A 56636-nucleotide genomic window follows, 5' to 3' on the forward strand; every position below is an offset into this window, starting at 1 on the left:
CCTGCTCCAACTGCGGCGGCCCGTACTGGGACTCCTACTCCGTGACGAAGGGCGTCGACCAGATCATCCCCGTCGACGTCTACGTCCCCGGCTGCCCGCCCCGCCCCGAGGCGCTGCTCCAGGGCATCCTGAAGCTCCAGGAGAAGATCGCGCGGGAGTCGCTGGGGGAGCGGTACGGCACCGCGCCGCGCCCCTCGACGGCCGCGCTGCAGAGCGGCCTGGTGCAGCCGCCCGCCCCCACCTCCGCTCCCGAGGAGGACCGATGACCGCGGCCGGCTGGCTGCCCGCCGACACCGGGGAACTCTTCGGGGCCGAGGCCACCGCCGAGGAGTCCTACGACCTCCTGACCGTGGACGTGCCGCCGGCCGCCTGGATCTCCGCCCTGGAGACCGCCCGCGACCGGCTGGGCTGCACGTACTTCGACTGGCTGAGCGCGGTCGACGAACCGGGCACGGGCTTCCGCGTCGCCGCCCACGTGGCCGCCCTCGCGCCGGTCCGCCGGCTGCTGCTGCGGACGACGGTCCCGCACGAGTCCCCGGTGCTGCCCACCGCCGTCGAGGTGTACGCGGGCGCGGCCTGGCACGAACGCGAGACGCACGAGATGTTCGGCGTGGTCTTCGAGGACCATCCCGGGCTGGACCACCTGCTGCTGCCCGAGGGCTTCGAGGGCCACCCCCTGCGCAAGGACTTCGTCCTCGCCGCCCGCGTCGCCAAGGCCTGGCCGGGCGCGAAGGAACCCGGCGAGTCCGACCACGGCGGCCCCCGGCGCCGGCAGATGCTGCCCCCGGGCGTCCCCGACCCCAACGAGTGGGGCCCGCAGAAGGGCCAGCTCCCGCCCGCCCCGGCCCGCCCGGCCCGGGGCGCCGCCCGCGCGGCGGGCGACCGTCCGGCCCGGGCGGCGGCAGGGGAGCGCCCGGCCCGCCGTATGCGGACGGCCGCCCAGGGCTCCGTCGGCCAGACGACCCCGGCCACCGGGACCCCGGCCACCGGGACCCCGGCCACCGGGACTCCGGCCGCCGGGACTCCCGGTGCCGAGTCCTCGCCGCCGCCGTCCGCGCCCCGTCGGGCGCGGAGCGCGAGCGGGGGGTCGGCGTCGCAACGGCCGGGACCGGCAGCCCCCGAGGACGCCGCGGGCGCACCCGGCGCGGAGAGCCGGGACACCACCGGACCGCGCACACCGACCGCCCGCCGCGCCCGGAGCGCGAGCGAGGGCTCGGCCTCCCAGCGGCCCGCCCCCACGACGGCGCGGCCCGACACGGCCGGTCCGTCCGACACGGCCGGTCCGTCCGACACGGCCGGTCAGTCCGAGGCGGCAGGGGAGACGCCCGCTGCGCCGAAGTCCGCTTCGGTGCCGCCCCGCAGCTCCGACGCGCCCTGGCACCACGCCCGCCCGGCCTTCGACGAGCCCACGGAACCCTCCGGGAAGCCCAAGGACCGGGGGAGCACGGAGGCCGCGGAGGAGCGATCGGGGAGCCCGGAGACTCCCGAGGACCCGGGGACTCCCGAGGACCCGGAGACTTCCGAGGACCCGGAGACAGGGGAGGCATCGCGGCCCCCCGCCCGCTCCGAAACCCCCGACGACCGCCCAGGAGGCCCGCAGTGAACGACGCTCTCGACGTCACCCTGCGCCTCCTGGTCGTCTTCGTCGTCTTCCTCACCTTCCCCCTGATCGTCGGCCAGACCGAGCACAAGGTGATGGCCCACATGCAGGGCCGCCTGGGCCCGATGTACGCCGGCGGCTTCCACGGCTGGGCCCAGCTCGTCGCGGACGGTGTGAAGTTCGCGCAGAAGGAGGACGTCGTCCCGGCGGACGCGGACCGCCGCGTCTTCCAGCTCGCCCCCGCCGTCGCGCTGCTGCCGTACCTCCTCGTCCTCCTCGCCATCCCCATCGGCCCCGGCGAGGGCGCGGTGGGCCAGGTCGTCGACGCGGGAATCTTCTTCGTGCTCGCCGTCATGGGCGTGGGCGTCCTCGGCTCGCTCATGGCCGGCTGGGCCTCCGCCAACAAGTTCTCCCTCCTCGGCGGTCTGCGCACCGCCGCCCAGCTCCTCGCGTACGAACTGCCGATGCTGCTGACCGCCGCCTCCGTCGCCATGGCGGCCGGCACCGTCTCGCTCGTCGGCATCCTGGACGCCTTCGAGTGGTGGTGGCTGCCCTGGCAGATCGTCGGCGCCGTCGTCTTCTTCGTCGCCGGGCTGGCCGAACTGCAGCGCCCCCCGTTCGACATGCCGGTCGCCGACTCGGAGATCATCTTCGGCGCCTACACCGAGTACACCGGCCTGCGGTTCGCCCTGTTCCTCCTCGCCGAGTACGCCGGCATCGTCGTGCTGTGCGGCCTGACCACCGTCCTCTTCCTGGGCGGCTGGCACGGCCCCTGGGGTGCCGACGGCCTCGGCTGGGTCTGGACGCTGCTGAAGACCGCCGTCCTCGCCTTCGTCGTGATCTGGCTCCGCGTGACCTACCCCCGCCTGCGCGAGGACCAGCTCCAGAAGTTCTCCTGGACCCTTCTCGTGCCCCTCTCCCTCGCCCAGATCGCCCTCACCGGCATCGTCAAGGTGGTGATCCAGTAACCATGTCCCCCGTCCCCGGCTCCGGCCTGGCCAAGGGCCTGGCCGTCACCCTCCGCACGATGACCAGGAAGACCGTCACCCAGCAGTACCCGGACACCCAGCCCGACCTCCCGCCCCGCACCCGCGGCGTGATCGGCCTGTTCGAGGAGAACTGCACGGTCTGCATGCTGTGCGCCCGCGAGTGCCCCGACTGGTGCATCTACATCGACTCCCACAAGGAGACGGTGCCCGCGGCCACCCCCGGCGGCCGCGAACGCAGCCGCAACGTCCTCGACCGCTTCGCCATCGACTTCGCCCTGTGCATGTACTGCGGTATCTGCATCGAGGTCTGTCCCTTCGACGCGCTGTTCTGGTCCCCCGAGTTCGAGTACTCCGAGACCGACATCCGCGACCTCACCCACGAGCGCGACAAGCTCCGCGAGTGGATGTGGACGGTCCCGGCCCCGCCCGCCCTCGATCCCGGCGCGGAGGAACCGAAGGAACTCGCCGCGGCCCGCAAGACCGCCGACAAGCTGGCCGCCCAGCAGGAGGCCGCCCAGCAGGAGGCCGCCGAGCCCGGGGCCGCCGAGCCCGGGGCCGCCCAGGAGGGCACCCCGCAGGGTGCGGCCGGGGCGAGCCGGCCGACCGAACCGCACGCCGACGAGCAGGCCCGCGCCGCCGAGGGGCCCACCCGCCCGGCGGGCGACTCCAAGCAGCAGACGGACCAGCCGAGGCCGGACCAGCAGGGTCCCGGGCAGCCCGGGCCGGGACAGGAGGGCCGGGAATGACGCCCGCAGCGACCGTCCTCAGCCTCGCGGCCACGGACTCCACGACCACGGCCGCCGGCTCCCACGGCTTCCTGTCCCCGACCGGCGTGGAGATCGCCTTCCTCCTCGTCGGCCTCGTCACCTTCGGCGCCGCCGTCGTCACCGTCACGACCCGGCAGCTCGTCCACGCCGCCCTGTGGCTGGTGGTGGCCCTCGGCGGCCTCGCCGTCGAGTACCTCCTGCTCACCGCCGAGTTCATCGCCTGGGTGCAGGTCCTCATCTACGTCGGTTCCGTCGTCGTCCTCCTCCTGTTCGGCCTGATGCTCACCAGAGCCCCGATCGGCCGTTCCCCCGACGCCGACTCCGGAAACCGCTGGGCCGCCCTCACCGTGGCCGTCGCCGCCGCGGCGGCCCTCGTGTGGGTGGTCGTCGACGCCTTCCGGACCACGTGGATCGACCTGGACGGCCCGGCCGCCGGCTCCACCGCCGTGACGGGAGCCAGCCTCTTCCAGAACTGGGTCCTCCCCTTCGAGGCCCTCTCCGTTCTCCTCCTCGCCGCCCTGGTCGGCGCGATCGTCCTGTCCCGCAAGGCAAAGGCGGAGCAGGCGTCCGGCGCCGCCCCGGCAACCGCCCCGAACGGTGCCGGCAAGGACGGTGTCCGCTGATGCACCTCGCCTATCCCGCCGTTCTCTCCGCCCTCCTGTTCTGCACGGGCCTGTACGGAGTCCTCGCCCGCCGCAACGCGATCCTGGTCCTGATGTCGGTGGAGCTGATGCTCAACGCCGTCAACCTCAACCTGGTCGCCTTCGACGTCTGGCTCAGCAGGGCCGCCGAGGAGACCCTGCACTCCGGGCAGGCCCTGACCCTGTTCACCATCGCCATCGCCGCCGCCGAGATCGGCATCGGCCTGGCGATCGTGCTCGCCGTCCACCGCAACCGCGGCACCGCGGACATCGACCGGCTCCGCGACACCGCCGAGGGCCACGAACCGGACGGCCCCGACACCGACGCCGCCGCGACCGGGACGGCCGAGAAGGCTGAGGCCACCGCGTGACCACGACCACCCTCGCCGTCCTCGTCCCCCTCCTTCCCTTCCTGGGAGCGGTGGCCGGCCTGCTCCTCGGGCGCACCGCCCCCGGCTTCGTCCGCCCGCTCGCCGTCCTGCCCACCCTGGCGGCCCTCGTCCTGGCGCTGCTGGTCGCCGCGCGCCAGGGCGGTGACCAGGCCGTCGACGCCGTCACGGAACTGACGCCCACCGGCTCCGTCCCCATCGAGCTGGCCCTGCACATCGACGGCTTCGCCGCCCTCGTCGCCGTCCTGGTCGGCTGCGTCGCCACCTGCGTGCAGCTCTACTCCACGGGCTACCTGCGCGACGACCCGCGCTACCCCTCGTACGCCGCGCTCGTCTCCCTGTTCACCTCCGCCATGTTCCTCGTCGTCTACTCCGGCGACCTCATGGTGCTGCTGGTCGGCTGGGAGATCATGGGCATCTGCTCCTACTTCCTGGTCGGCCACTACTGGGAGACGCCCGAGGCGCGTGCCGCCTCCCTCAAGGCCTTCCTGGTGACCAAGCTCGGTGACGTCCCCTTCCTCATCGGCCTGCTCGCCCTGGCCACCGAGACCGGCTCCTTCCGCATCACCCGGATCCTCGGCGCGGTGGCGAACGGCTCGATCGACCATCCGACAGTGATCGCCCTGCTGCTCCTGGCCGGCGTGGCGGGCAAGTCGGCGCAGTTCCCGCTGCACACCTGGCTGCCCGACGCGATGGCGGGCCCGACACCGGTCTCCGCGCTCATCCACGCCGCGACCATGGTCGCCGCCGGTGTCTACTTCGTCGCCCGGCTCCTTCCGCTCTTCGAGGCCTCACGGGCCGCGATGGTCGTCCTCGCCGTCATGGCCGCCGTCACGATGGTCGGCTCGGCGCTCGCCGCGCTCGCCCAGGACGACATCAAGCGCGTCCTCGCCTACTCGACCATCGGCCAGCTCGGCTACATGACCGGTGCCCTCGCCACCGGCGACCGCGGTGCCGCCGTCTTCCACCTCCTCACGCACGGCGCCTTCAAGGCGGTGCTGTTCCTCGCCGCAGGCGTGGTCATCCACGCCGCCGGCACCAACTCGCTGGCCGCCATGTCCCGCATGCACGGCCTGCGCACCCGCGTACCGGACGCCTACTGGACGATGACCGTGGCGCTGCTCGCGCTCGCCGCGATCCCCCCGTTCAGCGGCTTCTTCTCCAAGGAGTCCGTCCTCGGCTCCGCCGAGCACGTCGCCACCGGCCACACCGAGCACGCACCCGGCGCCGCCGGCTGGACCGTCCTGGTCGCCGGCCTGGTCGCGGCCCTGCTCACCGCCGCCTACGCGACGCGCCTGTGGCTGCTGGCCTTCCACGGGCGGGGCGCCGAGGCCCCCGACCACGGCAGGCAGCCCCTGGTCATGAACGCCGTGCTCTGGGTGCTCGCCATCCCCTCCCTCGCCCTGGGCGGACTCGCCTTCCGCCTGCTGCCCGACTGGTTCGACGGCACCGACCTGACCCCGACCCTCACCACGTCCGTGCTCGGCACCGGCGTGGCCCTGGTCGGCGGCATCGTCACCTACGCGGCCTGGCGGCACACCACCGCGCTAGCGGCCCGCGTCCCGCTGGGCGCGGTCGCGGCCCACCCCGAGGCCGACGCCGGCCAGGTCGAGGCCGAGGCCATCGCCAGCCACACACCCGCCTACGGAAACGTGGCCTCGGCGCCCGACCCGGCCGATCCCGGACGGCTGCTGCTCGGTCCGCTGCACCGCCACGCGGCCGTCGGCTTCCACCTGGACGCCGTGTACTCGGCCCTCTTCGTCCGCCCGGTCCAGGCCGGCGCGAGCCTCGTCCGGTTCCTCGACCGCGAGGTCGTCGACACCTACGTCAGCGCGGCGGGCGCCCTGCCCCGCTGGCTGGGGGCCGCCGTACGCCGTGCCCAGACCGGCAATGTGCAGACCTATGTGAGCGCGCTGCTCGCCGGCACCGTCGTCCTCGCGGTCGCCGCCGTCCTCGTCGCCACGGGAGCGTGAGCAGGCGTGATCGATATCAACGAGTCCGTGATGCAGTTCCTTCTGGCGTTCGTCGTCGTCGGCCCGCTCCTCGGCGCCGCCGCGGCCCTGCTGCCGGCCCCGCCCGGGCTGAAGGGGAAGTCACCCGAACAGGCGGTCCTGCGGCACGGCGTCACCGTGACCGGCGTCGTCCTGCTCGCCGCGATCGTCCTGGTGCTCGGCTTCGACCACGACCATCCGTCGAAGATGCAGGCCAGTACGGACATCAGCTGGATCCCGGCACTCGACGTGCGCATCCACCTCGGCATCGACGGCATCTCCCTCCCCCTGCTGGTCCTGACCGCGCTGCTGACCTTCCTGTGCGCGCTCTACTCGTACTTCAAGACGCCCGCGGGCCCGAGCCCCAAGGCCTTCGTCGCCCTGCTGCTCGTCCTCGAGGCCGGCACCCTCGCCACCTTCGCCGTCCTCGACCTGATCCTGTTCTTCCTCGCCTTCGAGACGGTCCTCGTCCCGATGTACTTCCTCATCGCCCGCTGGGGCGGCGAGGGACGGGCCCGGGCCGCCTGGAAGTTCATCCTCTACACGCTGCTCGGCTCCGTCGTCATGCTGCTCGGCCTGCTCCTGATCGGAATCACGGCGGGCACGTTCGACATGGTGGCACTCGCCACTGACAACGGCCGGTCACTGACCACATCAGTGCAGGTCATCGCCGTACTGGCGATCGGCGTCGGCCTCGCCGTGAAGACGCCGATGTGGCCGCTGCACAGCTGGCTGCCCGACGCCCACACCGCCGCGCCGACCGTCGGCTCGGTGCTGCTGGCCGGCGTCCTGCTGAAGATGGGCACGTACGGCTTCGTCCGTGTCCTCCTGCCCGTCGCACCGGACGGCTTCCGGACCTTCGCGCCCTACCTCGCCGCCTTCGCCGTCGTCGGGATCATCTACGGCTCCCTGGCCTGCCTGGCCCTCGCCAAGCGGGGCGCCAAGGGCGACCTCAAGCGTCTCATCGCCTACTCCTCCGTCGGCCACATGGGCTTCGTGCTGCTCGGCATCGCGTCCATGACCCCGACCGGCGTCAACGGCGCCCTGTTCGCCAACATCGCCCACGGCCTCATCACCGGCCTGCTCTTCTTCGTGGTCGGCGCCCTGAAGGACCGCACCGGCACCACCGACCTGGACACCCTGGCCGACGGGACCGGCGCCGCCCTCTACGGCAGGGCGCCCCGCCTGGGCGGCCTGCTCGCCTTCGCCGCGGTCGCCTCGCTCGGCCTGCCGGGCCTCGCCGGGTTCTGGGGCGAGATGCTGGCCCTGTTCGGCGCCTTCGACCCCGCCGCCGGGCTCAGCCGCCCCGCCTTCCTCACCTTCATGGCGATCGCCGCGTTCGGCACCCTGCTCACCGCCGCGTACATGCTGATCGTGGTCCGCCGAGTCTGCATGGGCGCCGTACCGTGGGAATCCGCGCGCCTCGCCGATGTGCGCACGTACGAGTTCGCCGCCTGGACCCCGCTCGTCGCCCTCACCGTCGTCGCCGGGCTGTGGCCCAAGACCCTGCTCGGGCTGACCGACCCGGCCGTGCAGCAGCTCCTCTCAGGAGGCACCCGATGAGCTCCCTGGCCCAGCCCCTGGCCGAGCCCCTGGCCGAGCCCCTGGCCCAGAGCCTCGTCCAGTCCGTGGACTGGCTCGCCATCGCGCCGCCCACCGTCGCGGCGCTCGTCGGGCTCGTCGTCCTCGTCGCCGACCTGTTCGTCGCGGACGCCCGCAAGGCGCTGCTCGGCTGGGTCGCGGTCGCCGGACTGGCCGCCTCCGCGCTCCTGCTGCTGCCCCTCGTGGGCGACGACCGCTCCACGTTCTGCCTCACCGGCGATGCCGCCGTGTGCAGCTACACCGCGGACACCTTCACCCTCGCCATCCAGTTCCTGGTGCTCGGCGGCGCCCTGCTGGCCGCCCTGCTCTCGGTCACCGCCCTGAAGGACGCCGACCGGGGACTGCCCGAGGGCGAGTTCTGGTTCCTGCTGCTCTCCTCGGCGGCCGGCGCCGCTCTCCTGCCCGCCTCCCGCGACCTCGCGACCCTCGTCGTCGCCCTGGAGGTCGCCTCCCTGCCCGCCTTCGCCCTCGTCGGCCTCCGGCAGGGCGACCGGCGCTCCTCCGAGGCCGCGCTGAAGTTCTTCCTGTCCTCGGTCACCGCGACCGCGGTCAGCCTCATGGGCATCAGCTTCCTGTACGCCTCCACCGGCACCCTGTACCTCACCCAGGTCGCCGACCGCGTCCAGCACGTCGACGGGCAGCTCACCACGCTCACCCAGACGGGCGTCGTCCTCACCCTCGTCGGCTTCGCCTTCAAGACGGCCGCCGTGCCCTTCCACTTCTGGGTGCCCGACACCTACGTGGGCGCGCCGCTCCCGATCGCCGCCTACCTGTCCGTGGTCGGCAAGGCCGTCGGCTTCTCCGGCCTGATCCTCGTCACGGTCGTCGCCCTGCCGTCCTACGCCGACGCCTGGGGGCCGGCCCTCGCGGTGCTGGCCGCGCTCACCATGACCGTCGGCAACGTCGGAGCACTGCGCCAGCGGGCCACGCGCGCGTACAGCGCGGTACGCCTGCTCGCCTGGTCGTCCGTCGGCCAGGCCGGCTACCTCCTGGTGCCGATCGCCGCCGCCGGCTACTCCGACGACCCCGAGCGGTCGATCGGCTCCACCGTCGCCTACGCCCTCATGTACGCCGCCGTGAACCTCGGCGCCTTCGCGGTGGCCGCACTGGTGGGCCGTACGAGGGCCCTCAACCGCGTCGCCGACTACCGCGGCCTGTACGCGTCCAACCCGCTGACCGCGCTGCTCCTGGCGTTCTTCCTGCTCTGCCTCGCCGGACTGCCGCCCGGCATCATCGGCCTCTTCGCCAAGGTCACCGTCTTCTCCGCGGCCGTCGACGCGGGCCTCGGCTGGCTGGCCGTCGTCATGGCCGTCAACGTCGTCATCGCCCTCTTCTACTACCTCCAGTGGACGGCCCTGCTGCTCCGCGCGCCCGAGGGCGAGACCGTGCGTCACCGCCTCCCCGCCCCGCTCACGGCCGCGCTCGGCGCGACCGCCGTCCTGGCCGTGGCCCTGTCCGGAGCGCCCCAGCTGATCCTCCGCTTCGCCGACACCGGGCTCTTCTGAGCGACAGCCGCGTATCGGCACGCGCGCGTGGGGCACTCGGTCCCCACGCGCGCGTGCCGCATACCGGGCCGTTCACCCGGACGGACCACGCGCGCAGCCGTGCCCGGCGGGGAACTGGAGGCCCCCGCCTGGCGTTGACCAGTACGGAAGGGTCCACTGGACGTGACACCACGACCCCAGGGGCATCGGAGACGGGAAGCAACCACCGCGAGCGAGACCAGCGAGCAAAGGGTTCCCCTGCTGCACGACTTGGAGGGCGTACCGTGCACCGCCGGCACAACGGGCTCAGGACCGCAGTACTCCTCGGGGGACTGTCCGCGCTCATCATCGTCATCGGCAGCTTCTTCGGCCGAGCGGGCCTCGTCGTCGCCGTCCTGGTAGCCCTGGCCACGAACGCGTACGCCTACTGGAACAGCGACAAGCTGGCCCTGCGCGCGATGCGGGCCCGCCCGGTGAGCGAGTTCGAGGCCCCGGCGCTGTACCGCATGGTCCGGGACCTCTCCACCCAGGCCCGCCAGCCGATGCCCCGCCTCTACATCTCCCCGACGGAGGCCCCGAACGCCTTCGCGACCGGCCGCAATCCGCGCAACGCCGCCGTGTGCTGCACCGAGGGCATCCTGCGCCTGCTCGACGAGCGCGAGCTGCGCGGCGTCATCGGACACGAGCTCAGTCACGTCTACAACCGCGACATCCTGATCTCGTCGGTCGCCGGCGCCCTGGCCTCCGTGATCATGTTCCTGGTCAACTTCGCCTGGCTGATCCCGATCGGGCGGTCGGACGACGACGAGGGCCCCGGCCTGCTGGGCATGCTGCTCATCATGCTGCTCGGCCCGCTCGCCGCCGGCCTCATCCAACTGGCGATCAGCCGTTCGAGGGAGTACCAGGCCGACGCGTCCGGTGCCCAGCTCACCGGCGACCCGATGGCCCTCGCCGGGGCACTGCGCAAGCTCGACGCCGGCACCAAGCAGCTGCCGCTGCCGCCGGAGCCCCGGATCGAGACCGCGAGCCACATGATGATCGCGAACCCGTTCCGCCCGGGGCAGGGGCTGTCGAAGATGTTCTCCACCCACCCGCCGATGGCGGAGCGAATCGCCCGCCTCGAGAAGATGGCAGGTCGTCAGCCATGAAGACCATCCTCAACGTCATATGGCTCGTCCTCAGCGGCTTCTGGCTGTTCCTCGGCTACCTGGCCGCGGGGGCGCTGCTCTGCATCACCATCATCGGCATCCCGTTCGGCATCGCGGCGTTCCGCATCGGCGTCTACGCCCTGTGGCCCTTCGGGTACGCGGCCGTCGAGCGCCGGGACGCGGGAGCGGCCTCCTGCATCGGCAACGTGCTCTGGCTCGTCCTCGCCGGCTGGTGGCTGGCCATCGGCCACATCGTCACCGGCATCGCGCTGTGCGTCACGATCATCGGCATCCCGCTCGGCATCGCCAACTTCAAGCTGATCCCGGTGTCGCTGCTGCCGATGGGACGCGAGATCGTGCGCACCGACCAGCCGTTCACGGCCACCGCCGGCGCCCGGACGACCGGCTGGTAGGGGGCCGGAAGGGGCCGAGCGGGGCCCCCGTTTGTCCACAACCGCGAGGTTGTCCACAGGTCCGGGCGGAGGCCGGCGCCCGGTCGCATGATGAACCCATGACCGAGATCGCGCAGTTGCCGGCCCGGACGACCGGCCAGGCGTCCAACGCTCATCCACGCAACCGGACTTCCCGCCCCGAGCCCGCCGCCGGCAGGGCGCGGCCACCCCGCCCCTCGCCGGCTCGCCGGAGGCCCGCGGCGGGCGGCACGGGCGGCACAGGTGGACATGCGGAGCCGGCCGGAGCGGGCGGGGCCGCGAAGGCGAACGAGGGGCCGGCGAGGGCCCCGTGGGCGCACTGCCCCGGCGGCCTAACGGCGCTCCGGCCGCCCCCGCACCGCGTACGCCACCACCCCCACGGCCAGCACCCCCACACCCACGACCACCGAGACGACGGGAAGGGAGAACGCCAGCACGGCGCACCCGGCCAGCCCCAGAGCCGGCACGGCCCGCGCCGCCGGAGCCGGGTCCAGCGTCCAGGCCGACGCGTTGGCCACCGCGTAGTACGCCAGGACGCCGAAGGACGAGAACCCGATCGCGCCCCGCACGTCCACCGTGGCGGCCAGGACCGCGACCGTCGCGCCCACGGCCAGCTCGGCCCGGTGCGGCACCCGGTACCGCGGATGCACCGCGGCCAGCGCCGCCGGCAGATGACGGTCCCGCGCCATGGCCAGGGCCGTCCGCGACACCCCCAGGATCAGGGCGAGCAGCGAGCCCAGGGCGGCCACGGCGGCGCCCGCCCGCACGACCGGCGCCAGCTCCGGCACGCCGGCCGCCCGGACCGCGTCGGCGAGCGGCGCGGTCGCCCGGCCGAGCCCCGTCGGCCCCAGCACGGAAAGGACGGCCAGCGCGACACACCCGTACACGGCCAGCGTGATCCCGAGGGCCAGCGGAATCGCCCGGGGGATGGTGCGCGCCGGATCCCGTACCTCCTCGCCGAGGGTGGCGATCCGCGCGTACCCCGCGAAGGCGAAGAACAGCAGCCCGGCCGCCTGCAACAGCCCGCCGGCACCGCCCGACAGCCCGACGTCCAGTCGTCCGGCGCCGGACCGCCCCGACGACAGGCACACCACCACCACGGAGGCGAGGACGGCCAGGACCACCGCCACGATCGCCCGCGTCACCCAGGCCGACTTCTGCAGGCCCCCGTAGTTCACCGCGGTCAGCGCCACCACGGCCGCCACCGCCACCGCGTGCTCCTGCCCCGGCCAGACGTACGCGCCCACGGTGAGCGCCATGGCGGCACAGGAGGCCGTCTTGCCGACGACGAACGACCAGCCGGCCAGGTACCCCCAGAACTCCCCGAGCCGCTCGCGCCCGTAGACGTACGTGCCGCCCGAGGCCGGATACCGGGCCGCGAGCCGGGCCGACGACGTGGCGTTGCAGTAGGCCACCACGGCGGCCACGGCGAGGGCCGGCAGCAGCCCCGATCCGGCGGCGTGCGCGGCGGGCGCCAGGGCGGCGAAGATCCCGGCACCGATCATCGAACCGAGCCCCACGACCACCGCGTCACCGACGCCCAGAGTGCGCCGCAGTTCCGAACCCGCAGGTGTCATGGGCCGCACCCTACTGACCGACGCAACCACCGGGAGCTGCCGGAACGTCCTCCTCACCAAGAGGACATGAACACACGCGGAGGTACGAGCCCACAGCGCTCGCACAGCGCGGGCACAGCGAGGAAAGGCAGGGTCACGGCATGACCGTCGTCGGCTGGATCATCCTGGGACTGTTGGCCGGAGCCATAGCCAAGTTGCTGCTGCCGGGCCGCGACCCGGGCGGCTTCGTCGGAACCACCCTCATCGGCATCGCGGGAGCGTTCATCGGCGGCTGGATATCGGCCCGTTGGCTGGACCACCCGATCAGCAAGGACTTCTACGACGGCGCCACCTGGGCGGCGGCCATCGGCGGCTCGCTGGTCCTCCTGATCGCCTACCGCATCCTGTTCGGCAACTCGCGCGACTGAGCCGGCCCGGACCCGCCGGGCGGCGAAAGGGGCGGGCACCCCGGAATCCGGGGCGCCCACCCCTCGTCGTACGCGGCCGGCCTAGCGGAACGCCGGCGGCTTACGGCAGATCACCGGTAGTTGACGAACTGCAGTGCGAAGTCGAAGTCCTTGCCCTTGAGCAGCGAGATCACGGTCTGCAGGTCGTCGCGGCTCTTGGAGGAGACTCGGAGCTCTTCGCCCTGCACCTGGGCCTTCACGCCCTTGGGGCCCTCGTCGCGGATGATCTTCGCCACCTTCTTCGCGTTGTCCTGGGAGATGCCCTCCTCGATCGACGCGAAGATCTTGTACTCCTTGCCGGAGAGCTGGGGCTCACCCGCGTCCAGTGCCTTCAGCGAGATGCCGCGCTTGATCAGCTTGGACTGGAAGACGTCGAGGACAGCGCTCACCCGGTCCTCGGAGTTGGCCTCCATGAGGATCTTGTCCCCGGACCACGAGATCGAGGCGCCCACGCCCTTGAAGTCGTAGCGCTGGGAGATCTCCTTGGCGGCCTGGTTGAGGGCGTTGTCGACCTCCTGCCGCTCGACCTTCGAGACGATGTCGAAACTGGAGTCGGCCATGTCCTGTGGCTCCTTGTATCTGGGTGCGTGTCGGGCCGCGTGCCGGGTCCGAACCGGCATACGTGGGCGGCCGCCGGGCCCGCCAGGGGTTCTCGGCCGCATCCGGACAAGCCTAGCCACCCCCCGCGCCCGGGGTGGAGATCAATCGGGTGGCGAAGCACCCCTCCCTATCGGGTATTGTTTACGTCGTTGCCACGGAGCACCGCCGCAAGACGGTGCGAAGGGCAGCGAACCCCGGCGGTGTGCCCGAGCGGCCAAAGGGAGCAGACTGTAAATCTGCCGGCTCAGCCTTCCCAGGTTCGAATCCTGGCGCCGCCACAAGACCGAAAGGGTCCGCGAACAGCAGCAATGCTGATCGCGGACCCTTTCGGCGTTCCCGGGCCCACACGGTGGACGAGGGGCGCGGGGATCACCCGTCGGACTTCTCGCCGGCACCCCGCCCCGCGCGTCCTACGCTGACACCATGTCGTCGCGTCGCAGGACCTGCCCCGAGTGCCGTCGGGAGATCGCCGTCGTCGCCGGGCGCTTCGCACGGCACGACCCGCCCGGGGCGCGGGCGGCCGGGGAACTGGTGTCCTGCCCCGGCTCCCGGCGGTTCGCCGAGTCGGACGCCGCCCAGCCCACGCTGGACGGCTACACCGTCCCGGAGTTCCCCGGGCAACTGCCTCTGTTCTGAGAGGCGTTCAGTTGCCGGCCACCGACTTCACCGCCACCGACACCGGCGCCGAGCCGCTGATCAGTTCCAGGGTCAGGCCGGTCGTCGCCGGGGTGTCGACGAGCTCCGCCAGGACGGCGGCCACGTCGTCCCGCGGGACCGGGCCCCGGCCGGTGTGTGCCTCCAGGCGCACGAGGCCGGTGCCGGCGTCGTCCGTCAGCTGACCGGGCCGCAGGACCGTCCAGTCCAGCGCCTCCTGAGCGCGCACGTACGCGTCCGCCTCGCCCTTGGCGCGCAGGTACACGTCGAAGATCTCGTCCCCCGCGTGCCCCGGGTCGGCGCCCATGGACGACACGATCACGAAGCGCCGCACGCCCGCGCGGACGGCCGCGTCCGCGAAGAGGACCGCCGCCGCCTTGTCCACCGAGTCCTTGCGGGCCGCCCCGCTGCCCGGACCCGCGCCCGCCGCGAAGACCGCCGCGTCCACGCCCCGCAGCCGCTCCGCGACCTCCTCGACCGAGGCCGACTCCAGGTCGAGCACGACCGGTTCGGCACCGGCCGCGCGCAGGTCGTCGGCCTGCTCGGCCTTGCGGATGATGCCCGCCACCTCGTCACCACGCGCGGCGAGCAGGCGCTCCAGCCGCAACGCGATCTGACCATGACCACCAGCGATGACAATGCGCATGTCTCCGACCGTACGCCCCGACGGCCGCCCGCGCCGCACGACTTCGGCCGTGTCCGGCGGCCCCCACGGGCATCACCCCGACGCCCGTCCGCTCCCGTCCGGACGGCCCGTGGCACGCCCGCACGCCAAGATCGCCCGTCGCGCGGTCACGCCCCTCAGGCCGGCCCCCACCCCTCGGGCCGCTCCCCGCGTCCCTGCCGCGGCAGTCCCAGTTCCGCCGAGGCCGTCGAGTCGCCGTACTCCCGCACCGCGCTCGTCCGGGCCACCACCCGCCCCCGGTGCACCACGATCCGGCCGTAGGCCAGCGACAGCGCGCCCGCGAGCCGGTCCCCGCGCACCGCGAGCAACTCGGCGGGGAAGCCCGCCTCCACCCGCACCTCGGGCAGGCCCAGCGTCGTCCGAGCCGCGCCGCTCACCGCGTCGTAGGCCTCCTCGGGACGCAGCCCGTGGCGCGAGGCCAGCAGGTACGCCGCCTCCAGCGGGTCGCCCCGCCCGACCGGGTTGGACACGTCCCGCAGCGCCCCGCTGCCGGCGGCGACCCGCACCCCCGCGGCCCGCAGCAGCCGTACCGGTGCGGTGCCTTCGCGGTGATCGGCGCCCCCGTCACCGCCCGGGCCGCAGGGCCCCTGGGGCAGGCACAGCACGGCGACCCCGGCCGCCGCCAGCTGGTCCGCGGCCCGCGAGGCCACGTCCGCGGGCAGCCGCCCCAGCGCGTCGCAGGGCCCGACGGTCACCCCGGGGCGCAGTCCGCCCGCCATCGCCGCCAGCCGGGCCAGCCGCGCCGGGTCGGCGGCGTCCGTGTGCAGGTCCACCGGGCAGCCGTGCTCGGCGGCGACCTCCAGGACCGCCTCCACGTACCCCGCCGGGTCGGGGTCCAGGTCCGGGCACCCGCCCACCACGTCCGCGCCCATCTTGACGGCGTCCCGCAGCATCGCCAGCCCGTCGGCCCCGGCCACCCCGGTCAGCACCCTCGGCATGGCCACCGTCGTCAGCTCGGCCAGCCCGCGCAGCGCCCGCCGCGCCCGCAGGACGGCGAGCAGCGCGCCCAGCCCCGGCACGTCACCCACCCGCACATGGGCCCGCAGCGCGGTCGCCCCGTGCCCCAGCTGGAGCAGGACGGCCTCGGTGACCCGGCGCTGGACGTCCTCGGGTTCGTGGGAGACCGGGCCGGGGACGTCGGCCGTGAGCGCCGTGTCGCCGTGGGCGTGCGGTTCGGCGGGGGCGGGCAGGAGGAGGTAGCCGGTGAGGTCGACCCGCGTGCCGGGGCCGGGCGGGCGGGCCGTGGCCAGGCTGCCGGCCGTGCCGACCGCCTCGATGCGCCCGCCGTACAGCCGCACGTCCACGGTCCGGCCGTCGGTGAGCCGGGCCCCCGCCAGCAGCAGTGAGCCGTGGCCGGCCGGGCCCGAGGGGAACGGCGACTGGGGCGGCTGCGGCTGGCTGTCGGGCATCGCACTCCTCTGGGCTCGGGACTGCGCAGGGGGAGCGCAAGATCACGCGGAGTGAGGTCGAGCCTAGGACGGCGACCCGCCCGTGGCGCGGAGGAGCGCAATAGTCGTACCGGTGCGGGCCGCGCCCCGCGGGCCGTCGGCGTTCGCGCCCGCGGGCCCGCCGGTACCGCGCCCGCGGGCCCGCCGGTACCGCGTCCGCAGGCTCTTCGGGGTGGTGCGCGTGGGGCGTCCGGGTGCCCGGGGGACGGGACGGGGCAGGGTCGGCGAAACGGATTTGGGCGAACGGCGGGCGACCGTGTAATGTCTTCATCGCTCGCCCCAATAGCTCAGTCGGCAGAGCGTCTCCATGGTAAGGAGAAGGTCAACGGTTCGATTCCGTTTTGGGGCTCTGGTGTGAGAGGTTCCCGCCGCGAGGCGGGGCCCGATCGCATCACAGCGGTGTAGCTCAGTCGGTAGAGCAAGCGGCTCATAATCGCTGTGTCACCGGTTCAAGTCCGGTCACCGCTACTTCTGGTAGCCGATTGCGGGGTCGGTCCTTCAATCGGCTACTCTTTCCTGCGTTAATACCATCAATCCGTTCGTCAAGGAGCACTCACGTGGCTGCCACCGACGTCCGCCCGAAGATCACGCTGGCCTGCGTGGAGTGCAAGGAGCGGAACTACATCACCAAGAAGAACCGGCGTAACAACCCGGACCGTCTTGAGATGAAGAAGCACTGCCCGCGTTGCAATGCGCACACCGCGCACCGCGAAACGCGATAAATCAGGCTCGTACGCGAGGCCGTCCCCGTAGTTTGGGGACGGCCTCGCGTCGTTGTGTCCGGCGGTAGCCGCAGAGACAGCAGCAGTAGCCGCAGAGACAGCAGTAGTCGCAGACAGCAGCAGGAGGTTGCGAGCCCATGGCGCTCGACCAGTCGTTCGTGGGGCGGACCTACCCGCCCACCGCGCCCTACGAGGTGGGCCGGGAAAAGATCCGCGAGTTCGCGGAGGCGGTGGGGGACGCCAATCCGGCGTACACGGACGCGGAGGCGGCGAAGGCGCTCGGCCATCCGGATGTGATCGCTCCGCCGACCTTCGTGTTCTCGATCACGTTCAAGGCGGCGGGTCAGGTCATAGAGGACCCGCAGCTCGGCCTGGACTACAGCCGGGTGGTGCACGGCGACCAGAAGTTCGCCTACGCCCGCCCGGTGCGGGCCGGTGACCGGCTCACGGTCACCTCCACCATCGAGGCGATCAAGTCGATGGCCGGCAACGACATACTGGACATCCGCGGCGAGGTCCACGACGAGGCCGGCGAGCACGTCGTGACCGCCTGGACCAAGCTCGTGGCCCGCGCGGCCGAGGAGGCGTGAGCATCCCATGCACCCCGTGACGCAGCCCCCCGCGCACCCCGCGACGTCGAGGATCGCGTACAGCGACGTCGAGGTCGGCACCGAGCTGCCGGCGCAGAGCTTCCCCGTGACCCGCGCCACGCTCGTGCGCTACGCGGGCGCCTCCGGCGACTTCAACCCGATCCACTGGAACGAGAGGTTCGCCAAGGAGGTCGGCCTCCCGGACGTCATCGCGCACGGCATGTTCACCATGGCCGAGGCCATCCGTGTGGTGACCGACTGGACCGGCGACCCGGGCTCGGTCGTCGAGTACGGCGTCCGCTTCACCCGCCCCGTCGTCGTCCCGAACGACGACGAGGGCGCCCTGATCGAGGTCAGCGGCAAGGTCGCGGCCAAGCTCGACGACAACACCGTCCGCGTCGACCTCCTGGCCACCAGCGCCGGCCAGAAGGTCCTCGGCATGTCCCGCGCGGTCGTACGGCTCGCCTGACGATCCCGGCACCCGTGCCCCGGACAGGGGGCGTCCTCCACGGAGGGCGCCCCCTGTCCCACGAGCGGTCCCGGACCACCGCTTGACTTGGTTAGTGATTGAGTACTAACTTATCGGCATGGTCAGGATGAGCGCGGAAGAGCGGCGTGAGAGCGTCATCCGGGCGGCGATGAGCGAGTTCGCGCGGGGCGGCTACTACGGCACCTCCACGGAAGCCATCGCCAAACGGGTGGGCGTCTCCCAGCCGTACCTGTTCCGGCTCTTCCCGAGCAAGAAGGCGATGTTCCTCGCGGTGGCGGAGCGCTGCCTTCAGGACGTGCGCCGGGTCTTCGAGGAGTCGTCCGACGGGCTGCACGGCGACGAGGCACTGCACGCCATGGCCGAGGCGTACATGCGGCTGATCGCCGAGCGGCCCGAGCGGCTCCAGATGCAGTTGCAGGTGTACGTCACCGTCTCGGCGGCGGAGGCGGCAGGGGATCACGAGTTCGGCGAGATGGTCCGCAAGGGCTGGCTCGAACTCTGGGACGCCGTGCACGTGCCCCTCGGCGGCGACATCGGCGGGACGACGTCCTTCATGGCGGTCGGCATGCTGGTCAACGCCCTGGCCGCCATGGGCTTCCCGTCCGGGCACCGCGTCTGGGAGGGCCTCTACCTCTCGGCCCGGCCCCAGCAGGGGCCGGCAGCAGGGTAGGGCGCGGGCGGACGCCCGTGACACGCCCGGGGCGAGCGCTCCGGTCTGCCCGCAGAAGTTAGTCATCGATTACTAATCACTTCGGCCGTGAGCTTCATCATCACCGACCACCACATCCGCAGGCAGTGAACACCCTCTGGGGGAGAGATGTCACAGCAGGACGCACGTCGCGGGGGAGCAGGCTGGGCCCTCGTCATCACCAGCGTCGCCGGTTTCATGGCGGCCCTGGACAATCTCGTCGTCACCACCGCCCTGCCCTCCATCCGGGAGGACCTGGGCGGAGCGCTGCACGACCTGGAATGGACCGTCAGCGCCTACACGCTCACCTTCGCGGTGCTGCTCATGTTCGGCGCCGCCCTCGGCGACCGCTTCGGCCGCCGCAGGCTCTTCCTGGTCGGACTCGCCGTCTTCACCGGCGCCTCCGCCGCCGCGGCCATGGCGCCCGGCATCGACTCCCTCATCGCCGCCCGGGCGGTCCAGGGCGTCGGCGCGGCGATCATGATGCCGTTGACCCTGACCCTGCTGACGGCCGCCGTGCCCGCCGAACGGCGCGGGATGGCGTACGGCATCTGGGGCGCCGTCAACGGGCTCGCCGTGGCCTCCGGGCCGCTGATCGGCGGCACCCTCACCGAGCACATCTCGTGGCAGTGGATCTTCTGGCTGAACGTCCCCCTGGGGCTGGCCCTGCTTCCGCTCGCTCGCCTCCGCCTCGCCGAGTCGCACGGCACCGGCGCACCGCTCGACCTCCCCGGCACGCTCCTCGCCAGCGGCGGACTCTTCGGCGTCGTCTACGGCCTGGTCCGCGGGCCGGTGGACGGCTGGACCGGAGCCGTGGTGCTGACCGCGCTGGTCGCCGGCGGCGCGCTGCTGACCGGGTTCGTCCTCTACAGCACCCGCGCCAAGAACCCGATGCTCCCGATGCGGCTGTTCCGCTCCCGGGCCTTCTCCGGCATCAACGCGGCGAGCCTGCTGATGTTCCTGGGCATGTTCGGCTCGATCTTCCTGCTCAGCCAGTACATGCAGGGCGTGCTCGGCTACTCGCCCACCGAGGCGGGCCTGCGCATGCTGCCCTGGACCGGCATGCCCATGCTGGTCGCGCCGATCGCCGGCATCCTCTCGGACCGGATCGGGGGGCGCCCGGTCGTCGCCACCGGGCTCTTCCTCCAGGCGGCCGGCCTCGGCTACCTCGCTTCCGTGATCACGGCCGACACCTCCTACGCGGCCCAGCTGCCGGGCCTGGTCGTCAGCGGCATCGGCATGGCCCTCTTCTTCGCCCCCGCCTCCGCCCTGGTGATGTCCAGCGTCGCCCCGAAGGAGCAGGGCATCGCCTCCGGCGCCAACAACGCCCTGCGCGAGGTGGGCGGCGCGCTCGGCATCGCGGTCATGGCCTCGATCTTCGCGGCGCAGGGCGGCTACGAGTCCGCGCAGACCTTCGTCGACGGGCTGCGGCCCGCGGTCGCGGTGGGCGCCGCGGTGGTGGCCCTCGGCGGCGTCGCGGCCCTCCTGATCCCGGGCCGCCGCCCGGACGACCGCACCCCCGTCGGCGGGACAGCGCCGGCCGGCGCCGCGACGGCACCCGAGCCGAAGGAGGAACTGGTCGCGCGCTGACCCGCGCACACCCTGAGGCGAGCGCCCCGGCCGGCCGGTCGGGGCGCTTCCCGTTGCCCCGGGCCGCCGGCGCCGTCTCGTAGTCTTGGGCGCGTGCAGGAAATCCACGACGCCCCCCTCGCCCCGCTGACCACCTTCCGGCTGGGCGGCCCCGCGACCCGGCTGATCACGGCCACCACCGACGCCGAGGTGATCGCCGCCGTCCGCGAGGCCGACGACACCGGCACCCCTCTGCTGCTGATCGGCGGCGGATCCAACCTCGTCATCGGCGACAAGGGCTTCGACGGCACCGCCCTGCACATCGCCACGCGCGGCCTCTCGCTCGACGGTACGACGCTGGAGCTCGCGGCCGGCGAGGTGTGGACCGATGCCGTCGCCCGCACCGTCGAGGCCGGGCTCGCCGGCATCGAGTGCCTGGCCGGCATCCCCGGCTCGGCGGGCGCCACCCCCATCCAGAACGTGGGGGCCTACGGCCAGGAGGTCTCCTCCACGATCACCGAAGTGATCGCCTACGACCGCAGGAACCGCGACACGGTCACCCTCGCCAACGCCGACTGCGCCTTCGCCTACCGCCACAGCCGCTTCAAGGCCGAACCCGACCGGTACGTCGTCCTGCGCGTCCGCTTCGCCCTGGAGGACGCCGGCGGACTCTCCGCCCCGCTGCGCTACGCCGAGACGGCCCGCGCCCTCGGCGTCGAGCCCGGCGGCCGGGTGCCGCTGGCCGCCGCCCGCGAGACCGTACTGAGGCTGCGCGCCGGCAAGGGCATGGTCCTGGACCCCGAGGACCACGACACCTGGTCGGCCGGGTCGTTCTTCACCAACCCGATCCTCACCGACGCGGAGTTCGCGGCCTTCCGCGCCCGGGTGGACGAGCGGCTCGGCGCCGGCGTCGAGCCGCCCGCCTTCCCGGCGGGGGAGGGCCGCGTCAAGACCTCCGCGGCCTGGCTGATCGACAAGGCCGGCTTCACCAAGGGCTACGGCGCCGGCCCCGCACGCATCTCCACCAAGCACACCCTCGCCCTCACCAACCGCGGCGAGGCGACCACGGAGGACCTCCTCGCGCTGGCCCGCGAGGTCGTCGCCGGCGTCCACGAGGCCTTCGGCGTCACCCTGGTCAACGAGCCGGTGACGGTCGGCGTCAGCCTCTAGGGTGCCGAGCGCCCGGCCGGGACCGCGCCGCCGGGCGGAATCCCCGTTGCCGGCCGGCCCTCCCGACCGGCACGCTCGGACCATGAGGCGTCCCCCATGCGGCTGAGACTCACCGAGTACCGCCCCCGCACCGGCCCGCACACCCACCGGGTGGTCCAGCCGCGCACACCCCTGCGCCACACCTCGCTGCGCGACCCGGAGAACGCCTACGGCATGCTCATGGGCGACCACGACGGGCTGAACCGGCTCGCCGGCCTGTTCTCCTTCGCCGCCTGCTCACGCCACACGGTCGTGCACGTCCCCCTGCGCGACGGCGTACCGCCCGACGAGGGACAGGGCGAGCTGGTCGACCTGGTCCTGGCGCACCCCGATGCGGGACTGCGACCCACCAAGTGGCCCGAGCTGCGCCGCGGGCTGGGCCGCGGCACACCGCTCACCGTCCGGACCGACGAGGCGCGCACGGCCCGCCACGCCCGGGCCTGGCTCGACCGGCCCCACGCCCGCGAGCCGCTGCGCCACACCACGCACGCCCGCACGTACTTCCTCATCGGCGAGCGGACCGCCTTCGCCTCCGCGGCGACCGCCCTGGCCGAGGCGGCCGGCCGGGGACCCCGGCAGAAGGGCGTCACCCAGGGGCGCGCGGCGTTCGTCACCCGCCTGCACGGCGAACTGGCCCCGGACCCCGACCCGTGGCGGCACCCGGAGATCGTGCTCGCCTTCAAGCCGTACCCGCCGTACGCCCACTTCAGACGGCCGGGGGGCTGAGCCAGGCGTCGACGCCGGCCAGCAGCTTGTCCTTCACCCCGTCGGGCGCCGCCGAGCCCCGCACGGACTGCCGGGCCAGTTCCGCCAGCTCCGCGTCGGTGAACCCGTGGTGCTGCCGGGCGATCTCGTACTGCGCCGCCAGCCGCGAGCCGAACAGCAGCGGGTCGTCCGCGCCCAGCGCCATCGGCACCCCCGCCTCGAACAGGGTCCGCAGCGGCACGTCCTCGGGCTTCTCGTACACGCCCAGGGCAACGTTCGACGCCGGACACACCTCGCAGGTCACCTGCCGGTCCGCGAGGCGCTTCAGCAGCCGCGGATCCTCCGCCGCCCGCACGCCGTGCCCGATCCGGTCCGCCTCCAGGTCGTCCAGACAGTCCCGCACCGACGCCGGCCCGGTCAGCTCGCCCCCGTGCGGAGCCGACAGCAGCCCGCCCTCGCGCGCGATCGCGAACGCCCGGTCGAAGTCCCGCGCCATGCCGCGCCGTTCGTCGTTCGACAGCCCGAAGCCGACCACGCCGCGGTCCGCGTACCGCACCGCCAGCCGGGCCAGGGTGCGCGCGTCCAGGGGATGCTTCATCCGGTTCGCGGCGACCAGTACCCGCATCCCGATCCCGGTGTCCCGCACGGTCGTCTCCACCGCGTCCAGGATGATCTCCAGCGCCGGGATCAGCCCGCCCAGCCGCGGCGCGTACGACGTCGGGTCCACCTGGATCTCCAGCCAGCCCGAGCCGTCCCGCACGTCCTCCTCCGCCGCCTCCCGGACCAGCCGCCGGATGTCCTCCGGCTCCTGCAGACACGACCGCGCCGCGTCGTACAGCCGCTGGAAGCGGAACCAGCCCCGCTCGTCGGTGGCCCGCAGGCGCGGCGGCTCCCCGCTGGTCAGCGCCTCGGTCAGGGAGTCGGGCAGCCGCACGCCGTGCTTGTCGGCCAGTTCCAGCAGGGTGGCGGGCCGCATCGACCCGGTGAAGTGCAGATGCAGATGGGCCTTCGGCAGTTCAGAGAGATCACGTACGCGCTCCATTCAGTGATCCTGCCGCACGACACGCCCGGCCGGACAGCACTTTCCCCGTACGTGGTCTTGCTCGCACAAACAAACAGGGCGCCCCGTGACATCACGGGGCGCCCTGCGGGGAAGCGGAGGTCAGTCCCGCGCCTCCGCCAGCAGCTTCTGGATCCGGCTCACGCCCTCGACGAGGTCCTCGTCGCCGAGCGCGTACGACAGCCGCAGGTAGCCGGGCGTGCCGAAGGCCTCGCCGGGTACCACCGCGACCTCGGCCTCCTCCAGGATCAGCGCGGCCAGCTCCACGCTGTTCTGGGGACGCTTGCCGCGGATCTCCTTGCCGAGCAGCTCCTTCACCGACGGGTAGGCGTAGAACGCGCCCTCCGGCTCCGGGCACAGCACGCCGTCGATCTCGTTGAGCATCCGCACGATGGTCCTGCGGCGCCGGTCGAAGGCCTCCCGCATCTTCGCCACGGCGTCCAGGTCGCCGGAGACCGCGGCCAGCGCCGCCGCCTGGGCGACGTTGGACACGTTGGACGTGGCGTGCGACTGGAGGTTCGTCGCGGCCTTGACGACGTCCTTCGGGCCGATGACCCACCCGACACGCCAGCCGGTCATCGCGTACGTCTTCGCGACGCCGTTGACCACGATGCACTTGTCGCGCAGCTCGGGCAGCAGCGCCGGCATGGAGACGGAGACGGCGTCGCCGTAGACGAGGTGCTCGTAGATCTCGTCGGTGAGCACCCACAGGCCGTGCTCGACGGCCCAGCGGCCGATCGCCTCGGTCTCGGCCTCGCCGTACACGGCACCCGTCGGGTTCGAGGGCGACACGAAGAGGACGACCTTGGTCTTCTCCGTGCGCGCGGCCTCCAGCTGCTCCACGCTCACCCGGTAGCCGGTCGTCTCGTCGGCGACGACCTCGACCGGCACACCGCCGGCCAGCCGGATCGACTCGGGGTACGTCGTCCAGTACGGCGCCGGGACGATGACCTCGTCGCCCGGGTCGAGGATCGCGGCGAACGCCTCGTAGATGGCCTGCTTGCCGCCGTTGGTGACCAGGATCTGCGAGGGGTCGACCTCGTAGCCCGAGTCGCGCAGCGTCTTCGCGGCGATCGCGGCCTTCAGCTCGGGCAGTCCGCCGGCCGGCGTGTAGCGGTGGAACTTCGGGTTCTTGCAGGCCTCGATCGCGGCCTCGACGATGTAGCCGGGCGTCGGGAAGTCGGGTTCACCGGCGCCGAAGCCGATCACCGGTCGTCCGGCGGCCTTGAGGGCCTTGGCCTTGGCGTCCACGGCGAGGGTGGCGGACTCGGAGATCGCGCCGACTCGGGCGGAGACCCGGCGCTCGGTGGGAGGGGTTGCAGCGCTCATGGACCCATCGTTTCAGACCGGTAACCCGCGCGGCACAGCGGTTTCACGTACTGAACAACACCGGGCAAACCCTTGAACACCAGTCCGGATCGGCGTCGCGGCCAGGACGATCTTTCGTCGGGGTGGTGCTCCCCGGGTGCTTTCTGTTCGACGCCCGGCCCGGGAACACGTACACTCTCCACTCGTTGGCCTTCAGCGGCCCGCACTCAGCCGGTGCACACCAAGCATCCGGTCGGATGCGGTACGTTGGGGGACACACAAAGGGTCGTAGCTCAATTGGTAGAGCACTGGTCTCCAAAACCAGCGGTTGGGGGTTCAAGTCCCTCCGGCCCTGCTACACACACCTTCGCCAGGATGTGTGCGCATGTACGTACAGCAATGCAACGCCGTGCGGCTCAGACCGGGCGCGGCACGGCCACGACCCGGAATCAGGTGAGGACGAGTGACGGACGCCGTGGGCTCCATCGACATGCCTGATGCCCAGGACGAGGCGCCGGACTCCAAGAAGAAGACCCGCAAGGGCGGCAAGCGGGCCAAGAAGGGTCCGCTGAAGCGCCTCGCGCTCTTCTACCGCCAGATCGTCGCGGAGCTCCGCAAGGTCGTCTGGCCCAGTCGCAACCAGCTGACGACGTACACCACGGTCGTGATCATCTTCGTGGTCATCATGATCGGCCTGGTGACTCTGATTGACTATGGCTTCAGCCACGCCGCCAAGTACGTCTTCGGCTGAGTCGAGAGCGAAGGGCGCCGAGGTACCCGGCGCCCCTTTCGCGTGTTCCACCCCTATGTATCCAGGAAGAAGCAGCCACCGTGTCTGACCCGAACGTGAACGACGCCGTTGAGCCTCGCGGGGAGGCTGTCGAGTCCGTCGAGGACGAGCTCGGCATTGTCGAGGGCGCGGACAACGAGGACACCGAGACCTCCGCCGAGGTCGAGGCTGCCGACGCCGTCGTCGCCGAGGACGAGGCCGAGCAGGTCCAGGACGAGGACGAGGTCGAGGCCACGGAGGACGAGTCCGCCGACGCGGACGCCGAGGACGCCGAGGCCGAGGACGCGGAGACCGCGGAGCCCGAGCCCGAGCTGGACCCGATCGAGAAGCTCCGCCAGGAGCTGCGCGTCCTGCCCGGCGAGTGGTACGTGATCCACACCTACGCCGGTTACGAGAACCGCGTGAAGACCAACCTCGAGCAGCGCGCCGTCTCGCTCAACGTCGAGGACTACATCTTCCAGGCCGAGGTGCCGCAGGAAGAGGTCGTCCAGATCAAGAACGGCGACCGCAAGACGATCCGCCAGAACAAGCTGCCGGGCTACGTCCTGGTCCGCATGGACCTGACCAACGAGTCCTGGGGCGTCGTCCGCAACACCCCCGGCGTCACCGGCTTCGTGGGCAACGCCTACGACCCGTACCCGCTGACGCTGGACGAGATCGTCAAGATGCTCGCCCCCGAGGCCGAGGAGAAGGCCGCCCGCGAGGCCGCCGAGGCCGAGGGCAAGCCGGCTCCGCAGCGCAAGGTCGAGGTCCAGGTCCTGGACTTCGAGGTCGGCGACTCGGTCACCGTCACCGACGGCCCGTTCGCCACGCTGCAGGCCACGATCAACGAGATCAACGCCGACTCGAAGAAGGTCAAGGGCCTCGTCGAGATCTTCGGCCGCGAGACCCCGGTCGAGCTGAGCTTCGACCAGATCCAGAAGAACTAGCACTTCTTCGGACGTACCGCTTCCGAGCAGGTCAGACGACGCTCGCGCGTCGTCTGACCTGCTCGGTTTTTGGCCGCGCATCCATACCCGTTATCGTTGTGCGGTATGCCTGTGTCCGGGTGGTTCCCCGGATGCGGGCAGGACCCGAATCGAAAGGACCCGGAGAGCTATGCCTCCCAAGAAGAAGAAGGTCACGGGGCTCATCAAGCTCCAGATCCAGGCCGGTGCCGCCAACCCGGCTCCGCCGGTCGGCCCCGCGCTGGGTCAGCACGGCGTCAACATCATGGAGTTCTGCAAGGCCTACAACGCCGCGACCGAGTCGCAGCGTGGCTGGGTCATCCCGGTGGAGATCACGGTCTACGAGGACCGCTCCTTCACCTTCATCACCAAGACGCCGCCGGCCGCCAAGATGATCCTCAAGGCCGCGGGCGTGGAGAAGGGCTCCGGCGAGCCGCACAAGACCAAGGTCGCGAAGATCACGCGTGACCAGGTCCGCGAGATCGCCACCACCAAGATGCCCGACCTCAACGCCAACGACCTGGACGCCGCCGAGAAGATCATCGCCGGCACCGCGCGTTCCATGGGCGTCACGGTCGAGGGCTGACCTCCACCCCCGTAAGCAAGCAGAAGTGGCGGGGCCTGCTCGGCCCGGACCACGACTCCTAAGAAGCCAACAGGAGCAGTAGTGAGCAAGCGCAGCAAGTCTCTCCGCGCTGCGGACGCCAAGGTCGACCGGGACAAGCTCTACGCCCCGCTCGAGGCCGTCCGTCTCGCCAAGGAGACCTCCACGACCAAGTTCGACGGCACCGTCGAGGTCGCCTTCCGCCTGGGTGTCGACCCGCGCAAGGCCGACCAGATGGTCCGTGGCACCGTGAACCTCCCGCACGGCACCGGCAAGACCGCCCGGGTCCTGGTCTTCGCGACCGGTGACCGTGCCGAGGCCGCGCGTGCCGCGGGCGCCGACATCGTCGGCGCCGACGAGCTGATCGACGAGGTGTCGAAGGGCCGTCTGGACTTCGACGCCGTCGTCGCCACCCCGGACCTCATGGGCAAGGTCGGCCGCCTCGGCCGCGTGCTCGGTCCCCGTGGTCTCATGCCGAACCCCAAGACCGGCACCGTGACCCCGGACACCGCCAAGGCGGTCACCGAGATCAAGGGCGGCAAGATCGAGTTCCGCGTCGACAAGCACTCGAACCTGCACTTCATCATCGGCAAGACGTCGTTCGACGACACCAAGCTGGTGGAGAACTACGGTGCGGCGCTGGAGGAGATCCTCCGTCTGAAGCCGTCCGCCGCCAAGGGCCGTTACATCAAGAAGGCCGCCATCAGCACCACGATGGGCCCCGGCATCCCGCTCGACTCCAACCGCACCCGCAACCTCCTCGTCGAGGAGGACCCGGCCGCGGTCTGAGCCAACGGCTCGCCCCACCGGTTCACGGGCCCCGCACCTTCCGAGGTGCGGGGCCCGTCCCCGTTTCCGGACGCGGGTTTTCCGGTACGGGAGCGGGACGCCTGGGCTAGCGTGCGGGCAGGTGACGCGGCAGGGGTGGGACATGACGAGCACGAGGGCGGGCCGTACGGCCTTCTCGATCGCGTTGACGGCGGTACTGGCGTGCGTGACCGCGTGCATCCCCTCCGACGGCCGGCCGGGTCCGGCGGCGGAGCCGCTGCGGGCCGTGGAGCGCGCCACCGGCCGGGCCGGCTCGGCGTGGGTCGAGTCCACGACCGTCGTGGGCGACGAGCTGTCCCTGAAGGCCTCCGGCGCCCTCGGCTGGAGCGACGGCCTCACCGGCACCCTGACGATCACGTACACCGGGGGGACGACCGCCGCGGCCATGCGCCGGCTCGGCACCACCTCCATGGAGGCCCGCTACCTGCCCGACGCCTACTACGCGAGGATGGGCGACGCCTTCGCCGCCCGGGCGGGCGGCCGGCACTGGATCAAGTACGCCTACGCGGACCTGGAGGACCGCGGCGGCGGCGCGGGCGCCGGCTTCGCGGACCGGATGCGCGACATCGCCCCGGACGAGGCGGTGCGGCTGCTGCTCGCCTCCGACGACGTGCACGAGGTCGGCGAGGAGACGACCCGCGGACGGCGCACCACGCACTGGTCCGGCACGGTGGACGGCGACGGCACGCGGACCGTGGACATCTGGGTCGACGGGCAGGACCTGCTGGTGAAGAAGACCGAGCGGGGACGGACGGAGACGGGGGAGCTGGCCCAGACCGCCTACTACAGCGACTACGGCTTCGACGTACCCGTCGAGAAGCCCCCGGCGGCCGACACGGCGGACTTCACGGAGCTGGTGAAGCCGTCGGGCGGCGGCTCCTGAGCCGGAAATTCCGGGATCACCCGAACCGTCTCGGCTACTCTCGCGTCCTGGCTGTGTGACGGCCGTTCATTTCCTGTGTCCCGTGGGGGGAACCATGACGAAGACTTCCGTGCGCGTGCCCGTGGGAGCCGGGCTGGCCGCACTGCTGCTCGCCGCCGGCGCGGTGGGCTGTTCGAAGGACGAGGGGGCGGACACGTCCCCCGGGATGACGCCGGCCGCGGCCGTGGCCAAGGCGGCGAAGAACACGGAGGACATCAGCTCCCTCCGCTACCGCCTGACCGGCCGGGCCCCCGAGGAGGGCCGCGTCGAGGCCGAGGCCCAGATGCAGCTCAAGCCGGTGGTCGCGATGGCCATGAAGATGAAGGCGCCCGACCAGGGGGCCGACGCCGGCGCGGAGATCCGGCTCGTCGACAAGGCCCTCTACCTCAACGGGGGTGCCGAGGCGGCCAAGGAGATGGACGGCAAGAGCTGGATCAAGTTCGACCTGGCCGCGATGGGCGCCGACAAGGAGCTCAACCAGCTCGGCAGTGCCTCCCAGGCCGACAAGAACCCGGCGGCCGAGTCCACCTTCCTCACCGGCGCCAAGGACGTGGAGAAGGTCGGCACCGAGACCGTCGACGGCGTCGAGACCACGCACTACAAGGGCACCGTCACCCTCGACACCCTGGAGAAGTCCCTCGAGGACGAGGACAAGGCGACCCGGGACCAGCGCCGCAAGAGCATCGAGCAGTACCAGAAGATGGGCGTCGACAAGCTCACGATGGACATGTGGATCGACGGCGACGACCAGGCCAAGCAGTTCCGCATGCGGGGCGACGCGGACAAGGGCCCGCTGGACATGACCGTCACCTTCCTCGGCTTCAACGAGCCCGTGAAGGTCACCGCCCCGCCGGCCGGGGAGACGGTCGACCTGGCCGAGATGATGCAGGAGGGCCAGGAGAGCTGAGCCCGCCCGGTCGCCGTAGGGGCGGATTTGCCTGCCGCTGCCCCGTTCACGTACGCTCCTACCGAAGCCAAAGACCGCTGGTCGTTGCCGTGTGCTCGTGAGAGGGCACGGTGGCCGAAGGATCCGCTGAACTGCGGACGACCCGCGCAGGTGACAGTGGATGAGCTCCCGGAGTCCGCGCCCCGAGCGCGTATGACCGGTCGAGCCACGCCCCGTGCGCCTGCGCCGGGGCGTTTCGTTTTCCCCAGTCCTCCTTCGGGTCCGCGCGGTCCGAATCACCCGGAAGGAGGCCGAGGCTCTATGGCGACGCCCGAAAAGGCTGCCGCGGTTGCCGAGCTGACGGACAAGTTCCGCAGCTCCAACGCCGCCGTGCTGACCGAGTACCGCGGTCTCACCGTGGCGCAGCTCAAGACGCTGCGCCGGTCGCTCGGTGAGAACGCCCAGTACGCCGTGGTGAAGAACACGCTGACCAAGATTGCGGCCAATGAGGCCGGGATCACGCTCGACGACCAGCTCTTCGCTGGTCCGACGGCCGTCGCCTTCGTCACCGGTGACCCGGTGGAGTCGGCGAAGGGTCTGCGCGACTTCGCCAAGGACAACCCGAATCTCGTCATCAAGGGCGGTGTCCTTGACGGCAAGGCGATGTCCGCCGACGAGATCAAGAAGCTTGCGGACCTCGAGTCCCGCGAGGTTCTGCTCTCCAAGCTGGCGGGTGCCTTCAAGGGCAAGCAGACGCAGACTGCTCAGCTCTTCCAGGCGCTCCCCTCGAAGCTCGTCCGCACCGTGGACGCGCTCCGTGCCAAGCAGGACGAGCAGGGCGGTGCCGAGTAACTCGGCTCGCTTTCCGGCTCTCGCCGCCTGAGGCGAGAGCCGACGCGGGCCCGACGTACGCCCGCCTCACCCCGTACATCCGGCACCTGCCGAATTAGTGGAAGGACCGCCATCATGGCGAAGCTCAGCCAGGAAGACCTGCTCGCCCAGTTCGAGGAGATGACCCTCATCGAGCTCTCCGAGTTCGTGAAGGCCTTCGAGGAGAAGTTCGACGTCACCGCCGCCGCCGCCGTGGCCGTCGCGGGCCCGGCCCAGGGTGGCCCGGCCGCCCCGGTCGAGGAGGAGAAGGACGAGTTCGACGTCATCCTCACCGGTGCCGGCGACAAGAAGATCCAGGTCATCAAGGTCGTGCGTGAGCTGACCTCCCTGGGTCTGAAGGAGGCCAAGGACCTCGTCGACGGCACCCCGAAGCCGGTCCTCGAGAAGGTCAACAAGGAGCAGGCCGAGAAGGCCGCCGAGTCCCTCAAGGGCGCCGGCGCCTCGGTCGAGGTCAAGTAAGACCTCACAGGTCCCTCAGGGCCTGTAACGCGCAAGCACCGAAGAGCGATCATCCATCCGGGTGGTCGCTCTTCGGCGTTCAGGGGGTCCGGCGGCGGCTGCCTTGCACGGCCGTCGGCGGAGAGTAGGGTGATCTTCGTCGTGCCGTCTCCGGGACCCTGAGAGTCCCTGGACGGCAGCCGGTTTGGCCAAGGGGGGCCTTGACGAACCGCACGCGGCGCGCAATTCTCAGGACGCGTCGTCACAGGATCCGAATCCGAGGCATGGATCGACGGCGAAGAGGGCAGTATCACCGTGCGTTGAGGGCGAGGCCTTGCCGCAGGTGGTGAGTACAACGAGGAGCGGACACGGTTCGGGAAACCCGCACTGGACATCAGTGTGCCAAGTGGCTACACTGTCCCTTTGCGCTGCCTGTTAGCTGCCCCCTGCCCGTCACCAGGGGTCTGCCCTCGCCCGAGCACTGACGACCAGAGCACGCCTGACCTGGCTTTAGGCCACATCAGGCACCCCTTGTCTCCGTGCGAGGAAGAGGGGCCGGTACGCGCGTAGTGAGTCCGAGCCCTCGGAAGGACCCCCTCTTGGCCGCCTCGCGCAATGCCTCGACCGCGAATACGAACAACGCTGCCAGCACCGCCCCGCTGCGCATCTCCTTTGCAAAGATCAAGGAGCCCCTCGAGGTTCCGAACCTTCTCGCGCTGCAGACCGAGAGCTTCGACTGGCTGCTCGGCAACGACGCGTGGAAGGCTCGCGTCGAGTCGGCTCTGGAGTCCGGTCACGACGTCCCCACCAAGTCCGGTCTGGAAGAGATCTTCGAGGAGATCTCCCCGATCGAGGACTTCTCCGGGTCGATGTCGCTGACGTTCCGCGACCACCGCTTCGAGCCCCCGAAGAACAGCATCGACGAGTGCAAGGAACGCGACTTCACGTACGCGGCCCCGCTCTTCGTCACCGCCGAGTTCACCAACAACGAGACCGGCGAGATCAAGTCCCAGACCGTCTTCATGGGCGACTTCCCGCTCATGACGAACAAGGGCACCTTCGTCATCAACGGCACCGAGCGTGTCGTGGTGTCGCAGCTGGTCCGTTCGCCGGGTGTCTACTTCGACTCCTCCATCGACAAGACCTCCGACAAGGACATCTTCTCCGCGAAGATCATCCCGTCCCGGGGTGCCTGGCTGGAGATGGAGATCGACAAGCGCGACATGGTCGGTGTGCGCATCGACCGCAAGCGCAAGCAGTCCGTGACCGTCCTCCTCAAGGCCCTCGGCTGGACCACCGAGCAGATCCTCGAGGAGTTCGGCGAGTACGAGTCCATGCGCGCCACCCTGGAGAAGGACCACACCCAGGGCCAGGACGACGCGCTGCTCGACATCTACCGCAAGCTGCGTCCGGGCGAGCCGCCGACCCGTGAGGCCGCGCAGACGCTGCTCGAGAACCTCTACTTCAACCCGAAGCGCTACGACCTCGCGAAGGTCGGCCGCTACAAGGTGAACAAGAAGCTCGGCGCGGACGAGCCGCTGGACGCCGGCGTGCTCACCACCGACGACGTCATCGCCACCATCAAGTACCTGGTGAAGCTGCACGCCGGTGAGACCGAGACGGTCGGCGAGTCGGGCCGGTCGATCATCGTCGAGACCGACGACATCGACCACTTCGGCAACCGCCGCATCCGCAACGTCGGCGAGCTGATCCAGAACCAGGTCCGTACGGGTCTCGCCCGTATGGAGCGCGTCGTGCGCGAGCGCATGACGACCCAGGACGTCGAGGCGATCACGCCGCAGACCCTGATCAACATCCGGCCGGTCGTCGCCTCCATCAAGGAGTTCTTCGGCACCAGCCAGCTGTCCCAGTTCATGGACCAGAACAACCCGCTGTCGGGTCTGACGCACAAGCGTCGTCTCAACGCGCTCGGCCCGGGTGGTCTCTCCCGTGAGCGGGCCGGCTTCGAGGTCCGCGACGTGCACCCGTCGCACTACGGCCGCATGTGCCCGATCGAGACGCCGGAAGGCCCGAACATCGGCCTGATCGGCTCGCTCGCCTCGTACGGCCGGATCAACCCGTTCGGCTTCATCGAGACGCCGTACCGCAAGGTCGTCGACGGCCAGGTCACCGACGAGGTCGACTACCTGACCGCCGACGAGGAGGACCGCTTCGTCATCGCGCAGGCCAACGCGCCGCTGACCGACGAGTTCCACTTCGCCGAGAACCGCGTGCTGGTCCGCCGCCGTGGCGGCGAGGTCGACTACGTCCCCGGGGACGACGTCGACTACATGGACGTCTCGCCGCGCCAGATGGTGTCGGTCGCGACGGCCATGATCCCGTTCCTCGAGCACGACGACGCCAACCGTGCCCTCATGGGCGCGAACATGATGCGTCAGGCCGTGCCGCTCATCAAGAGCGAGTCGCCGCTCGTCGGCACCGGCATGGAGTACCGCTCCGCGGTCGACGCCGGCGACGTGGTCAAGGCCGAGAAGGCGGGTGTGGTCCAGGAGGTCTCCGCGGACTACATCACCACCACCAACGACGACGGCACGTACATCACGTACCGCCTGGCCAAGTTCTCCCGGTCCAACCAGGGAACCTCGGTCAACCAGAAGGTCATCGTCAGCGAGGGCGACCGGATCATCGAGGGCCAGGTCCTGGCCGACGGTCCGGCCACCGAGAACGGCGAGATGGCGCTCGGCAAGAACCTGCTGGTCGCCTTCATGCCGTGGGAGGGTCACAACTACGAGGACGCGATCATCCTGTCGCAGCGCCTCGTGCAGGACGACGTCCTCTCCTCGATCCACATCGAGGAGCACGAGGTCGACGCCCGTGACACCAAGCTCGGCCCCGAGGAGATCACCCGGGACATCCCGAACGTCTCCGAGGAGGTCCTCGCCGACCTCGACGAGCGCGGCATCATCCGCATCGGTGCCGACGTCGTCGCCGGCGACATCCTCGTCGGCAAGGTCACGCCCAAGGGCGAGACCGAGCTGACGCCCGAGGAGCGCCTGCTGCGCGCGATCTTCGGCGAGAAGGCCCGTGAGGTCCGTGACACCTCGCTGAAGGTCCCGCACGGCGAGATCGGCAAGGTCATCGGCGTCCGCGTCTTCGACCGCGAGGAGGGCGACGAGCTTCCCCCCGGTGTCAACCAGCTGGTGCGCGTCTACGTCGCGCAGAAGCGCAAGATCACCGACGGTGACAAGCTCGCCGGCCGTCACGGCAACAAGGGCGTCATCTCGAAGATCCTGCCGATCGAGGACATGCCGTTCCTGGAGGACGGCACCCCGGTCGACATCATCCTCAACCCGCTCGGTGTCCCGTCCCGAATGAACCCGGGACAGGTCCTGGAGATCCACCTCGGCTGGCTCGCCAGCCGCGGCTGGGACGTCTCCGGCCTCGCGGAGGAGTGGGCCCAGCGCCTGCAGGCCATCGGCGCCGACCAGGTCGAGCCCGGCACCAACGTCGCCACCCCGGTGTTCGACGGTGCGCGCGAGGACGAGCTGGCGGGTCTGCTGCAGCACACCATCCCGAACCGCGACGGCGAGCGCATGGTGCTCCCGTCCGGCAAGGCGCGGCTGTTCGACGGCCGCAGCGGTGAGCCGTTCCCGGACCCGATCTCGGTCGGCTACATGTACATCCTCAAGCTGCACCACCTGGTCGACGACAAGCTGCACGCCCGCTCGACCGGTCCGTACTCGATGATCACCCAGCAGCCGCTGGGTGGTAAGGCCCAGTTCGGTGGCCAGCGCTTCGGTGAGATGGAGGTGTGGGCGCTGGAGGCGTACGGCGCCGCTTACGCCCTCCAGGAGCTGCTGACCATCAAGTCCGACGACGTCACCGGCCGCGTGAAGGTCTACGAGGCCATCGTCAAGGGCGAGAACATCCCTGAGCCCGGCATCCCCGAGTCCTTCAAGGTGCTCATCAAGGAGATGCAGTCCCTGTGCCTCAACGTGGAGGTGCTGTCCTCGGACGGCATGTCCATCGAGATGCGCGACACCGACGAGGACGTCTTCCGCGCTGCGGAGGAGCTCGGCATCGACCTGTCCCGGCGCGAGCCGAGCAGCGTCGAAGAGGTCTGACGGGAGTCCGGCGGGCCTTGAGCGATCAAGGCCCGCCGGCCCCAGGACCCCCGTTTCAGACCCCAAGACTTACAACCCTGAGAGGGATTGACGCATAGTGCTCGACGTCAACTTCTTCGACGAGCTCCGGATCGGTCTGGCCACCGCTGACGACATCCGTCAGTGGAGCCACGGCGAGGTCAAGAAGCCCGAGACCATCAACTACCGCACCCTCAAGCCCGAAAAGGACGGACTCTTCTGCGAGAAGATCTTCGGTCCGACCCGGGACTGGGAGTGCTACTGCGGCAAGTACAAGCGCGTCCGCTTCAAGGGCATCATCTGTGAGCGCTGTGGCGTCGAGGTCACGCGCGCCAAGGTGCGCCGTGAGCGGATGGGCCACATCGAGCTCGCCGCCCCCGTCACCCACATCTGGTACTTCAAGGGCGTCCCGTCGCGCCTGGGCTACCTGCTGGACCTGGCGCCGAAGGACCTCGAGAAGGTCATCTACTTCGCCGCGTACATGATCACGTTCGTGGACGAGGAGCGCCGCACCCGCGACCTGCCGTCGCTGGAGGCCCACGTCTCCGTCGAGCGTCAGCAGATCGAGAACCGCCGCGACGCCGACCTCGAGGCCCGCGCCAAGAAGCTCGAGACCGACCTGGCCGAGCTGGAGGCCGAGGGCGCCAAGGCCGACGTGCGCCGCAAGGTGCGCGAGGGTGCCGAGCGCGAGATGAAGCAGCTGCGCGACCGTGCGCAGCGCGAGATCGACCGCCTCGACGAGGTGTGGAACCGCTTCAAGAACCTCAAGGTCCAGGACCTCGAGGGCGACGAGCTGCTCTACCGCGAGCTGCGTGACCGCTTCGGCACGTACTTCGACGGCTCGATGGGTGCCGCGGCGCTGCAGAAGCGCCTGGAGTCCTTCGACCTCGACGAGGAGGCCGAGCGCCTCCGCGAGATCATCCGCACCGGCAAGGGCCAGAAGAAGACCCGTGCGCTCAAGCGCCTCAAGGTCGTCTCCGCGTTCCTGCAGACCAGCAACAGCCCCAAGGGCATGGTGCTCGACTGCGTGCCGGTCATCCCGCCGGACCTGCGTCCGATGGTGCAGCTGGACGGTGGCCGCTTCGCGACCTCCGACCTGAACGACCTGTACCGCCGTGTCATCAACCGCAACAACCGCCTGAAGCGGCTTCTCGACCTCGGTGCGCCCGAGATCATCGTGAACAACGAGAAGCGCATGCTCCAGGAGGCCGTCGACGCGCTCTTCGACAACGGCCGCCGCGGCCGCCCGGTCACGGGCCCCGGCAACCGTCCGCTGAAGTCGCTGTCCGACATGCTCAAGGGCAAGCAGGGCCGCTTCCGTCAGAACCTGCTCGGCAAGCGAGTCGACTACTCGGCGCGTTCCGTCATCGTCGTCGGCCCGCAGCTGAAGCTGCACCAGTGCGGTCTGCCCAAGGCCATGGCGCTGGAGCTCTTCAAGCCGTTCGTGATGAAGCGCCTGGTCGACCTGAACCACGCGCAGAACATCAAGAGCGCCAAGCGCATGGTCGAGCGCGGCCGCACGGTCGTGTACGACGTGCTGGAAGAGGTCATCGCGGAGCACCCGGTTCTGCTGAACCGTGCGCCCACGCTGCACCGCCTCGGCATCCAGGCCTTCGAGCCGCAGCTGGTCGAGGGCAAGGCCATCCAGATCCACCCGCTCGTCTGCACCGCGTTCAACGCGGACTTCGACGGTGACCAGATGGCCGTCCACCTGCCGCTCTCCGCGGAGGCGCAGGCCGAGGCCCGCATCCTGATGCTGTCCTCGAACAACATCCTCAAGCCGGCCGACGGCCGTCCGGTGACGATGCCGACCCAGGACATGGTCCTCGGTCTGTTCTTCCTCACCACCGACGGCGAGGGCCGCGACCTCAAGGGCGAGGGCCGTGCCTTTGGTTCCGCCGCCGAGGCGATCATGGCGTTCGACGCGGGCGACCTGTCGCTCCAGTCGAAGGTCGACATCCGCTTCCCGGTGGGCACCATCCCGCCCCGCGGCTGGCAGCCCCCGGCCCGCGAGGAGGGTGAGCCCGAGTGGCAGCAGGGTGACACCTTCACCCTGAAGACCACGCTGGGCCGCGCGCTCTTCAACGAGCTGCTGCCCGAGGACTACCCCTTCGTCGACTACGAGGTCGGCAAGAAGCAGCTCTCCGAGATCGTCAACGACCTCGCCGAACGCTACCCGAAGGTCATCGTGGCGGCGACGCTCGACAACCTGAAGGCGGCCGGCTTCTTCTGGGCGACCCGTTCCGGCGTCACCGTGGCCATCTCCGACGTCGTCGTTCCCGAGGCGAAGAAGGAGATCGTCAAGGGCTACGAGGCGCAGGACGAGAAGGTCCAGAAGCAGTACGAGCGCGGTCTGATCACCAAGGACGAGCGCACGCAGGAGCTCATCGCGATCTGGACCAAGGCGACCAACGAGGTCGCCGAGGCGATGAACGACAACTTCCCGAAGACCAACCCGATCTTCATGATGGTGAACTCGGGTGCACGAGGCAACATGATGCAGATGCGTCAGATCGCCGGTATGCGTGGTCTGGTGTCGAACGCGAAGAACGAGACGATCCCGCGTCCGATCAAGGCGTCGTTCCGTGAGGGCCTGTCCGTGCTGGAGTACTTCATCTCCACGCACGGTGCCCGTAAGGGTCTGGCGGACACCGCTCTGCGTACCGCCGACTCGGGTTACCTCACCCGTCGTCTGGTCGACGTCTCCCAGGACGTCATCATCCGCGAGGAGGACTGCGGCACCGAGCGCGGTCTGAAGCTGCGGATCGCCGAGCGCGGCGAGGACGGCGTGCTGCGCAAGGCCGAGGACGTCGAGACCAGCGTGTACGCCCGCATGCTCGCCGAGGACGTCGTCATCGACGGCAAGGTGATCGCGCCGGCCAACGTCGACCTCGGTGACGTGCTCATCGACCAGCTGGTGCGCCACGGTGTCGAGGAGGTCAAGACCCGCTCGATCCTGACCTGCGAGTCCCAGGTCGGCACCTGCGCCATGTGCTACGGCCGCTCCCTGGCCACCGGCAAGCTGGTCGACATCGGTGAGGCGGTCGGCATCATCGCCGCCCAGTCCATCGGTGAGCCCGGTACCCAGCTGACGATGCGTACCTTCCACACCGGTGGTGTGGCCGGTGACGACATCACGCAGGGTCTGCCCCGTGTCGTCGAGCTCTTCGAGGCCCGTACCCCGAAGGGTGTCGCCCCGATCTCCGAGGCCTCCGGCCGCGTGCGGATCGAGGAGACCGAGAAGACCAAGAAGCTCGTCGTCACCCCGGACGACGGCAGCGACGAGACGGCCTACCCGATCTCGAAGCGTGCCCGTCTGCTCGTGGGCGAGGGCGACCACGTCGAGGTGGGCCAGAAGCTCACCGTGGGTGCCACCAACCCGCACGACGTGCTGCGCATCCTGGGTCAGCGTGCCGTCCAGGTCCACCTGGTCGGCGAGGTCCAGAAGGTCTACAACTCGCAGGGCGTGTCGATCCACGACAAGCACATCGAGATCATCATCCGGCAGATGCTGCGCCGCGTGACGATCATCGAGTCCGGCGACGCCGAGCTGCTGCCCGGCGAGCTGGTCGAGCGGTCGAAGTTCGAGACCGAGAACCGTCGTGTGGTCCAGGAGGGCGGTCACCCGGCCTCCGGTCGTCCGCAGCTGATGGGTATCACCAAGGCCTCGCTGGCGACGGAATCCTGGCTGTCGGCCGCCTCCTTCCAGGAGACGACCCGAGTCCTGACGGACGCGGCGATCAACGCCAAGTCCGACAGCCTCATCGGCCTCAAGGAGAACGTCATCATCGGTAAGCTCATCCCGGCCGGTACGGGTCTGTCCCGCTACCGCAACATCCGGGTCGAGCCGACCGAGGAGGCCAAGGCCGCGATGTACTCGGCCGTCGGCTACGACGACATCGACTACTCGCCGTTCGGCACGGGCTCCGGCCAGGCCGTTCCGCTGGAGGACTACGACTACGGTCCGTACAACCAGTAAGCGGGCAGCTTGATACGACCGAAGGGCGGTCACCCCGTGCGGGGTGGCCGCCCTTCGGCGTGTCCGGGCGCGGGCGTCAGAGCGCGCGCCGGAGGTGGGGTTCCAGGGCGCGCATGCGGGTGTGGTTGTCCGGGTGCGAGGAGAGCAGCCTGGCGAGCCCGGAGGGCTGCTTCAGCCGCTTGCCGTGGGCCGCGGCGAAGGCCTTCGCGGCGTCCTCCTCGGCCTGGAAGTGGTGCAGGACCTCGGTGAGCTGCGGGGCGAAGCCGAGGGCGGCCGCGGCCTGGTCGGCGCGCAGCTCGCCCTGGCGGCCGGCGTAGGCGAGCAGGTACGGCGCCGCCACGAGGGGGACGGTGAGGTACCAGGCCATCAGGAAGCCGGTGACCAGGACGGCCCCCAGGAAGAGGTACAGGGCCCCGGTCGCCGCCACCGAGAACACGCGGGAGACGGCGAGCGCGGCCCGGGCGAACCCGCGGGCGACGGCCCAGGCGATCCGGCCGGGCAGCGAGTACCAGTACCCGAGCAGACCGGCCCAGGCGTGACCGCCGGTGTGGTGGCCGAGCTCGTGGGCGAGCACCGCGGCGAGGTTGCTGCTCGGGATCCGGTTGAGGGCGTACGTGGTGACACCGACGACGTGTCCGGCGGCGGCGCTCGCGTTCAGGTCGGTGCTGTTCTGGACCATCAGCTCGTAGGTGCCGCCCTCGATGCCGGCGCGGGCGGTGACCTCGCGCCAGACCGGTTCCAGGCGGGCCCTCTCCTCGGCGAGCGGGGCGCGCAGTTTGAGCACCCGCCGGGCGAAGAGCAGTTCGGTGGGCCGGTGGAAGACGAGGGCGCCGGAGGCCAGCCAGGCCAGCAGGAGCACGGTTCCCAGGACCGGACCGAACGCCGTGAGGGAGAACACCGCGACCACGACGAGGCTCACCAGGAACCCCGGGATCTGGGTCGCGAGCTGCCCTAGGGCGGTGGCGTCGGCGCCCCGCTGACGCGCGGCCACGTGGACGCGGGATCCCTGGTGGCGGTAGTCGAGGTCGTCGGGGGCGGTCGCCGGGTGCGGCATGAAGGGCACGGGACCCGGCTGCGCGGGCGCGGCCCCGGGCGCCGGGTGGGGGAGCCCGCCCGCGGGGTACTGCGGGGCGGGGGACTGGGGCGCCTGGTACGGGGGTGCCGGGTACGGGTGGCCGGCCGGGGCCGAGGGGTGGGGCGGTGGTGGCGCGTAGGCGGACGGTGTGGGGCCGGGGTGGACGGGAGCGGTCCCGTACGGGTGGGCTGCCGGCGCCGAGGGGTACGGCGGTGGTGGCGCCGGAGTGCCCGGGTACGGGGGCGGGGGCGCGGAGGCCGCCGGGTACGCGGGGGGTCCGGGGTACTGCGGGTGCGTGGTGGGCCCCGGGGGCGCCGGTGCGGGGGTCGCGGGGTGAGCGGGCTGCTGGGGGTGCGGGGCGTGCGGGGAGGAGGGCCCGGGGTACGGCGGGCCCGGCGGATGGGACATGACGCGACTCCTTGTGGTGCGGGGACGTCAGCCGGTGAGCAGTGCGGCGGGCAGGAGAGCGGTGCCGGCGCAGAAGGCGACCAGCCCGGTTCGGATCCACTGGTGCTTGCGCGCCGCGATGCGGCTGGTCTCGGTGAGGGCCGCCATGAGGGCGGCGGCGGGGTCGTGGTCGGTGGCGGCGAGCGCGTCGGCCAGCCGGCCCGCGCGGACCGCCTGCTGGATGTCGCCGAAGTAGCACAGCGGCCGGCCGGGGGCCCAGGAGCCGCCCCCGAACCGGGGGAGCACGGCGAGGAGCAGGGCGAACAGGGAGAACGCCAGGGCGGCGGTGCCCGCCCACCACAGGGCGGCGGCGGCGTCGGACAGCGCCCGCGGCGTCCAGTCCCGTCCGGCCAGCAGACCGCTGAACACGCCGGCCGTCATGCCGAGCGTCGCCACCAGCACGGCCGCCTTGCTGTCGGCTCGGGCGATCTCGCTCCGCAGCTCGCCCAGCAGCCGCTCCGCGGCCGGCGCGGCGGGCGATCCGCCGGGGGCGGGGGGCGGCGCGGCGGGCGGGAGGACGCCCGGGGCGGTCACGCCGACCCGCCGTCGGGACCGGCCTGCGCCGGGGTGACGGGCGGCGGCGGGGGCACGGCGGGGTCCGGGCCCGGCACCGGCCGGGGCTGCGGGGGCTGCGGGGGCAGCGGCTGCGGCGCGGCGGGAGCCTGTGCGCCGGCCGGGTGACCGGGCGGGCCGTACGCCGCCGCGTCGGGGTGGGAGGGCCCGGGCCCGTACGGGGGCGCGGCCGGCTGCGGGTGCTGAGGTGCGAACGGCTGTCCGGCGCCCGGCGCCTGCGGCGGTACGTGGGGCTGTCCGGCGCCCGGCGCCTGCGGCGGTGCGGGCGGGTGCTGTCCGGCGTCCGGCGGCTGCGGCGGTACGTAGGGCTGGCCGGTGCCCGGTGCCTGCGGTGGTGCGTACGGCTGTCCGGTGCCCGGGGGCAGGGCCGCGGGGGGCGGCGTCTGCTGCTGGAGGAGGTCGTCGACCGCGCGGAGCGTCGTGCGGGCCGACTCCGCCCGCTGGTAGTCCTCCAGGGTGTCCCCGGCGATCAGCTCCAGCTCGCTCCTGATCGCCGTGAGCTGGTCCTTCTGGAGCGAGCCGACGGCCAGCCTGGTGTCCTCGGGGTGCTGGGCGAGGTGCAGCGCCCAGGCGCCGGCGCCGCCGTGCTGGAGCCAGTACTGGTAGAAGTGGATCTTCTCGGCGACCAGAGCGTGCGACTGCTGCTGGCGCAGCGCCTCCAGCTCGTGCTGCTGCCGCGCCTGCCGGAGCCGGAACTCGTGCTCGGGGTCGAGCATCTCCGACTCGTAGCGCAGGTTGCGCAGCCGCCGCCGGTGTGCGATCGCCTCGTCGTCGAGCCGCAGCCGGACGGTGCAGGTGACGGCGAGACCGGCCCCGGCGGCGAAGCCTTCCGACTCGACGGCCTGCTGGACCGCCCGCTCGGCGGCCGGGCTGTCCTCGATGGCGAAGCGGCGGCTGACCGGCCTGGCGGCCTGGTGGAGCTCACGGGTCAGCCGCGTCGGCACGTCCCGCTCGCCGCTCGCCACGTACGCGATCGGGTCGGCGACCCGCCAGGTGAGGTCCGCCGAGGCGCCGAAGGAGAACGCGTCGTCGTCACTGGGCAGCGTCAGCTCCAGCCGGACGGGGTGGCTGCCCATGTCCACCTCGTAGACCGAGACGTAGCGGCGGGTCGCGGCGTCGGTGCGGCTCGGGCGGTGCGGCGGCAGGAACGCGTCGTACGTGCCACGGGCGGTGGCGAAGACGAGGGCGTGGTCGATCGCGGACACCGACCGGCGGCCGGTGTGGTCGAAGCGGGAGATGGGCCGCACCGTCAGGACCGGGTCGATCAGCGTGCTGTGCCGGTGGGCGTCCTGCTGCCACTCCGGCTGACGGCGGAAGTCCGCCATGGGTCAACTCCTCGAAGGTTGCGTGGGAAGGGCGCCGCCGCCGTGGGCGAGCACGTCGAGCAGCCGGTCGGCGACCGGTGGGCGCGGGCCGCCGTCGGGGGCGCGCAGCGTGTGCAGTTCGTGGCGCAGCCGCTTGTGGTCGTCGGCGGTCACGACCAGGGCGGGCAGCAGCAGCCGCAGGGCGTGCTCGGTGTCCGCGCGCCGGGCGGCGAGGTGCACCCAGGTGTGCAGCGCGTCGAGGGCCCCGCGGGTGTGGGCGCGGTCCCCGAGAGCGGTGCGCCAGAGGGCGGCGAGGTCGCGGGCCGTGTCGGCCTCGTACATACCGTGCTCGGCGTACCACTCGACGAGCGCGCCCTCCTCCGCGTTGTCGCAGGCCCGGACGAACGCGTCGAGCGCGAGCGCCCGGACCGTCGCCGTGTCGTGGTGGAGCAGCCGCACGAGTTCCGCGAGCATCTCGCCGCGGCGGACGCCGACGGACAGCAGCAGGGCGGTGGACTGGATCAGGTTGTCGGCCTCGGCCGCGCTGCTGTTCCCGGCCCGGGCCCGGGCGGCGAGCGCGCCCAGTGCCGGGGCCGCCAGGCCGGGGCGCAGGGGTGCGAGCAGGCCGAAGGCGCGGATCGCGGTCCAGCGGCGGGCCCAGTGGGTGTCCGTGCACCACTGGGTGAGCAGCCGCAGCACGGCGGGCGCGTCGAGGAGCTGCGCGAGGGTGAGGGCGTTGGCGGCGGTGACGCGGGGGCCGAACGACTTGGAGACGGCCCAGCCGTCGATCAGCAGGGCCACCGCCGAGGGCAGGTCGGCCCGGGCGAGCAGCGCGGTGGCCGCCGCGGCCCGGGTCCGCACGACCGGGCGCCCGTCCCGGGCCAGTTCCCGGAGCCAGGCGACCAGCGCGGGACGGGTGGACGGATGCCCCGTCCACACCTCGGTGAGCAGCACGCGGGGCGTGCCCTCCTTGCGGAAGTACGCGGTGAGCTGCGGCACCGGCCCCCACTCGGTCTCCACGTCGCACAGCTCGCCGGCGGCCCGCGCCCGGTCCAGCCGGACGTCGGCGGCGGGCCCGAAGAGGGGGATGTCCGGCGGTTCCTCGGGGTGCTGGAGCCGCTGGAAGTGCACGAAGAGCCGGTCGGCCAGCTCGGCGGCCAGCGCGTACGGTGCCCGGTCGAAGACGGCGAGGGAGACCAGGAAGGCCTTGTCGCGCAGGGCGGTGTCGGGATCGCCGAGCCATTCCCGGCACTGCTGCTCGACCGCGGCCTGCCCGAAGTCCGCGAGCCGGGACACGGCGTCCGCGCTGCCGTCGTACGCGGCCAGCACCCTCGCGAACCCGGCCGCCTCGGCGGGCCGGTGGGCGCCGCGGGCCAGGAAGTCCCGCACCGGGGAGAGGGCGAGGAGCTCCTCGGTGTCCGTGCCGCGCAGCCGGGTCAGGTGGGCGCGCAGCACGTCGGCCGGGTCCGGCGGCACCCACGCGCACGGAGCCGTCCCGAGCTGGAACGGCGAGTTCTCGACGGTCACCACAAGGTAGCCGTCGGCCTTGCGGAGCTGGTCGCGCGCCGCGTAGAGGTGGGTGTCCCGCAGGGGCCGGTTGCGGCTGAGCGGCAGGTCGCGCAGGACGTGACCGCCCGGCGCGGTGAGGCGGGCGCCGAGTTCGGCCGGGCTGGTCTCCGTGGCGAGGGCGTGCACGGCGGGGACGCCCAGGCGGTGCAGGAGCATCAGCGCGGCGGCGTGCCGGCCGGTCGCGTGCGCGCCGGAGATGACCAGGACACGCTCCTCGCGCAGCCGCTCCAGCGCGGTGGCGAAGACGGGACCGTCGACGAACACCGCCGCCAGGGTCTCCAGCAGGGTGCCGGGGATCCGGCCGGAGGCGGGCGCGGCCGGGGACGACGGGCCGTGGTGGTGGATCTCCGTCCTGCCCATGAACACATCGCGGGCGGTCCCGCCGGAGACACCGTGCTGGGCGCCGCCCACCAGGCTGCCGCCGACGGCGGCGGACCCGTCGAGGATGAAACCGGGCGTGTGCGCGACGAGCTCGCGCTGAGCGGCCCGCGCCTCCCGGCTCAGCTCCCGTTCGTCGTCGGGGCCGGTGGCGTCGGCGTCCGGCCGCGGATCGTGCGGCGGTGCCGGGTCGGGGGCGGGCGCCTGCGCCGGGGGGACCGTCACGCCGGCCCACCTCCCGACCGGCCCAGGTGGACGTCCCCGGCGACGTGGCCGCCGGAGACGCCGTGCTGGTCACCGCCGACGAGGCTGCCGCCGATCGAGGGGGTGCCGCCGTCGAACCGGAACACCACCCCGCCGGACGGAGCCGTTCCCCCTCCGGTCGCGGGCGCCGGCGCCGCTTCCGGTCCCGGTGCCGGGTGCTCCCCCGAGTCGGCACCCGGCACCGGGACCTCTTCCCCCCGCTCACTGTGGCTTGGTGCGCCCGGCACCGGCCCGTGCAGCCAGGCCTTCAGCGGGCCGTTCTTGCTCCCGACCGTCACGGCGTGGAACGCGTCCGCCGGGATGCCGGGGTGGTCGTGCCGCACGACCCCGGCGTGCAGCGCGTCCGAGACGCACAGCGCGAAGTCGTCGGGGCGCTCCGCGAGGGCCGCGCGCAGCAGGGCCGCGTCCAGCAGCCGGCAGGCGTGGTTCAGGTCCGAGCCCACCCAGCCGTCCCGCTCGTCCACGGCGACCCAGCCGGAGGCGAGGACGCCCCGCAGCCGGATCTGCGCCGAGCGGGACGCCATCCGGTTCACCGCCCGCAGCTGCGCGGGCACCTCCGTGAGCAGGGCCCGCAGCAGCGCCGTGACCGGGGCGTTCGCGTCGATCAGCTCCATGACGGAGTCGCCGCGGTCGGCCCTCAGCCGCAGCGTCTCGTCGATGCCCGCGCTCTCCAGGGCCCGGTCGGCGATGTCGTAGAGCATCCGGCGCAGATACGCCTGCTCCACGTCGTCCCGGTCGCTGAACCTCTCGATGTCCAGCAGCAGGATCGTGCGGTTCACGGGGTTGGTCATGGTCGCCCTTCGACGGTGTGTGCGTCGTGCAGGGCAGCAGAGTGGCCGGAGAGGCGGGGGAGCCGTGAGGGCGGATGACGCAGTCGGAGTGTGACGGCGTACACAGAGCGCGCCGCGGGCCCGTCCGGGGCCTGGGGAGGCGTTACGTCAGACGCCGCGCGCGGGGGGCCGCTCGCCGGCCGGTTCCCGCGTCGGGGAGGGGATCGCCGGGGCCGGCTGGTCCGTCGCGGCGATGCGGCGCAGCACGTCCGGGCGCAGGATGAGCAGCGTGCGGCGCCCGGTGGCCACCGCCTCCTTCTCCCGCAGTTCGCGCAGCAGGCGCTGCACCATCTCGCGGGAGGCGCCCACGGAGCCGGCCAGTTCCTGCTTGCTGAGCGGGACGGCGAGCGCGATGCCCTCGTCCGTGCGGCGGCCGTGGGTGCGCGCCAGGTCGAGCAGCAGCACCGCGAAACGCTGGCGGACGTTCATCGACGCGAACTCCAGGCGGCGCCGGTCGGCGGCCCGGGTGCGGTCCGCGGTGAGGCCGAGCAGGGCGAAGGAGACCGCGGGCGAACGGTTCAGGAAGTCCTTGAAGCGCTCGTGCTCCACGGCCACCGCCCGTACCGGCTCCAGGGCGGTCACCGTCGCCGAGCGCGGTCGGCCGGTCAGCGCGGCCGACTCGCCGATGACGTCACCGGGGCCGCGCAGGGCCAGCAGGGCCTCGTACCCGTTGGCGGCGGAGGCGGTGACCTTGGTCCAGCCCTGCACCAGGAACAGGACGTGCGAGGACGGTTCGCGCTGGTGCAGCAGGATGACGCGCGCGGCGAAGGCGAGTTCCCGGCCGAGTGACAGCAGCGCCGTGCGGTCCTCCTTCTCCAGCCGCGCCAGGAACGGAACCCGGTCGTCCAGGCCTCCGTCGTCCGGTGCGTGCGGCGCCGTCCTCATCAGCGAACCCCCCGATCGTCTCAGCGGACGGACCAAGGTACTGAAACGCGGCGGCGCCCCACGCGCGACGGGCGTGATCCGGCCGAATCGGCTCGTCTACGGCACGCCCAGCTCGAAGATGACGTAGTGCGCGTACCAGCCCGACGCGATCGCGGCCGTCGAGAAGAACACCACCAGGCCCGGTGTCCTCAGCCGGCTCAGGGCCGCCGCCGGGGCGAGGAGGAGGGGGAAGGCGGGGAGCAGGTAGCGCATGGTGTTGCCGAACATCTGCTGCGTGCCCAGGACCGTGATGATCGACGCCAGGGTGTAGGCGACGAGCACCAGCGGAGGCCTCTTGCGCAGCATCAGGGCGATCAGGAAGGGCAGCGCCAGGACCAGCTGGAGGGAGAGCAGGTCGGGGGTGGAGAAGGCGAAGACGTAGTCGTTGCGGCCCACCGCCAGGTTCCGCAGCACCTCCAGCGTGTAGGCGCCGTAGTCGAAGAAGTGCGCCCACCCCTCGCGCTGGAGGATGAAGTACGCCGACGGCTCGCCGGTGCTGTAGCCGACCCAGGCGATGTAGGACAGCAGGCCCAGCGGGGCGACGATCATCGCGTACAGCGGGCCCCGCACCCCGTGCTCGCGTCGGCTCGCGGGGCGCGCGAGGGTCACCAGCGCGGCGAGTCCCACGGCGCCTATGAGGACGGCGGACGTGGGCCGGTTCAGGCCGGCGGTGAAGGCCAGCAGGCCGGCCGCCACCCAGCGCCGGGTCATCACGGCGTAGCAGGCCCAGGCGGCGATGGCGACGAACACGGACTCCGAGTACACCGCCCACTCGACGCCCGCGCCGGGCGCCACGGCCCACAGCCCCGCGGCGATGGTGCCCGCCCGTACCCCGGCGAGCAGGCGGACCACGGCGTAGATGCCCGCGGCGGCGACGAAGGAGGCCAGGACGGAGACCAGGATCCCCGAGCCGTACAGGCCGATCCCGGTGATCTCCGAGACCATGCGGATCAGGGCCGGGTAGAGCGGGAAGAACGCCACCGAGTTCTGCTGGACGGTGAACAGGCCGTCGGAGTCCAGCCGTACCAGGGAGGGGTGGTAGCCGTGCTCGGCGACCTGGAGGTACCACCAGCCGTCCCAGGTGGCGAGGACGTCCCACCAGTGGGCGCCGCCGCCGAAGCGCGGGTTCTTGCCGCGGTAGTCCCCGGCGTACTCCAGCAGCGAGGCGAAGACCGTGAGACCGACGAGCTTGGTGACGCCGTACAGGGCGAGCGCGGGCAGGTACGGGCGCGCGCCGGCCGGCGGACGCAGGCGCCGGGTCCACGCGGGCAGCCGGTCCTGCCAGGCCGCCCCGGCCCGGCCCGGGACACCGCTGCCCGGCCGCCCTCCCGCCGTCCCCCGGCGTTCGCCGGACAGCCCGTCCCGCGCGCCGTCCCCCGCGCCGGCCGACGCGTCGGTCGCCGTGCCGTCGGCAGCCGTGTCCATGGCTGTGGTCCCCTCGGTCCGCCCTCAACGAGCAATTGCTGCCATAAGATCGCACAAGAGTCGCACATCTGTGCTCCGTGCCAGGGGACGAGGGGAGGGGAGCGACGGTGCCCGAGGAACGGGACGAGCCGGTCGTGCTGTCGGTCGTCATCCCCATGTACAACGAGGAAGAGGCCCTGCCCGCGCTGGTCAGCAGGCTGCGGCCGGTCCTCGCGGAGCTGGGCGTCGCGCACGAGGTCGTCGCGGTGGACGACGGCAGCGTCGACCGCACCGCGGAGCTGCTCGCCGCCTTCCGGCTCGGCTGGCCCGAACTGCGGGTGATCGCGCTGCGGCGCAACTCCGGCCACCAGGCCGCCCTGACCGCCGGCCTGGACCGGGCCGTCGGGGCCTACGTGGTGAGTCTGGACGCCGACCTCCAGGACCCGCCGGAGAAGATCCCCGACATGCTGGCGCTGGCCCGCGCCGAGAGCCTCGACATCGTCTACGGCGTCCGGGCCGACCGCAGCAGCGACACCGGGTTCAAGCGCTGGACCGCGGGCGTCTACTACCGGCTCATGCGCCGGCTGGCCGGCCCCTCGGTCACCGCGCAGGCGGGCGACTTCCGGCTGCTCAGCCGGGCCGCGGTGGACGCCTTGAAGGCCCTGCCGGACCAGCAGCGGGTCTACCGTCTCCTGGTGCCGTGGCTGGGTTTCCCGAGCGGCCAGGTCACCTACCAGCGCGCGCCGCGCACCGCGGGCCGGACGAAGTACCCGCTGGGCCGGATGATCCGCCTCGCGGTCGACAGCGTCACCGGCTTCTCCGCGGCCCCGCTGCGCATCGCCACCTGGCTGGGCGCCGGCGCCTTCCTGGTCTGCCTGGGACTGCTGGTCTACACGCTGACCGCCTTCGCCCTGGGCCGCACGGTGCCCGGCTGGACCTCGCTCTTCACCGGGATCGTGTTCATCGGGGCCGTCCAGCTCGTCTGCGTGGGCCTGCTCGGCGAGTACGTCGGCCGGATCTACACGGCGGTGCAGAACAGACCGACCTACTTCGTCCGGCACGACACGGCGGCCGGGCCGGACGGGCCCGGTGCCCCCGTCGGGGAGGGCGAGCCGCGGATTCCGGTGCCGCGGTCCTGAGCGGGTGCGCGACCGCGGTGCCGAGCCGCCGCACGGCCGTCGGGCGCCCGGGCGGGGGTCGGACGCGGATCGGGAGGAACCGGGACGGGCCGGGTGCCGGTGCCGGTCTCGCCCATTTGTTTTGACCGCAGCGAATGCGATAGGTACGCTCAGACCTTGTGCCTGGGGTGTGCCCTGGCCTTCGTGCGTGCCTTCAACCGCACCGGGGGCCGTGAGCGGCCACCGCAATCCGCGCCTCTTTCCGTCCTCGCGGCGAGGGTCCGCGGCTTCGACACACCCGACCGCGTGGGTCGGTGACGTCCCAGGTTAGCTTCACCATTCGGCACACAGAAACCGGAGAAGTAGTGCCTACGATCCAGCAGCTGGTCCGTAAGGGCCGGCAGGACAAGGTCGAGAAGAACAAGACGCCCGCACTCGAGGGTTCCCCCCAGCGTCGCGGCGTCTGCACGCGTGTGTTCACGACCACCCCGAAGAAGCCGAACTCGGCCCTGCGTAAGGTCGCGCGTGTGCGTCTGACCAGCGGTATCGAGGTCACTGCTTACATTCCGGGTGAGGGACACAACCTGCAGGAGCACTCCATCGTGCTCGTGCGCGGCGGCCGTGTGAAGGACCTGCCGGGTGTTCGCTACAAGATCATCCGCGGCTCGCTCGACACCCAGGGTGTCAAGAACCGCAAGCAGGCCCGCAGCCGCTACGGCGCCAAGAAGGAGAAGTAAGAATGCCTCGTAAGGGCCCCGCCCCGAAGCGCCCGGTCATCATCGACCCGGTCTACGGTTCTCCTCTGGTGACCTCCCTGATCAACAAGGTGCTGCTGAACGGCAAGCGCTCCACCGCCGAGCGCATCGTCTACGGTGCCATGGAGGGTCTGCGTGAGAAGACGGGCAACGACCCGATCATCACGCTGAAGCGCGCGCTCGAGAACATCAAGCCGACCCTCGAGGTCAAGTCCCGCCGTGTCGGTGGCGCCACCTACCAGGTGCCGATCGAGGTCAAGCCCGGTCGCGCCAACACCCTCGCGCTGCGCTGGCTCGTCGGTTACTCCCGCGCCCGTCGCGAGAAGACCATGACCGAGCGTCTGCTCAACGAGCTCCTCGACGCCTCCAACGGCCTGGGTGCCGCTGTGAAGAAGCGCGAGGACACGCACAAGATGGCCGAGTCCAACAAGGCCTTCGCGCACTACCGCTGGTAGTCGCTACCCACATCGAGACCGAGAGAAGACTGAAGCCTTATGGCTACCACTTCACTTGACCTGGCCAAGGTCCGCAACATCGGGATCATGGCCCACATCGACGCGGGCAAGACGACCACCACCGAGCGGATCCTGTTCTACACCGGTGTGTCGTACAAGATCGGTGAGGTCCACGACGGCGCTGCCACCATGGACTGGATGGAGCAGGAGCAGGAGCGTGGCATCACGATCACGTCTGCTGCGACCACCTGTCACTGGCCGCTCGAGGACAACGACTACACGATCAACATCATCGACACCCCGGGCCACGTCGACTTCACCGTCGAGGTGGAGCGTTCCCTGCGTGTGCTCGACGGTGCCGTGACCGTGTTCGACGGTGTCGCCGGTGTCGAGCCCCAGTCCGAGACGGTGTGGCGTCAGGCCGACCGTTACGGCGTGCCCCGCATCTGCTTCGTGAACAAGCTGGACCGCACCGGCGCCGAGTTCCACCGCTGCGTGGACATGATCTCGGACCGCCTGGGCGCCCAGCCGCTCGTCATGCAGCTCCCGATCGGTGCCGAGGCCGACTTCAAGGGCGTCGTGGACCTGGTCCGCATGAAGGCGCTCGTGTGGTCCGCCGAGGCCGCCAAGGGCGAGATGTACGACGTCGTCGACATCCCCGACACGCACACCGAGGCCGCCGAGGAGTGGCGCGGCAAGCTGGTCGAGGCCGTCGCCGAGAACGACGAAGAGATCATGGAGCTGTTCCTGGAGGGCCAGGAGCCCACCGAGGAGCAGCTGTACGCCGCGATCCGTCGCATCACCATCGCCTCCGGCAAGTCCAGCGACACCACGGTCACCCCGGTGTTCTGCGGCACCGCGTTCAAGAACAAGGGCGTCCAGCCCCTGCTCGACGCGGTCGTGCGCTACCTGCCGACCCCGCTCGACGTCGAGGCCATCGAGGGCCACGACGTCAAGGACCCCGAGGTCGTCGTCAAGCGCAAGCCGTCGGAGGAGGAGCCGCTCGCCGCGCTCGCCTTCAAGATCATGAGCGACCCGCACCTCGGCAAGCTCACCTTCGTCCGGGTCTACTCGGGCCGCCTCCAGTCCGGCACCGCGGTGCTGAACTCGGTCAAGGGCAAGAAGGAGCGCATCGGCAAGATCTACCGCATGCACGCCAACAAGCGTGAGGAGATCGAGTCGGTGGGCGCCGGCGACATCGTCGCCGTCATGGGCCTGAAGCAGACCACCACCGGTGAGACGCTGTCCGACGACAAGAGCCCGGTGATCCTGGAGTCCATGGACTTCCCGGCGCCGGTCATCCAGGTCGCCATCGAGCCCAAGTCGAAGGGTGACCAGGAGAAGCTGGGCGTCGCGATCCAGCGCCTGGCCGAGGAGGACCCCTCCTTCCAGGTTCACACCAACGAGGAGACCGGCCAGACCATCATCGGTGGTATGGGCGAGCTGCACCTCGAGGTGCTGGTCGACCGCATGCGCCGTGAGTTCAAGGTCGAGGCCAACGTCGGCAAGCCGCAGGTCGCCTACCGTGAGACGATCCGCAAGGCCGTCGAGCGCGTGGACTACACCCACAAGAAGCAGACCGGTGGTACCGGTCAGTTCGCCAAGGTGCAGATCGCGATCGAGCCGATCGAGGGCGGCGACGCCTCGTACGAGTTCGTGAACAAGGTCACCGGTGGCCGCATCCCGAAGGAGTACATCCCTTCGGTGGACGCCGGTGCGCAGGAGGCCATGCAGTTCGGCATCCTGGCCGGCTACGAGATGACGGGCGTCCGCGTCACGCTCATCGACGGTGGCTACCACGAGGTCGACTCCTCCGAGCTCGCGTTCAAGATCGCCGGTTCGCAGGCCTTCAAGGAGGCCGCGCGCAAGGCTTCGCCCGTGCTCCTCGAGCCGATGATGGCCGTCGAGGTCACCACGCCCGAGGACTACATGGGTGAGGTCATCGGCGACATCAACTCCCGCCGTGGCCAGATCCAGGCCATGGAGGAGCGGGCGGGTGCCCGCGTCGTGAAGGGCCTCGTGCCCCTGTCGGAGATGTTCGGCTACGTCGGCGACCTCCGCAGCAAGACGTCGGGTCGCGCAAGCTACTCGATGCAGTTCGACTCCTACGCCGAGGTTCCCCGGAACGTCGCCGAGGAGATCATCGCGAAGGCCAAGGGCGAGTAACACGGTCCGCGTTTAACGGACCGCGTTCACACGCCTTAGGCTTGACCCCGGAGCCTGCAAGGGGCATTCCGCCGCCAACCCGGCGGAATGTCCCGGGCCCGGGTTTCCCAGCAAAGATCACCTGGCGCCGATGAGTAAGGCGTACAGAACCACTCCACAGGAGGACCCCAGTGGCGAAGGCGAAGTTCGAGCGGACTAAGCCGCACGTCAACATCGGCACCATCGGTCACATCGACCACGGTAAGACGACCCTCACGGCCGCCATTACCAAGGTGCTGCACGACGCGTACCCGGACCTGAACGAGGCCTCGGCCTTCGACCAGATCGACAAGGCTCCCGAAGAGCGCCAGCGCGGTATCACCATCTCCATCGCGCACGTCGAGTACCAGACCGAGACGCGTCACTACGCCCACGTCGACTGCCCCGGTCACGCGGACTACATCAAGAACATGATCACGGGTGCGGCGCAGATGGACGGCGCCATCCTCGTGGTCGCCGCCACCGACGGCCCGATGCCGCAGACCAAGGAGCACGTGCTCCTGGCCCGCCAGGTCGGCGTTCCGTACATCGTCGTCGCCCTGAACAAGGCCGACATGGTGGACGACGAGGAGATCCTGGAGCTCGTCGAGCTCGAGGTGCGTGAGCTCCTCTCCGAGTACGAGTTCCCGGGCGACGACGTTCCCGTCGTCAAGGTCTCCGCTCTGAAGGCCCTCGAGGGCGACAAGGAGTGGGGCAACTCGGTCCTCGAGCTCATGAAGGCCGTGGACGAGGCCATCCCGGAGCCCGAGCGCGACGTCGACAAGCCGTTCCTGATGCCGATCGAGGACGTCTTCACCATCACCGGTCGCGGTACGGTCGTCACCGGCCGCATCGAGCGTGGTGTCCTCAAGGTCAACGAGACCGTCGACATCATCGGCATCAAGACCGAGAAGACCACCACCACGGTCACCGGCATCGAGATGTTCCGGAAGCTCCTCGACGAGGGCCAGGCCGGTGAGAACGTCGGTCTGCTGCTTCGCGGCATCAAGCGCGAGGACGTCGAGCGCGGCCAGGTCATCATCAAGCCGGGCTCGGTCACCCCGCACACCGAGTTCGAGGCGCAGGCCTACATCCTGTCCAAGGACGAGGGTGGCCGCCACACGCCGTTCTTCAACAACTACCGTCCGCAGTTCTACTTCCGTACGACGGACGTGACCGGCGTCGTGACCCTCCCCGAGGGCACCGAGATGGTCATGCCGGGTGACAACACCGAGATGAAGGTGGAGCTCATCCAGCCCGTCGCCATGGAAGAGGGCCTGAAGTTCGCCATCCGTGAGGGTGGCCGGACCGTGGGCGCCGGCCAGGTCACCAAGATCAACAAGTAAGTTCCGCTTGCTTGTTGGGTCGATGACCTGACCTGGGCTTGATGCCTGAGAGGACCCGCACGACTTCGGTCGTGCGGGTCCTTTCGCGTGGGCGCCCGAGACCGGCTCGGTCCGCGTGATCAGTCGGTCAGCGTGTCCCCCGGTGGCCGCTGCGCGGCTCGGGCCAGCCGGGCGGCCAGTTCCCCGAGCGCCTGCCGCAGCTCGTCGGGACGGTGGATGGTGAAGGGCCACTCCAGGGAGGCCAGCAGGTGTGCCATGCCGTCCAGATGCTCGGCCCGCGCCCGCATGAGGACGCCCGTGGGCCGGGCGGTGAGCGTCACCGCCGAGCCGGGCAGCCGGCGGGCGATCCCGCCGAGGGGGCCGTGGATCGTCACCTCGACCTGCCAGCGGTAGAGCCCCTTGGCCAGGTTCGCGGTCAGGTGGGCGACGGGATCGAAGCCGTCGGGTGCGGTGAAGCGGCCGGCCCGGGAGGTGACGGAGGCGATGCGGTCGATGCGGAAGGTGCGCAGGCCCTCGCGGAGGTGGTCGTGGCCCACGACGTACCAGCGGCCGGTGTGGAAGACCACGCCGTAGGGGTCGATGTCGCGTTCGGTGTCCTCGTCGCGCGAGGACCGGTGGTGGATGCCGACGGTCGTGCGGGCGCGGGAGGCCTGGGCCAGCGCCAGCAGGACGCCCGTCCCGGGTGCCTGCCCGGTCACGGCGCCCGCGGTGAACGAGAGGGTCTCCCGCATCGCGGCGAGCGGTTCGCGCAGGGAGTCCGGCAGCACCCGTTCGATCTTGGCCAGGGCGCCGGCACTGGCCGGTGCGGCCGTGCCCATGCCCAGGCGTTCCGCCGCGAGCAGGCCGAGGACGACGGCGAGGGCCTCGTCGTTGGTGAGCACCAGGGGCGGCATGCGGTAGCCGCGGGCCAGCCGGTAGCCGCCGTAGCGGCCGCGCTCGGCCTCCACCGGGATGCCCAGTTCCCGCAGGTGGGCGGTGTAGCGGCGGACGGTGCGGACGTCGGTGCCCAGCCGGCCGGCCAGCTCCGTCCCGGTGAGCCCGGCGTTCGACTGGAGGAGCTCCAGCAGGGTCAGCACACGGGTCAGGGGATGCGACATGGATCCCTCGACGTTTCAGGGCGGATTCTGTCCTGTATCGACTCTACGCTCCCCGCAGGACCTACTTCTGGGAGATCACATGGCCACCTTCGTACTCGTTCCCGGCGCCTGGCTCGGGGCGTGGGTCTGGGAGGACACCGCCGGTGCCCTGCGGGAGCGCGGCCACACGGCGCTGCCGCTGACCCTGACCGGCCTGGCCGAGCGCGGCGACCAGGGCGGGCCCCGGACGGACCTGGAGACCCACATCGCGGACATCACCGGCTTCGTCGAGCGGAACGCGCTGCGTGACGTCACGCTGGTCGCCCACAGCTACGCGGCCGCGCCGGTCACCGGGGCGGCCGCGCGTCTCGGCGGACGGCTGGAGCGCGTCGTCTACGTGGACAGCGCCCCGTTCGCCGAGGGCATGTGCATGCTCGACCTGATGCCCCCGCAGGCGGCGGACCAGCTCCGGCAGGAGGTCGCCGCGTCCGGTGACGGGTGGCGGCTGCCGATGCCGCCCTTCGAGGTCGTCGGCCTGTCCAGCAGCCTCGACGGCCTCGACGAGGACCGGCGGGACGTGCTGCGCGCACGGGCCACCCCGCAGCCGTTCGGCACCTACACCCAGCCCCTGGCCGGCCCGGTCGAGCCCGGCGCCGGGGTGGACCGCGTCCTGGTCGCCTGCCACGACTTCACACGGCTGCTGGACGCCGGCGTGCCGATGCTGGCCCACCTGAACCAGCCGCCGTGGCGGCGCTTCGACCTGCCCACCGGCCACTGGCCGATGCTGTCCGAGCCCGCCGGGCTGGCCGGCGTCCTCGACGAGTGCTGCACCGTCACCCGGACCTGAGCACGGACGGGCCCGGGCGCTCTCCCGCTGCGCACCCGGGCCCTGCCCCCGTGTCCCCCGTGGGGCGGTCAGTGGATCACACGTGCTGCCACAGCGCCGGGACGTTCGACGGCTCCCAGCCCGGCTGGGCCTGGTGGCCCTGGAGGCAGCGGTACGTGGCGCCGCCGTACGTCACGGTGTCGCCCGGCTGGTAGACCGTGCCGGCCGCCCAGGTGCCGCCGCCCGGCGGGGGCTCCTCGGGGCCGCCGCCACCGGACGTCTTCAGGGTGAGCCCGTAGTTCGTCAGCAGCGGGTTGATCGGCTGGAAGAAGGTCTCGCCGCCGCTGCCGCAGTTGCCCGAGCCGCCCGAGGTGACGCCCTGGGCCTGGCTGCCGGAGATGTAGGAGCCGCCGGAGTCGCCGGGCTCGGCGCACACCGTGGTGCGGGTGACGCCGGAGACGGTGCCCTCCTGGTAGGTGACGCTGGTGTTGAGCTGCTGGACGGTGCCGCAGTGCCAGCCGGTCGTCGAGCCGGAGCGGCACACGGAGGCGCCGACCGTCGCCTGCGTGGACCCGGCGACCTGGACGCTCTGCCCGCCGGCGCCGTTGACGTACGGGGTCGCCGTCCAGCTGGAGTTGGCCGCCACCCACGCCATGTCGCGGCCGGGGAAGACCGAGCCCTGGAAGGTGCCCTGGGCGACCCGGTTGGCGCCGCTGGTGCCGGCGCCGGCCTGGCCGCAGTGGCCGGCGGTGGCGAAGCCCTGCTGGGTGCCCTTGGTGACGGGGAAGCCGATCGAGCAGCGCCCGCTGTTGTTGATGTAGTACGCCTCGCCGCCCCGCAGGTCGTAGAAGGTGCGGGGACGCTCGGTGCGCGTGACGACGCGGGTGAGGGACGGGTCGACCCCGGCCGCCGCCAGCAGCGCACGGG

The 56636-nt window shown here is 71.5% G+C and carries 51 protein-coding genes and 4 tRNA genes (2 of these 55 running past the window's edge); 40 read left to right on the top strand and 15 right to left on the bottom strand.

Going from position 1 to position 56636, the window contains the following annotated elements:
- The 11 genes from ACFWJB_RS05255 to ACFWJB_RS05305 all read left to right on the top strand — a co-directional run.
- Positions 1-266, top strand: partial view of an NADH-quinone oxidoreductase subunit B gene (locus ACFWJB_RS05255; RefSeq protein WP_386920368.1) — the final stretch only. It extends 385 nt beyond the left edge of the window; 266 of the gene's 651 nt are visible here — the last part of the coding sequence; its start codon lies off the left edge, out of view; it ends in the stop codon at positions 264-266.
- Complete coding sequence (locus ACFWJB_RS05260; protein ID WP_386920370.1) at positions 263-1603, top strand: NADH-quinone oxidoreductase subunit C; 1341 nt, start codon at positions 263-265, stop codon at positions 1601-1603. The genes ACFWJB_RS05255 and ACFWJB_RS05260 overlap by 4 nt, the downstream gene beginning before the upstream one ends.
- Positions 1600-2568, top strand: a complete 969-nt coding sequence (locus ACFWJB_RS05265) for an NADH-quinone oxidoreductase subunit H (RefSeq protein WP_385458021.1) — start codon at positions 1600-1602, stop codon at positions 2566-2568. The genes ACFWJB_RS05260 and ACFWJB_RS05265 overlap by 4 nt, the downstream gene beginning before the upstream one ends.
- Before the next feature lie 2 nt (positions 2569-2570).
- Positions 2571-3335, top strand: a complete 765-nt coding sequence (locus ACFWJB_RS05270) for a NuoI/complex I 23 kDa subunit family protein (protein ID WP_386920372.1) — start codon at positions 2571-2573, stop codon at positions 3333-3335.
- On the top strand, positions 3332-3979 hold the full coding sequence (locus ACFWJB_RS05275; RefSeq protein ID WP_385458024.1) for an NADH-quinone oxidoreductase subunit J: 648 nt from the start codon (positions 3332-3334) through the stop codon (positions 3977-3979). The genes ACFWJB_RS05270 and ACFWJB_RS05275 overlap by 4 nt, the downstream gene beginning before the upstream one ends.
- A complete protein-coding gene (gene nuoK, locus ACFWJB_RS05280; protein WP_385458025.1) occupies positions 3979-4368 on the top strand; it encodes an NADH-quinone oxidoreductase subunit NuoK in 390 nt (129 codons plus the stop codon). Before ACFWJB_RS05275 ends, nuoK begins: the two co-directional genes overlap by 1 nt.
- Entirely contained in the window at positions 4365-6359 is a 1995-nt protein-coding gene (locus ACFWJB_RS05285) for an NADH-quinone oxidoreductase subunit L (protein ID WP_386920375.1), read from the top strand. Before nuoK ends, ACFWJB_RS05285 begins: the two co-directional genes overlap by 4 nt.
- A gap of 6 nt (positions 6360-6365) precedes the next feature.
- On the top strand, positions 6366-7940 hold the full coding sequence (locus tag ACFWJB_RS05290) for a NuoM family protein (protein WP_386920377.1): 1575 nt from the start codon (positions 6366-6368) through the stop codon (positions 7938-7940).
- Positions 7937-9484 (top strand): NADH-quinone oxidoreductase subunit N, encoded by a 1548-nt coding sequence (locus ACFWJB_RS05295; RefSeq protein WP_386920379.1) that lies wholly within the window; start codon positions 7937-7939, stop codon positions 9482-9484. The genes ACFWJB_RS05290 and ACFWJB_RS05295 overlap by 4 nt, the downstream gene beginning before the upstream one ends.
- A gap of 263 nt (positions 9485-9747) precedes the next feature.
- Positions 9748-10611, top strand: coding sequence for a zinc metalloprotease HtpX (gene htpX, locus ACFWJB_RS05300; protein ID WP_385458033.1), 864 nt, complete (start codon positions 9748-9750; stop codon positions 10609-10611).
- The gene (locus ACFWJB_RS05305) at positions 10608-11024 is read left to right on the top strand and encodes a YccF domain-containing protein (RefSeq protein ID WP_385458035.1); all 417 of its coding nucleotides are present in this window, start codon (positions 10608-10610) and stop codon (positions 11022-11024) included. The genes htpX and ACFWJB_RS05305 overlap by 4 nt, the downstream gene beginning before the upstream one ends.
- A 350-nt stretch (positions 11025-11374) precedes the next feature.
- On the opposite strand, the gene ACFWJB_RS05310 is transcribed toward ACFWJB_RS05305, so the two are convergent.
- On the bottom strand, positions 11375-12619 hold the full coding sequence (locus ACFWJB_RS05310) for an APC family permease (protein WP_385458037.1): 1245 nt from the start codon (positions 12617-12619) through the stop codon (positions 11375-11377).
- Between the two features lie 140 nt (positions 12620-12759).
- Between ACFWJB_RS05310 and ACFWJB_RS05315 the strand changes: the two genes are divergently transcribed.
- A complete protein-coding gene (locus tag ACFWJB_RS05315; RefSeq protein WP_385458039.1) occupies positions 12760-13026 on the top strand; it encodes a GlsB/YeaQ/YmgE family stress response membrane protein in 267 nt (88 codons plus the stop codon).
- Positions 13027-13136: 110 nt separating this feature from the next.
- On the opposite strand, the gene ACFWJB_RS05320 is transcribed toward ACFWJB_RS05315, so the two are convergent.
- The gene (locus ACFWJB_RS05320) at positions 13137-13625 is read right to left on the bottom strand and encodes a YajQ family cyclic di-GMP-binding protein (protein WP_385458041.1); all 489 of its coding nucleotides are present in this window, start codon (positions 13623-13625) and stop codon (positions 13137-13139) included.
- 236 nt (positions 13626-13861) lie between these two features.
- On the opposite strand from ACFWJB_RS05320, the gene ACFWJB_RS05325 reads away from it, so the two are divergent.
- Positions 13862-13943 (top strand) — tRNA-Tyr (locus ACFWJB_RS05325).
- A 145-nt stretch (positions 13944-14088) separates the two neighbouring features.
- Complete coding sequence (locus ACFWJB_RS05330) at positions 14089-14301, top strand: hypothetical protein (protein ID WP_385471680.1); 213 nt, start codon at positions 14089-14091, stop codon at positions 14299-14301.
- A 7-nt stretch (positions 14302-14308) separates the two neighbouring features.
- Here ACFWJB_RS05330 and ACFWJB_RS05335 read toward each other — a convergent pair whose 3' ends face one another.
- Together ACFWJB_RS05335 and ACFWJB_RS05340 are read right to left on the bottom strand one after the other, a co-directional pair.
- Positions 14309-14965, bottom strand: a complete 657-nt coding sequence (locus ACFWJB_RS05335) for an SDR family oxidoreductase (RefSeq protein ID WP_385471683.1) — start codon at positions 14963-14965, stop codon at positions 14309-14311.
- Between the two features lie 155 nt (positions 14966-15120).
- Positions 15121-16413, bottom strand: coding sequence for an amidohydrolase family protein (locus tag ACFWJB_RS05340; RefSeq protein WP_385471685.1), 1293 nt, complete (start codon positions 16411-16413; stop codon positions 15121-15123).
- 315 nt (positions 16414-16728) lie between these two features.
- Here ACFWJB_RS05340 and ACFWJB_RS05345 point away from each other — a divergent pair.
- The 9 genes from ACFWJB_RS05345 (at position 16729) to ACFWJB_RS05385 (ending at position 22446) form a co-directional block, all read left to right on the top strand.
- Positions 16729-16801, top strand: a tRNA-Thr gene (locus ACFWJB_RS05345).
- A 46-nt stretch (positions 16802-16847) separates the two neighbouring features.
- Positions 16848-16920 (top strand) — tRNA-Met (locus ACFWJB_RS05350).
- A gap of 89 nt (positions 16921-17009) precedes the next feature.
- Positions 17010-17174 carry a 50S ribosomal protein L33 gene (gene rpmG / locus ACFWJB_RS05355; protein WP_003948671.1) on the top strand — a complete coding sequence of 55 codons (165 nt, stop codon included), beginning with the start codon at positions 17010-17012 and terminating at the stop codon, positions 17172-17174.
- A 137-nt stretch (positions 17175-17311) separates the two neighbouring features.
- Positions 17312-17764, top strand: coding sequence for a MaoC family dehydratase N-terminal domain-containing protein (locus ACFWJB_RS05360; RefSeq protein ID WP_385471687.1), 453 nt, complete (start codon positions 17312-17314; stop codon positions 17762-17764).
- A 7-nt stretch (positions 17765-17771) separates the two neighbouring features.
- On the top strand, positions 17772-18233 hold the full coding sequence (locus tag ACFWJB_RS05365) for a MaoC family dehydratase (protein WP_385471690.1): 462 nt from the start codon (positions 17772-17774) through the stop codon (positions 18231-18233).
- A gap of 118 nt (positions 18234-18351) precedes the next feature.
- The gene (locus ACFWJB_RS05370; RefSeq protein WP_386920383.1) at positions 18352-18924 is read left to right on the top strand and encodes a TetR/AcrR family transcriptional regulator; all 573 of its coding nucleotides are present in this window, start codon (positions 18352-18354) and stop codon (positions 18922-18924) included.
- A 147-nt stretch (positions 18925-19071) separates the two neighbouring features.
- The gene (locus ACFWJB_RS05375; protein ID WP_385471694.1) at positions 19072-20532 is read left to right on the top strand and encodes an MFS transporter; all 1461 of its coding nucleotides are present in this window, start codon (positions 19072-19074) and stop codon (positions 20530-20532) included.
- A gap of 93 nt (positions 20533-20625) precedes the next feature.
- A complete protein-coding gene (locus ACFWJB_RS05380; RefSeq protein ID WP_385471697.1) occupies positions 20626-21681 on the top strand; it encodes a UDP-N-acetylmuramate dehydrogenase in 1056 nt (351 codons plus the stop codon).
- Positions 21682-21777: 96 nt separating this feature from the next.
- Entirely contained in the window at positions 21778-22446 is a 669-nt protein-coding gene (locus tag ACFWJB_RS05385) for a hypothetical protein (RefSeq protein ID WP_386920385.1), read from the top strand.
- On the opposite strand, the gene ACFWJB_RS05390 is transcribed toward ACFWJB_RS05385, so the two are convergent.
- Both ACFWJB_RS05390 and ACFWJB_RS05395 read right to left on the bottom strand, forming a co-directional pair.
- Entirely contained in the window at positions 22427-23467 is a 1041-nt protein-coding gene (locus tag ACFWJB_RS05390) for an adenosine deaminase (protein WP_386920387.1), read from the bottom strand. The genes ACFWJB_RS05385 and ACFWJB_RS05390 overlap by 20 nt on opposite strands.
- Positions 23468-23587: 120 nt before the next feature.
- Positions 23588-24814 carry a pyridoxal phosphate-dependent aminotransferase gene (locus ACFWJB_RS05395; RefSeq protein WP_386920389.1) on the bottom strand — a complete coding sequence of 409 codons (1227 nt, stop codon included), beginning with the start codon at positions 24812-24814 and terminating at the stop codon, positions 23588-23590.
- Between the two features lie 261 nt (positions 24815-25075).
- Here ACFWJB_RS05395 and ACFWJB_RS05400 point away from each other — a divergent pair.
- The 11 genes from ACFWJB_RS05400 (at position 25076) to ACFWJB_RS05450 (ending at position 39181) form a co-directional block, all read left to right on the top strand.
- Positions 25076-25148, top strand: a tRNA-Trp gene (locus ACFWJB_RS05400).
- A gap of 108 nt (positions 25149-25256) precedes the next feature.
- Positions 25257-25544, top strand: coding sequence for a preprotein translocase subunit SecE (secE, locus tag ACFWJB_RS05405; RefSeq protein ID WP_385471708.1), 288 nt, complete (start codon positions 25257-25259; stop codon positions 25542-25544).
- Between the two features lie 80 nt (positions 25545-25624).
- Entirely contained in the window at positions 25625-26512 is an 888-nt protein-coding gene (nusG, locus tag ACFWJB_RS05410; protein WP_385471711.1) for a transcription termination/antitermination protein NusG, read from the top strand.
- Positions 26513-26681: 169 nt separating this feature from the next.
- Entirely contained in the window at positions 26682-27116 is a 435-nt protein-coding gene (gene rplK, locus ACFWJB_RS05415; RefSeq protein ID WP_006130605.1) for a 50S ribosomal protein L11, read from the top strand.
- Positions 27117-27197: 81 nt separating this feature from the next.
- Positions 27198-27923 (top strand): 50S ribosomal protein L1, encoded by a 726-nt coding sequence (rplA, locus tag ACFWJB_RS05420; protein ID WP_385471536.1) that lies wholly within the window; start codon positions 27198-27200, stop codon positions 27921-27923.
- A gap of 142 nt (positions 27924-28065) precedes the next feature.
- Positions 28066-28845, top strand: coding sequence for a hypothetical protein (locus ACFWJB_RS05425; protein ID WP_386920392.1), 780 nt, complete (start codon positions 28066-28068; stop codon positions 28843-28845).
- Between the two features lie 94 nt (positions 28846-28939).
- Complete coding sequence (locus ACFWJB_RS05430) at positions 28940-29791, top strand: DUF1396 domain-containing protein (protein WP_386920394.1); 852 nt, start codon at positions 28940-28942, stop codon at positions 29789-29791.
- A 300-nt stretch (positions 29792-30091) separates the two neighbouring features.
- Positions 30092-30622, top strand: coding sequence for a 50S ribosomal protein L10 (gene rplJ, locus ACFWJB_RS05435; RefSeq protein ID WP_385471529.1), 531 nt, complete (start codon positions 30092-30094; stop codon positions 30620-30622).
- A gap of 114 nt (positions 30623-30736) precedes the next feature.
- Entirely contained in the window at positions 30737-31120 is a 384-nt protein-coding gene (gene rplL / locus ACFWJB_RS05440; protein WP_161166427.1) for a 50S ribosomal protein L7/L12, read from the top strand.
- 578 nt (positions 31121-31698) lie between these two features.
- Positions 31699-35184 carry a DNA-directed RNA polymerase subunit beta gene (gene rpoB / locus ACFWJB_RS05445; RefSeq protein ID WP_385471525.1) on the top strand — a complete coding sequence of 1162 codons (3486 nt, stop codon included), beginning with the start codon at positions 31699-31701 and terminating at the stop codon, positions 35182-35184.
- 97 nt (positions 35185-35281) lie between these two features.
- The gene (locus tag ACFWJB_RS05450; RefSeq protein WP_385471522.1) at positions 35282-39181 is read left to right on the top strand and encodes a DNA-directed RNA polymerase subunit beta'; all 3900 of its coding nucleotides are present in this window, start codon (positions 35282-35284) and stop codon (positions 39179-39181) included.
- A gap of 76 nt (positions 39182-39257) precedes the next feature.
- On the opposite strand, the gene ACFWJB_RS05455 is transcribed toward ACFWJB_RS05450, so the two are convergent.
- The 7 genes from ACFWJB_RS05455 to ACFWJB_RS05485 all read right to left on the bottom strand — a co-directional run bounded on the left by ACFWJB_RS05455 (position 39258) and on the right by ACFWJB_RS05485 (position 47970).
- Positions 39258-40235 (bottom strand): M48 family metalloprotease, encoded by a 978-nt coding sequence (locus tag ACFWJB_RS05455; RefSeq protein ID WP_386920397.1) that lies wholly within the window; start codon positions 40233-40235, stop codon positions 39258-39260.
- A 456-nt stretch (positions 40236-40691) separates the two neighbouring features.
- Positions 40692-41237, bottom strand: coding sequence for a Pycsar system effector family protein (locus ACFWJB_RS05460; protein ID WP_385473196.1), 546 nt, complete (start codon positions 41235-41237; stop codon positions 40692-40694).
- Positions 41234-42601, bottom strand: a complete 1368-nt coding sequence (locus ACFWJB_RS05465) for a PE-PGRS family protein (RefSeq protein WP_386920400.1) — start codon at positions 42599-42601, stop codon at positions 41234-41236. The genes ACFWJB_RS05460 and ACFWJB_RS05465 overlap by 4 nt, the downstream gene beginning before the upstream one ends.
- A 3-nt stretch (positions 42602-42604) precedes the next feature.
- Positions 42605-44752 carry a hypothetical protein gene (locus tag ACFWJB_RS05470; protein ID WP_386920402.1) on the bottom strand — a complete coding sequence of 716 codons (2148 nt, stop codon included), beginning with the start codon at positions 44750-44752 and terminating at the stop codon, positions 42605-42607.
- Positions 44749-45582 carry a hypothetical protein gene (locus ACFWJB_RS05475; RefSeq protein WP_386920403.1) on the bottom strand — a complete coding sequence of 278 codons (834 nt, stop codon included), beginning with the start codon at positions 45580-45582 and terminating at the stop codon, positions 44749-44751. Before ACFWJB_RS05475 ends, ACFWJB_RS05470 begins: the two co-directional genes overlap by 4 nt.
- 147 nt (positions 45583-45729) lie before the next feature.
- Positions 45730-46506, bottom strand: a complete 777-nt coding sequence (locus tag ACFWJB_RS05480; RefSeq protein ID WP_385459685.1) for a Crp/Fnr family transcriptional regulator — start codon at positions 46504-46506, stop codon at positions 45730-45732.
- Positions 46507-46602: 96 nt separating this feature from the next.
- Positions 46603-47970, bottom strand: coding sequence for a hypothetical protein (locus ACFWJB_RS05485; protein ID WP_386920405.1), 1368 nt, complete (start codon positions 47968-47970; stop codon positions 46603-46605).
- Positions 47971-48077: 107 nt separating this feature from the next.
- On the opposite strand from ACFWJB_RS05485, the gene ACFWJB_RS05490 reads away from it, so the two are divergent.
- The 5 genes from ACFWJB_RS05490 (at position 48078) to tuf (ending at position 53807) form a co-directional block, all read left to right on the top strand.
- A complete protein-coding gene (locus ACFWJB_RS05490; protein ID WP_385459689.1) occupies positions 48078-49088 on the top strand; it encodes a glycosyltransferase family 2 protein in 1011 nt (336 codons plus the stop codon).
- Between the two features lie 344 nt (positions 49089-49432).
- A complete protein-coding gene (gene rpsL / locus ACFWJB_RS05495) occupies positions 49433-49804 on the top strand; it encodes a 30S ribosomal protein S12 (protein WP_003948652.1) in 372 nt (123 codons plus the stop codon).
- Between the two features lie 2 nt (positions 49805-49806).
- Positions 49807-50277, top strand: coding sequence for a 30S ribosomal protein S7 (rpsG, locus tag ACFWJB_RS05500; RefSeq protein ID WP_003992340.1), 471 nt, complete (start codon positions 49807-49809; stop codon positions 50275-50277).
- 39 nt (positions 50278-50316) lie between these two features.
- Positions 50317-52443 carry an elongation factor G gene (fusA, locus tag ACFWJB_RS05505; RefSeq protein WP_385459691.1) on the top strand — a complete coding sequence of 709 codons (2127 nt, stop codon included), beginning with the start codon at positions 50317-50319 and terminating at the stop codon, positions 52441-52443.
- A gap of 170 nt (positions 52444-52613) precedes the next feature.
- Positions 52614-53807 (top strand): elongation factor Tu, encoded by a 1194-nt coding sequence (tuf, locus tag ACFWJB_RS05510; RefSeq protein WP_161166423.1) that lies wholly within the window; start codon positions 52614-52616, stop codon positions 53805-53807.
- A 119-nt stretch (positions 53808-53926) separates the two neighbouring features.
- On the opposite strand, the gene ACFWJB_RS05515 is transcribed toward tuf, so the two are convergent.
- Positions 53927-54904 carry a helix-turn-helix transcriptional regulator gene (locus ACFWJB_RS05515; protein ID WP_386920408.1) on the bottom strand — a complete coding sequence of 326 codons (978 nt, stop codon included), beginning with the start codon at positions 54902-54904 and terminating at the stop codon, positions 53927-53929.
- Between the two features lie 79 nt (positions 54905-54983).
- Here ACFWJB_RS05515 and ACFWJB_RS05520 point away from each other — a divergent pair, with 79 nt between their 5' ends.
- Positions 54984-55730 carry an alpha/beta fold hydrolase gene (locus ACFWJB_RS05520; protein ID WP_385459697.1) on the top strand — a complete coding sequence of 249 codons (747 nt, stop codon included), beginning with the start codon at positions 54984-54986 and terminating at the stop codon, positions 55728-55730.
- Positions 55731-55806: 76 nt separating this feature from the next.
- Here ACFWJB_RS05520 and ACFWJB_RS05525 read toward each other — a convergent pair whose 3' ends face one another.
- Positions 55807-56636, bottom strand: the 3' portion of a protein-coding gene (locus ACFWJB_RS05525; RefSeq protein ID WP_386920411.1) for an alpha-lytic protease prodomain-containing protein. 562 nt of this gene lie beyond the right edge of the window; only the last 830 of its 1392 coding nucleotides appear in the window; its start codon lies off the right edge, out of view; its stop codon occupies positions 55807-55809.

Origin of the sequence: Streptomyces sp. NPDC127100, assembly GCF_042724095.1 — a bacterium.
GTDB lineage: Bacteria > Actinomycetota > Actinomycetes > Streptomycetales > Streptomycetaceae > Streptomyces.

Bases quoted from the DNA above. Each gene is read 5' to 3' on its own strand.
- ACFWJB_RS05335 (WP_385471683.1), bottom strand. From the start codon at position 14,965: ATGCGCATTGTCATCGCTGGTGGTCATGGTCAGATCGCGTTGCGGCTG.
- ACFWJB_RS05360 (WP_385471687.1), top strand. From the start codon at position 17,312: ATGGCGCTCGACCAGTCGTTCGTGGGGCGGACCTACCCGCCCACCGCG.
- ACFWJB_RS05375 (WP_385471694.1), top strand. From the start codon at position 19,072: ATGTCACAGCAGGACGCACGTCGCGGGGGAGCAGGCTGGGCCCTCGTC.
- ACFWJB_RS05425 (WP_386920392.1), top strand. From the start codon at position 28,066: ATGACGAGCACGAGGGCGGGCCGTACGGCCTTCTCGATCGCGTTGACG.
- nuoK (WP_385458025.1), top strand. From the start codon at position 3,979: ATGCACCTCGCCTATCCCGCCGTTCTCTCCGCCCTCCTGTTCTGCACG.
- ACFWJB_RS05330 (WP_385471680.1), top strand. From the start codon at position 14,089: ATGTCGTCGCGTCGCAGGACCTGCCCCGAGTGCCGTCGGGAGATCGCC.
- ACFWJB_RS05455 (WP_386920397.1), bottom strand. From the start codon at position 40,235: ATGCCGCACCCGGCGACCGCCCCCGACGACCTCGACTACCGCCACCAG.
- ACFWJB_RS05270 (WP_386920372.1), top strand. From the start codon at position 2,571: ATGTCCCCCGTCCCCGGCTCCGGCCTGGCCAAGGGCCTGGCCGTCACC.
- ACFWJB_RS05295 (WP_386920379.1), top strand. From the start codon at position 7,937: ATGAGCTCCCTGGCCCAGCCCCTGGCCGAGCCCCTGGCCGAGCCCCTG.
- ACFWJB_RS05475 (WP_386920403.1), bottom strand. From the start codon at position 45,582: ATGACCAACCCCGTGAACCGCACGATCCTGCTGCTGGACATCGAGAGG.
- ACFWJB_RS05275 (WP_385458024.1), top strand. From the start codon at position 3,332: ATGACGCCCGCAGCGACCGTCCTCAGCCTCGCGGCCACGGACTCCACG.
- ACFWJB_RS05485 (WP_386920405.1), bottom strand. From the start codon at position 47,970: ATGGACACGGCTGCCGACGGCACGGCGACCGACGCGTCGGCCGGCGCG.
- ACFWJB_RS05305 (WP_385458035.1), top strand. From the start codon at position 10,608: ATGAAGACCATCCTCAACGTCATATGGCTCGTCCTCAGCGGCTTCTGG.
- rpsG (WP_003992340.1), top strand. From the start codon at position 49,807: ATGCCTCGTAAGGGCCCCGCCCCGAAGCGCCCGGTCATCATCGACCCG.
- ACFWJB_RS05310 (WP_385458037.1), bottom strand. From the start codon at position 12,619: ATGACACCTGCGGGTTCGGAACTGCGGCGCACTCTGGGCGTCGGTGAC.
- ACFWJB_RS05315 (WP_385458039.1), top strand. From the start codon at position 12,760: ATGACCGTCGTCGGCTGGATCATCCTGGGACTGTTGGCCGGAGCCATA.
- ACFWJB_RS05515 (WP_386920408.1), bottom strand. From the start codon at position 54,904: ATGTCGCATCCCCTGACCCGTGTGCTGACCCTGCTGGAGCTCCTCCAG.
- ACFWJB_RS05395 (WP_386920389.1), bottom strand. From the start codon at position 24,814: ATGAGCGCTGCAACCCCTCCCACCGAGCGCCGGGTCTCCGCCCGAGTC.
- ACFWJB_RS05480 (WP_385459685.1), bottom strand. From the start codon at position 46,506: ATGAGGACGGCGCCGCACGCACCGGACGACGGAGGCCTGGACGACCGG.
- ACFWJB_RS05385 (WP_386920385.1), top strand. From the start codon at position 21,778: ATGCGGCTGAGACTCACCGAGTACCGCCCCCGCACCGGCCCGCACACC.
- rplJ (WP_385471529.1), top strand. From the start codon at position 30,092: ATGGCGACGCCCGAAAAGGCTGCCGCGGTTGCCGAGCTGACGGACAAG.
- rplK (WP_006130605.1), top strand. From the start codon at position 26,682: ATGCCTCCCAAGAAGAAGAAGGTCACGGGGCTCATCAAGCTCCAGATC.
- ACFWJB_RS05390 (WP_386920387.1), bottom strand. From the start codon at position 23,467: ATGGAGCGCGTACGTGATCTCTCTGAACTGCCGAAGGCCCATCTGCAT.
- ACFWJB_RS05520 (WP_385459697.1), top strand. From the start codon at position 54,984: ATGGCCACCTTCGTACTCGTTCCCGGCGCCTGGCTCGGGGCGTGGGTC.
- ACFWJB_RS05465 (WP_386920400.1), bottom strand. From the start codon at position 42,601: ATGGCGGACTTCCGCCGTCAGCCGGAGTGGCAGCAGGACGCCCACCGG.
- fusA (WP_385459691.1), top strand. From the start codon at position 50,317: ATGGCTACCACTTCACTTGACCTGGCCAAGGTCCGCAACATCGGGATC.
- ACFWJB_RS05320 (WP_385458041.1), bottom strand. From the start codon at position 13,625: ATGGCCGACTCCAGTTTCGACATCGTCTCGAAGGTCGAGCGGCAGGAG.
- ACFWJB_RS05430 (WP_386920394.1), top strand. From the start codon at position 28,940: ATGACGAAGACTTCCGTGCGCGTGCCCGTGGGAGCCGGGCTGGCCGCA.
- ACFWJB_RS05260 (WP_386920370.1), top strand. From the start codon at position 263: ATGACCGCGGCCGGCTGGCTGCCCGCCGACACCGGGGAACTCTTCGGG.
- rplL (WP_161166427.1), top strand. From the start codon at position 30,737: ATGGCGAAGCTCAGCCAGGAAGACCTGCTCGCCCAGTTCGAGGAGATG.
- ACFWJB_RS05340 (WP_385471685.1), bottom strand. From the start codon at position 16,413: ATGCCCGACAGCCAGCCGCAGCCGCCCCAGTCGCCGTTCCCCTCGGGC.
- ACFWJB_RS05370 (WP_386920383.1), top strand. From the start codon at position 18,352: ATGGTCAGGATGAGCGCGGAAGAGCGGCGTGAGAGCGTCATCCGGGCG.
- ACFWJB_RS05365 (WP_385471690.1), top strand. From the start codon at position 17,772: ATGCACCCCGTGACGCAGCCCCCCGCGCACCCCGCGACGTCGAGGATC.